Below are 42685 nucleotides of genomic sequence, written 5' to 3' on the forward strand. Positions count from 1 at the left end.
GACTTCGAGGGACAGAGCGCCGAGTTCCCCTGGCCGGACATCCAGAGCGTGCACTCGAAACCGGGCGGCGGCCACCGGCTCATGGTGGCCGTCGTGCTGCCCGGCGGGAAGTTCTACGAGTGCGTGGTGAAGGCACGCAACCGCGTGACGCTGGAGCAGTGGTTCCGTGAACTCGGCCACGTGCTCCACGTCTACCTCGGCAGCCGGGACAACCCCGGTTCCTGGACGCCCTGAGCGACACCTCTCCCCGGCGGAAACGGAACCGAGACCGCCGGACCTCTTGCGCGATCTTCGCCGTACGGCTTTGGTGACCCGAGTCACTTACGGGGACGAGTGTGGAGGTCGACGCATGGCAGATATCACCGACAGCGGAACGGACGCCGCCAAATCGCGGCCACGCAAGTCGAGTTGGAGGTACATCGGCCCCGGCATCGTCGTGGCCGCGACCGGTGTCGGAGCCGGCGACCTGGTCGCCACCCTCATCGCGGGCAGCAAGTTCGGCTACACGCTGCTCTGGGCCGCGGTCATCGGCTGCGTCGTCAAGATCTCCCTCGCCGAGGCCGCCGGCCGCTGGCATCTCGCCACCGGCCGCACCCTGTTCGAGGGCTGGCGCAGCCTCGGTCAGTGGACCACGGTCTACTTCGCGATCTACGTGGTGGTCTGGGGCTTCGTCTACGGCGCGACCGCCATGTCGTCGAGCGCCCTGCCGATCGTGGCGCTCTTCCCCGACGGCCCCGGTCTGAAGACCGTGGCGGTGATCACGGGCCTGGTCGGACTGGTCTTCGTCTGGTTCAACCAGTACGCCGTCTTCGAGAAGGTCATGACGGTTCTGATCGGCATCATGTTCGTCGTGGTCGTGTACGTCGCGATACGCGTCGCACCCGACATCGGCGCGAGTTTCGCCGGTCTCCTGCCGGTGCTGCCCGACGGCTCGCTGCTCTACACACTGGGACTGATCGGCGGTGTGGGCGGCACGATCACCATGGCCGCGTACGGGTACTGGGTCAACGCCAAGGGCTGGACCGACTCCGGCTGGATGAAGGTGATGCGGCTGGACAACCGCGTCGCCTACATCACCACCGGCATCTTCGTCGTCGCGATGCTGATCGTCGGCGCGGAGCTGCTGCACTCCTCGCAGATCGCCCTCACCAAGGGCGATCAGGGTCTGGTGGATCTCGGTGTCATCCTGGAGGAGCGCTTCGGCGCCACGACGGCGAAGCTCTTCCTGATCGGCTTCTTCGCCACGTCCTTCTCGTCGCTGATCGGCGTGTGGCACGGCGTTAGTCTGATGTTCGCGGACTTCGTGGAGCGCTGGCAGCTGGACCGTAAGGGCGTCGCCGCCGACGAGGGAACGGTGGGCGAGGTCGCGGCGGGCAGGCGTGAGCGGTCGGTGCCGTTCAGGGCGTATCTGCTCTGGCTGACGTTCCCGCCGATCTCGCTGCTCTTCCTCGACCAGCCGTTCGGCCTGGTCGTGGGCTACGGCGTGCTGGGCGCCTTCTTCATGCCGTTCCTGGCGCTCACACTGCTGTGGCTGCTCAACTCCTCGCGTACGCCGGCGGAATGGCGCAACGGCAAGCTGAGCAACACCATGCTCGCCGCCGGCGGGCTGCTGTTCGTCGTCCTGTGCGTGCAGCAGGTGCGGGACCTGCCGTGGTGACCCGGGCTTGAGAACACACGGTGGCGCCGTCGGGATCCGACGGCGCCACCGGTCTGTGGGGGGTGGTCCGGGGTGTCGCTCCTGGGCTACGGCAGGCCGTGCACGTGCGGGCCGACCGCCTTGGACCAGGCGTCGCCCGCCGTCGCGTCCCAGTTGGTCGACCAGGCCATCGCGCCGCGCAGGCCGGGGTAGGTCTTGTCGGGCTTGAAGCTGCCGCAGTTGGTGCCCTGCGTCAGACAGTCCAGCGCGTCGTTGACGACGGCGGGGTCGGTGTAGCCGCCGCCCGCCGCGCTCGGCGAGGCCGGCAGGCCGAGGCCGACCTGGGAGGGGTCGAGGCCGCCTTCGAGCTGGATGCAGGCGAGGGCGGTGAGGAAGTCGACCGTGCCCTGGGAGTAGACCTGGCCGTCGCAGCCGAGCATCGATCCGCTGTTGTAGTACTGCATGTTGACGACCGTGAGGATGTCCTTCACGGCCAGCGCCGTCTTGAAGTACTCGTTGGACGTCGACTGCATGTCGATGGTCTGCGGCGCCATCGTCAGGACGAAGCCGTCGCCCGCCTGGCTGGCGATCGACTTCAACGCCTGCGTCATGTACGTGGAGTTGAGGCCGTTCTCCAGGTCGATGTCGACGCCGTCGAAGCCGTACTCGTCCATCAGCGCGGACACGGACTCGGCGAAGGCGTTCGCCGACGCCTCGTCGTTGACCGAGACGGTGCCCTTCTCGCCGCCGATCGAGATGACGACCGACTTGCCCGCGGCCTGTTTGGCGGCGACGTCGGCCCTGAACTGCTCGTCGGTGTAGCCGCCGAGACCGGCCGAGTCGAGCGTGAAGTCGACCTGCCCGGCCGTGCCGGTGGCGTCCGCGAACGCGACGGCGATGATGTCGTAGTCGTCCTGGACCTCGGCCAGCGTCTGGACGGTCGCGCCGTTGTCGAAGTTCTGCCAGTAGCCGGTCACGGCGTGGGCCGGTACGGCGGCGGGTGCGGCGGCAGCGGCCGACGCGGGCTCGTTCGCGGCGTTGGCCGCGGGTACGGCCAGTGCGGCGACGGCGAGAACGCCTGCCACCGCGAGGACTTTGAGCGTGCGGGGGGTGCGGGATCGCGCTTTCCTGGGCACTGCATGGCCTCCGTGGGGGGAGATGTGGGGGTGGTACGGAACGGTGGCCACCGTTTGAACCACCAAACTGGTCCAGACCATTGGCCTTGTCAAGGGCCTGGACACGATGGGCCGTCTTCGGTCCGGCAAACGCAGCAGCGCCGCCGGGGGAGCGGCGGCGCTGCTGGTCCGTGTGTGGGGGTGCGTGAGGGTGATGACGGCAGAGCGTGAGGGTGACTACGGCAGTGCGTGGACGTGCGGCCCGACCGCGTTCGACCAGGCGTTGCCGGCCGTCGCGTCCCAGTTGGTGGACCAGGTCATCGCGCCGCGCAGCGACGGGTAGGTCTTCGACGGCTTGAAGTTGCCGCAGTTGGTGCCGCGCGTCAGGCAGTTGAGGGCGTTGTTGACGATGGTCGGGGAGACGTAACCGCTGCCCGCGCCACGGGTCGAGGCGGGGACCCCGAGGCCGACCTGGGAGGGGTCGAGGCCGCCTTCGAGCTGGATGCAGGCGAGGGCGGTGAGGAAGTCGACGGAGCCCTGGGAGTAGACCTGGCCGTCGCAGCCGAGCATCGAACCGCTGTTGTAGTACTGCATGTTGACAACCGTGAGGATGTCCTTCACGGCCAGCGCCGTCTTGAAGTACTCGCTGCCGGTCGACTGCATGTCGATGGTCTGCGGCGCCATCGTGAGCACCATGCCGGAGCCGGCCTTCGCCGAGAGCTGCCGCAACGCCTTCGTCAGATAGGTGGAGTTGATGCCGTGTTCGAGGTCGATGTCGACCCCGTTGAAGCCGTACTCCTGCATCAGCGCGTAGGTGCTGTTGGCGAACGCCGTGGCGGAGGCGTCACTGTTGATCGTGACGTTGCCCTTCTCGCCGCCCACCGAGATGATCACGGACTTGCCGGCGGCCTTCTTCGCGGCGACGTCGGACTTGAACTCGGCGACCGAGGAGTAGCCGACGGCCGGGTCGAGGTTGAAGACGATCTGTCCGGGTGTGGCCGTCGAGTCGGCGAACGACACGGCGATGATGTCGAACTGGGACTGTACGTCGCGGAGTTTCTGGACGGCCGCGCCGTTGTTGAAGTTCTGCCAGTAGCCGGTCAGCGCGTGCCTCGGCACCGAGGGCCCGCCCGGATCGCCGCCGCCCGGCGAGGTCCGGCCGCTGACGGCCGCGGACTTCGCGGACTCGCCGGCCGCGTTGGTCGCCGACACCTGGAACTGGTACGAGGTGGCCGCCGCCAGTCCGGTCACGGTCGCCGAAGTCCCGGTCGCCGTCTGGACCTTCGTACCGTCGCGGTAGATGTTGTAGCCGGTCGCGCCGCTCACCGCGTTCCAGCTCAGCGCGACCGACGAGGCGGTCACGGCGCCGGTGGCGAGCCCGGCGGGAGTGCCCGGGGCCTGCGGGTCGGGGTCGCCGCCCCCGCCGCCGTCCGGCCCGAAGACGGACAGGTCGTCGACGAGGTACGCGCTCTGGCCGTACCAGCCGTGCGTGTAGACGGTCACCGCACGCGTGTTGGCGCCGGTCCTGAAGGTCGTGGTGAGCTGCTTCCAGCCGCTCTCGCCGGGCGTCCAGGTCGACACGTCGGTCGTCCCGGTGCCGCTGGCCCCGAGATACGCGTACCCGCCCTGCACCCACGCGCTGAGCGTGTAGGTGGAGTTGGGCTGCACGGCCACGGACTGCGAGCACCTGGCGTTGTCCTGCCCGGCGGGCGTGCCCTTCAGCGCGCCGGCCCCGCTCCGTACGGGAGACCCGACGACGGCCCCGCTCCCGCCGGAACAGGACCAGTTGGCGAGTCCGGCCTCGAAGCCGGCGTTCTTGGCGACATTGATGTCGGCGGCCTGCGCGACGCCGCCCATCCCGCCCACACTCAGGGCCCCGGCGGCCATGACGGCCACCACTCCTCCCAGCCAACTCCGCGAGCGGCCGGGCCGGTTGCCGGTGTCGCCGCTGCCGCCAGGTCTGCGTCTGCCGTCGGGTACACGTTCCACTTGATGCCTCCGCTGGGGATGTCGGGTTGGAGGTACGGATCAGGAACGGTGGCCACCGCCAGGCCCGGGACAGGACCTGGCGTAAAAATGGTCCAGACCATTCGAGTTGTCAATACCTCCGACACGACATCCCCTGCGAAGGGACCCGGAGCTGACGGAACGGGCTACTCGTCCTGGAGCCGTTCCGCCGCGTAGCCCGCCACCACACCCACCACCAGGACCGCGTTCGACATGAGGACGCCCTCCGCCTCCAGGTTCCGCCACTGCAGCACCATGTTCAGCGCCTGCGCCGCCACACCGACCGTGAAGACCGCCAGGACGTGCTGGGTCTTGGAGTCGCGGAACGGGTCGCGGTGGAACCTGCCCGCCGCCCACGTCGCGAGCGCTATGCAGACCGCGTTCGGGATGTGGATCAGCATCAGTCTGCCGTTGAAGGTCTCCAGGTTCTCCGAGGTGGCCAGGTGATCGTTGACCAGCGTGGTCTGCAGGTACTCCGTCAGGAGCAGGACGACGATGCCGGCCGCCCAGGCGCGTGCGAGCGCGAACACCGCCGCTCCGCGTCCCTCTTCCCGCTGGGCGGACGCCCCCGGGTAGCCGTACCTCGTCATCGCCAACCGCCTCCTCAGTGCTCGTGCTGTGCGGCCGGGGGCGGGAACCTGAATCCCGCCCTCTCAGACCACCGTGAAAAGAAGAACCGCCGCGAAGCCGGCCGCCGCCAGCCCGCAGCCCACCACCAGCAGCCCGTACTGGAGCACCGGCGACCAGTTGCCGCGGGACGCGACCGTCGCCGTGCGTTCCGGTGCCGCCGGGTCGTACGTCACCGTGACCGGGTCGCCGACACGAATCGAGCGGCTCGCCAGGTCCTCGAACTCGATCTGGCGGCCGTCCGGCAAACGAAAGGTAAAGAAGTACTGCCGTGCGTCGGACCGGTTGTACGGCTCCTGCTCGATCCGCACGCAGACACCTTCTGCCCGAATGCCCTTTCGCAGTGCCCGATTCACGCCCGAAAGGCGACGCGCGTAGTGCGTTGCCAACCAGCCGAAAAGCAGAATCATGCCGCCGAAGAAAAGGTAATCACCGCCCGGAACAACCATTGCCGGCCGCCTATTCGACCGTGATCGAGTCGATGATCTTCTTCAGGTCGCCGTCGCCGAGCTTGCCCTTGACGGCGTCGATCCGTACCGCGAATGTCTTGTCGTCCGCGTCCAGCCCCGCGATGATCACGCCGTCGACCCGGGTGCCCGCCTTCGGGTCGAGCGCCCCGCCCGGAGTCCCCGACCCGGAGCCGGCGGCCGAACCCTTCTGGGTGAATTCGAAGTTGATCCGCCGGGCCTCCTCCTCGCCGTCCGGGCCGGAGACCGTGATCTCCTCCTGCTTCCCGAGCGTCGAGCCCAGCGCGACCCCCGCCTCCGCGCCGATCGCCGCCTCCTCCACCGAGTCGGCGTCCGTGAAGTCGAGCTGCACGGTGATCATGCCGATGGTCCCGCTGTCGTCCGCCAGCGTCGCCGCCGCCGCGTTGTACTTGCTGCGCTCGGCGGCGCTCTGCGCCTCGAACGCCGGCGGGTGCGCCACCGTGACGGCCGGGGTCTTGAGCGTCCCCCAGCCCTCCGGCACCGTGCCGCTCTTCGCCTCCGTGCCGCACCCTGCCGCGAGCAGGAGCGTCGCCAGCGCGGCGGACGCGGTCGCGAGGGCCGTCCGTCCGGCCGGCCCGGCCGTCTTGTCTCTCGTCTTGCCGTCGTTGCTGCTCATGGCGTGTGTGCTCCTGTCCCCGGGATCAGTTCGCACAGTAGCTGTACGGGACATAACTGCGGTTGTCCCCCTGCGGCGCACCCAGGAACTGTGCGTCGTTGAGGTTCTCCTCCTTCTTCTCGGTGGAGACCGAGAAGCCGAAGCTCAGACCCAGATTCAGTTCGAATCCGTACTCCGCGGCCTCGGTCTGGCCGGTGTAGGTGTTCTTGCTGGACAGGCCCTCGTCGAAGAGGAGCTGCCCGAACGGGTCGTCCGCGCCGGGCCGCTTCGTCGGCGCGTGGTCGTCGAACATGTAGGCGAACGGGGCTCCGTTGTCACCGGTGCCGTCGAGCCACTCCTGCGCGATCGCCCGCTGCTTGGCGCCCTCGGCGCCCGGCTTCAGGACGATGGAGTTGGTGACGACCTCGATACCGCTCTCGTTGTCGGTGCCCTTCGCGCTGCCGCTGCCGCCGCGCTTGTCGCCGTCCTTCTTGCCGTTGTCCCCGCCGACCGAGACGCCGTCCTTCGTGGCGCCCTTCTCGACCGTGCGTGTCATGTCGATACGCAGCAGCTCACCGGTCGTCTTGTCGTGGCTGACCGTGATGGTGCCGGTCTGGGTGTTGGTCGCGCTCGACTCGCCGCTGATGGGCCCGGCCTCGTAGCCGACCTTGCCCGTGTACTCGATGGCCGCGCTGTACGTGTACGACTTGAGGTTGCGGTAGTTGTTGTCGGTCCAGGTCACCTCGGGCGAGAACTTGAAGCTGCCGCCGAGCGTCGCGCCGAGCTTCTTCTCGTCGCCCGCCGACAGCTTCATACCACCGGCGGCGCTGGCCTCCAGGCCGACCTTGCCGTAGCTGATGTGCCGGTTGCCGAGCTTCTCGTCGATGCGCTTGCGGAGCTGCTCCTCCTCGTACATCGGACCGCTGTTGAAGAGGTAGGCGATGCTGTTGCCGAGCCCGCCACCACGCGAGTTGGCGTGCCGGTTGGCCAGCTCGTACGTCTTGAGGTCCTCGATGTCCTCGCGGAACTTGGCCGCGTCCTCCTCGCTGTCGAAGACCCAGGTGTCCCCGTTGGTCACCTTGATCCCCGCACCGAGCTCGACCTTGTCCGAGCCGAACTTGCCCACCTTGGCGCCGGGCTTCCAGTCCTTCTTGGCGGCGACGGACGCGGCGTCGGTGAAGGTCATCATCACCTGCTGGTCCTGGTCGTCGACCTTGCCGTCCTTGTTCACGTCGTTCTTGGACTGGAACGTCTGCTGCTGGAAGCCGTACTCCTCGCCCCACTCGATGAACAGCAGCTTGCCCTTGGCGCCCGCCTTGTCGCTGATCGAGGAGATCTGGCAGAGCGGCGGCTCGTAGTCGGCGTCCGTCTTCGGCGCGGCCTGGCTCCCCTTGCCGCCGCCGGGTGTGCACGGTCCGAACGTGACCAGGCACTTCAGCTGGTCGGCGATGGTCCCGTCGACACCGGTACCCACCAGTGCCCCCGCGACGGCCGCGACGACCACCACCATGCCCACGTACTCGGTGGCGGAGGTGCCGCGGTCCCCCCGCGGACCTCCTCTTGCCCCTCGTACCGGCTCCCGTCTCATCCGACCGTCCCCCTCGGTGGACCGCACAGCTCTTACGTATGCGGAATCGGATTCGGAGCGTACGGAGGGGCCGGACCCGGTGGCGTGGGTCCGTGGACCCAACCCGGACCCAAAGAACACCAGTTGCCTGGTGGGTGCTGTTCGGGTCGGCTACTTTCAAGTTCAAATGAAACATGGGTTAACGCCTGACTGCTTCGCCCGATTTTGGTGGTGCCTACGATGTGGGGGCCGCACCACCGACATCGGTGAGGTGTTCTCTGCGCCCTAAGTCGTGGATAAAGTGCTGAGCAGTAGTTGAAGCTGTTTCGAAGCGGAAGTGCGCGGAAGGGCTGCGACCAGCTGTACCCAGCAGGAGAGAGAACCGCGGTCACCGGAACTCCGGCGGCCGAGCTGAACGGGGATCCAGGTGTCAACCGCCATAGCTGTCACCAGTCATGATCTGGTGCTGCCACCGACCGACCAGCAGACGCCCACGGCGGCCCTGCTGCAGGCGCCCGATGCCCAGCCGCTGGAGGCTGCGCTCGCGGACATGCAGGTTCTGGTGGAGCAGCACGGTTATGTCGTCGCGCTCTACCCCGCCTCCATCCCGGTGGCGCACGAGCGGCGGCTGCACACCGTCCGCTCCGTCCTGGAGAGCGACCGGATCGCCCTCCTCAAGCTGGATCTTCCACCGCTCGGCCTCGCCGTACTCGTGCGGCAGCTGCGGCAGTTGTCGATCTGCGACTTCAGTGCCGGGGTCGTCGCCTCGGCGGCCCGGCTGCTCTCCCACTACATCCACGCGGGCGCGCTCCTCAACTCGGTCACCAAGCTCGACCGGGTCCCGGTCAGTCTCAAGTCGCACGCCAAGTCCTGGGTGCCGGGCTCACAGTTCGGCGTCCTCGCCAACCCCGAACCCCAGTTGATCAAGATCGGGACCGGTGACCTCACCGGCCCCGAATTCGGCACGCAACTGCTGGTGGGAAAGGGACAATTGCAATCGGACTGGGTGACCGCGACGCTCGCGCCGGCCTGGAAGGTGCAGGGAGTACAGGAGATGGCACTCCTCGCGGACTCCCCCCGCTGGTGGGGAACGCCCAAGATGGTCGAATTCGCCGCCTTCCTGCCCGATATCTCCGTTCTCTACCAACTGGTTTCATCCGTCCGGCGAGAGGTGTGTTCCTGGTGCGGTCTCGAACTCATCGGTGATCGTTGCGGGTTCTGTTCGGCCCCGCTGGCCACCGCTGAGAACCAAACGCACGGTTCAGGTGTCCTGAATCAAGGAACACCAACGCGCCACGGGTCGTAACCCGCCTGCCAGGCGGTCCGTACGGACCGCGGGCGCGGCCGGCACCGCGCGGCGACCGCCGACCCCGTACCTGTGTCCGCCCCGTCAGTCCCCGTCCCACGTCTTCGAACGAGGTTGTCCCGCTCATGAATTCACGGCAACGCCGCGGCATCATTCTTCTGCTCCTCTCGGTCCTCTGCGCCTTCGGCGCCTTCGCCGGCGTGCTCTCGGTGATCAGCGACGTGAATTCGAAGGTCGGACCCGAGGTGGCCGCGTACCGGCTGAAGGCGGACGTCGCCCCCTACACGGCGCTGGAGGAAGGGCAGTTCGAGAAGATAGAGATGCCGAAGCGCTGGCTGTCCGACAACGCGGTCACCGACCTCGCGGTCGTCAACGGCAAGATCGCGGTCACCCAGCTCAAGAAGGGATCGCTGCTCCAGGACGACATGATCGTCAAGCGCCCGGCGCTCGCCAACGACGAGCAGGAGATCGCGATCATGATCGACGCCGCGACCGGCGTCGCGGGCAAGATCAACGCGGGCGACCTGGTCAACATCTTCGCCACCTTCTCCGCCGAGAACGAGGGCGCCAAGGCGCAGTCCCGCATCATCGTCCCCAACGCCAAGGTCATCGACGTCGGTTCGCTGACGCCGCTGGAGCCCAAGGAGGACGACCGGGGCAGCAACACCGGACCGCGCTCGGCCGTTCCGATCACCTTCGCCCTCAAGACCAAGGACGCCCAGCGCGTCGCCTACGCCGAGTCCTTCGCACAGCACGTACGCCTCGCCCTGCTTCCCGACGACAGCCCCACCACGCTGCGCCCCGGGGAGAGCACCTACACCCTCGAAGGGGACAAGTGAGGGACGAATGACGACCAGAATCCTTCCGGTCGTCGGTGATGCCGACGCCGCCAGATCCATCACCACCCTGCTCAGCCAGCTCCCGGACGCGGAGCCGGCCGGGCCGGTCGGTGACTCGACCTCGCTGATCGACACGCTGGCCAGGCTGGCCACGGAGTCGATCGACGAACTGCCGGAAGTGGTTCTGGTACATGAGCGGATCGGCCCCGTTCCGGCTCTTGAGCTGATCCGGGAGGTGGCCCTGCGCTTTCCCGCGGTCGGGGTCATCCTGGTCACCGCCGACGCGAGCCCCGGCCTCTTCTCGGCCGCGATGGACTCGGGCGCGCGCGGGCTGGTCGGCCTGCCCCTCTCGTACGAGGAACTCGCCCAGCGCGTCCAGGCCGCCGCGGCCTGGTCCGTGGGCGTACGGCGCCATCTCGGCCACGGCGGCGACGTGTTCACCGGCCCCGGCGGCACCGTCGTCACGGTCAGCGGGGCGAAGGGCGGCGTCGGCACGACCGTCGCCGCCGTCCAGCTCGCCCTCGCCGCCAAGGCGTCGGGCATGACGGTGGCCCTCGCCGACCTGGACCTCCAGGCCGGCGACGTCGCCTCCTACCTGGACGTGCAGTTCCGCCGCTCGATCGTGGACCTCGCCACCATCCAGGACATCTCGCCCCGCGTGCTCCAGGACGCGGTCTTCACCCACCACACCGGCATGGGCCTGCTGCTCGCGCCGGGCGAGGGGGAGCGGGGCGAGGAGATCAACGACCGCTCCGTACGCCAGATCGTCAGCGCGCTCCGCAACCGCTACGAGGTCGTGATCATCGACTGCGGCACGCAGACGACGAGCGCGAACGCGGCGGCGATCGAGATGGCCGACACCACGCTGCTGCTGACCACACCGGACGTGGTGGCGGTACGGGCGGCCAAGCGCATGGTCAAGCTCTGGGACCGGCTCCAGATCCGCAAGGCGGAGGAGACGACGATCGTGGTGAACCGCTACATGCGGAACACCGAGATCCAGCCTCCGCTCATCGAGAAGATCACCAGCACCAAGGTGTCCCGGGTGGTCATCCCGGCGAACTTCAAGGAACTGCACGCCGCGGTCGACGCGGGCAGGATGCAGGACCTGGAGTCCAAGTCGACGGTGAAGCAGGCGCTCTGGGGGCTCGCGGGGGAGCTGGGACTGGTGAAGACTCCCGAAGGGGCGGAGAAACAGGGGAAGTTCAAGGGAGACCGGGGGTCGGTCGGGATGCGACGCGGACGATCGAAATGACCGCACGACGCCAGGGAAGTCCGCATGGCCGACAGGGCCGACGAGACCAGGGGGCACGTTGAACCATGAGCAATCCAGGAACAGACGCGCTGGACGAGGGGGGAGCGGTGACCGGGACACTCGGTGACGCAGCACGGCGCCGCACCGGCCTGCGCCGGGAACGCGTGCGAGACGACAGCGGCCAGACCGCGGTCGAGTTCACCGGCCTGGTCCCGATCATCCTGGCCACGGCGATCCTGCTCTGGCAGGCCACGCTCGTCGGCTACACGTTCTCTCTCGCGGGCAACGCGGCCGACGAGGCGGTACGCGCGGCGACGGTGGCGGTTCCGGGCACACGTCTGTCGGAGTGCACGGCCGCTGTGAACGAGGATCTGCCCGACGCGTGGGACATCGGGAAGATCGACTGCTGGGCCGACGGTGACGTGGTCAAGGCAAAGGTCAAGCTCAACATCCCGGTCATGTTCCCGGGCTTCAACGTCGACGTCGACGTCACCGGTGACGCCGTCGCGGTGAGGGAGAGCTGAGACATGGTGAACCGAATGCTCCGTGGCGAGCACTCCGCACGCGGTGACAGGCGCGACAAGGGCCAGGCGTCCATAGAGTTCGCGGGTGTCCTCTTCATCCTGCTCATCGCCGGCCTGGCGGCGGTACAACTGGGCCTCGTCGCCTACTCGATCCAGCAGGCGGGTACGGCCTCCCGGACCGCCGCCCGCGCGGCTTCCCAGCACGACGTCCAGTGGGAGCAGGTCGGACAGTCCTCGGTGAGTGACTGGCTGGCCGACGGCACCGACTTCCAGCGCTTCCCCGGGACGGAGGAGGTCCGGGTCGAAGCCAGGGTCGAGGTCCCGTCGATCATTCCGCTGTTCGACTTCGACGACGCCAAGAGGAGCACCACCATGCCCATGGACTGACGTCCGACCGGCCTCTCACCGCACCCGGATCACCGGAGACGGCACGCACCACCAGAGCACCGCATCAGCATCACCTGGGAGTTGAGGACATGAGCCTGAGGGCGCGCATCAACAGCCCCGAGCCGACCAACGGGCGCAGCGAAGAGAGCCTGCTCGTCGGTGTCTACCGGGCCAAGCTCCTCGAGGAGATCGACCTCGCGGAGATGTCCGCCCTCGCCACTGCCGAGCGCCGGGCCAGGCTCGAACGCGTACTGGGCCACATCATCAGCCGCGAGGGCCCCGTGCTCTCCTCCGGCGAGCGCTCCCAGCTGATCCGCCGCGTCGTCGACGAAGCCCTCGGCCTCGGCATCCTGGAACCCCTGCTCGAAGACGCCTCCATCAGCGAGATCATGGTGAACGGCCACGAGCAGGTCTTCGTGGAGCGCGGCGGACGGCTGGAAATGCTGCCCATGCGGTTCGCCTCCAACGAGCAGCTGATGCAGACCATCGAGCGCATCGTCTCCACCGTCAACCGCCGTGTGGACGAGGCCAATCCGATGGTGGACGCGCGGCTGCCGTCCGGTGAGCGTGTCAACGTCATCATCCCGCCGCTGTCCCTGAGCGGGCCCATTCTCACGATCCGGCGCTTCCCGCGCGCGTTCACGCTCCCGGAGATGATAGGACTGGGCTCGCTGGACGAGCAGATGATGATCCTGCTGTCCGGCCTGGTCAGGGCCAAGTTCAACGTGATCGTCTCCGGAGCGACCGGTACCGGCAAAACGACGCTTCTCAACGCCCTGTCCGGGCTCATCCCCGACGGCGAGCGCATCGTCACCATCGAGGACTCCGCCGAACTCCAGCTCCAGCAGCAGCATGTGATCACACTGGAGACGCGTCCCTCCAACGTGGAGGGCAAGGGCCAGGTCACCATCCGCGACCTCGTCCGCAACTCCCTGCGTATGCGGCCCGACCGCATCATCGTCGGTGAGGTCCGTGGCGGCGAGACGCTCGACATGCTCCAGGCGATGTCCACCGGTCACGACGGCTCGCTCGCGACCGTCCACGCCAACAGCGCCGAGGACGCGCTGATGCGACTCCAGACCCTGGCCTCCATGTCGGAGGTCGAGATCCCCTTCGTGGCGATCAAGGACCAGATCAACAGCGCCGTCGATGTGATCGTCCAGCTGACCAGGCACGCGGACGGCTCCCGCCGTATCACCGAGATCGCCATCGTCGACTCCCACGGCCGGGAGGAGTACCGGATCGTCTCGGTCTGCCGCTACATCGCCCAGCCCATGGCCGCGGACGGACGGATCCACGGTCACTTCGAGTACTACCCGATGCCCCGCCGGGTCGCCGAGCGCCTCTACATGAAGAGCGAACCGATTCCGCCGGCCTTCGGCGTCGCGGAGTCCGAGGAGCAGCTCGCCCTCCGTAAGGCAGCGGCGTGATGTCCGCCCCCGACGACTGTCCCTGCCCACCGCTCACCCAGAAGGTCCCCGCACGACATGGATAATCTCCCGCTCCTGACGATAGGCATCACGCTTCTCACGTGTGTGCTCGCCGTCATCGGCGTGCACGTCTACTCGTCGGGCAAGGCCCAACGCGAGGCGCTCGTCGAGCGAATGTCCCACACGGGGCAGATAACGGCGGTCGGCCGACGCCGCCGCTTCCGAGGGCTCGACCGTCGCCTGCGCACGACCGGCATCGGCAAGCGCATCGAGAGGAAGATCGCGGTGACCGGCCTCGATCTGACACCGGGCGAATACGTCGTGTACGTCGTGGCCGGTCTTCTCGGTCTCTACTTCGTCATCGGTGCCATCTTCGCCTCGTTCTTCGGGGCGCTCGCGGCACTCGCCGGTCTCTGGGGCGGCAACGCGTTCCTGAACTGGCAACGTGTCAAGCGGACCGAGGCCTTCATCAACCAGCTCCCCGAGCTGACGCGTGTCCTCGCCAACGCCACGCAGGCGGGCCTGGCCATGCGTACGGCCCTGGTGATGGCGTCCGAGGAACTGGACGATCCCGCGGGTGAGGAACTGCGAAAGGTGGCGGACCAACTGGCGGTCGGGCACACGCTGGACGACGCCCTCGGAGAGCTCGCGGACCGCCTGCCCTCTCGTGAACTGGTCGTGCTGGTGACCACCCTGGTGCTTTCGAGCCGGGCCGGTGGACAAGTCGTGACGTCGCTGCGAAATCTCACCGAGACACTCGAAGAACGCAAGGAGACCCGGCGAGAGGTGAAGACCGTGCTCTCGCAGATCCAGGTCACCGCGCTGGCCGTCCCCATGATCGGCCTCGGCTTCCTGTTGCTCATCAACAACATGACTCCCGGAGCGCTGGACAAGATGACCGGGGCGACGGTCGGCCAGGTCGGCACCATCGTCGCGTTCGCGCTGTACGCGGTCGGATATCTCGCCATCCGGCGGATGTCCCGGATCCAGGTCTGAGAGGGGGATACGAGACATGGGACTTCTACTCGCCGCTGTCATCGGCCTCGCCGTGTACGGCGCTTTCCACGGCGTCCGCCTGTACCGCGCCGACGCCAAACTCCCCGGCGACCTCGCGATCGCGCTGGAGGTCGGCGCCACCCGCACCACCGCGGTCGGCTCCGGCATCGACCGGTTGGGCATGCGCTACGCCCCGTCCGTGCTGCGGATGATGGGACCCAAGCGTGTCGACGCGCTGCGCCGCCGCCTGGACATGGCGGGCAACCCCGGCGGTATGACCGTCGACCGGTACGCGGCCCGCCGCGCGGTCTACGGATTCCTCGGCGGTTTCGCCTGCTTCGCCCTGGTGATCCGTGGCCAGGCGCCACTGGGGATCTTCGCCCTCGTCTACGGGTTCTTCTGGACCGACGTCATCATCCGCGTCGCCATCCGCAAGCGTCGTGACGACATCGAACGCACCCTGCCGGACTTCCTGGACGTCCTCGCCGTCGTCGTCTCGGCCGGCCTCGGTTTCCGGCAGGCGCTGGAGCGTGTCGCGGAGAAGTACAAGGGCCCGTGGTCGGACGAACTCCGCATCACGCTGCGCCAGATGGACATGGGTGTGAGTCGCCGTGAAGCCTTCGACCATCTGCGCAAGCGCAACGACTCCGATCAGGTCTCCATGTTCGTCACCGCCCTTCAGCAGGGCGAGGAACTCGGCGCGCCGATCGTCGACACCCTGATCCAGATCGCCAACGACATGCGGCGCACCGACTCGCAGAACGCCCGCCGGAACGCGGCGAAGGCCGTGCCGAAGACCACCCTCGTGGTCACGATGGTCATGCTCCCGGCGACCATGATCCTCATTGTCCTCAGCTTCTACTACGGTTCCGGAGTCGACTTCGGAAATATCCTCGGCTGAGCCGTCCATGGTCGTCCCGAGCGCAGCAGCCCAACGACATCCGAGCGGGAGGTGAGTCCCCATGAACACCAGATTCGCCGTACTCACGGGCGGCATCAGCAGCGAACCACCCGGTTCGCCCGCCAACGCGCCCGATCATGTGCCGTCACTGCCGATCCAGGTCAACGCTCTCCAGGCTCTGTGCCGCCAGGTCTTCGGCTTCCGGCTGGCGATGATCGCACTCGCGTCCCCGTTCGCTCTGGAACGCACCGCGGCCGGCCTCGCCACCTGGCTGGTCGCCTCCGCGGTCATCGTCACCTTCATGGTGTCGTACCTGCTGTTCCGTGACTGGGAGCGCTTCGGTCCCGTACTCCTGCGGCATCCCGTGCTTCTTGCCGCGGACACCCTCTTCGGGGCGCTCCTCCTCATCACCGCCTCGCCGGACTCCACGCTGGCGTACGTCACCATCTGTACGCCGCTGCTGGCAGGTCTCGTCTACGGCTGGCGTGGTGCCTCGTTCTTCGCGGTGCTCCAATTGCTGATGCTCGGCGGAGCGTACGCGGTGAACACCGATGTCGACTTCTCGTTCTCGGCGCTCCTGCTCCCCGGACTCTGCGTCATCGCCGGCGCGATCGGCAGCACGCTGCGCAACCTGATGCTCGGCTTCGGCACCGCCAGCCAGGCGCTCACCGAGGCCCGCGCCCGGCTCGCGGTCACCGGCGCGGTCGAGGAGGAACGGGCCCGCCTCGCCCGCGAGATGCACGACTCGGTGGCCAAGACCCTGCACGGTCTGGCGATGGCCGCCGACGGTCTCGCCAGCACCGCCGACCGCATGGACCCGCTCACCGTCAAGCACCAGGCGGAACTCGTCGCCCGCTCGGCCCGCCGCGCCGCCGCCGAGTCCCGCGAACTCCTCTCCGACCTGCGCCGCGAGTCCGGCCTCGACGGCGGAGTCGACGTCGTCGCCGAACTCCGTTCGCGTACTGAGGACTTCACCCGGCGCCACGATCTCCCGGCGTCCTTCCGCCCACTCGGCGAGACCGCGATGCCGCCCATCCCGCACGTCGTCGCCAGGCACGCCCTGACCATCGCCAGCGAGGCCATGGAGAACGCCAAGCGGCACGCGCACCCGACGTACGTCGACGTATCGGCCGGAGTGGTACGCGACGTGCTGCGCATCAGCGTGTACGACGACGGGAAGGGCCTGCCCGAGGGCACCTCGCTCGAAGACCTCCGACGGGCAGGCCACTTCGGCCTCGTCGGCATGGTGGAGCGCGCGGCGTCGATCGGGGCCCGGATCCGCATCGGCAGAGGCCGGGCGGCGAAAGGTACGGAAGTACGGCTGGAACTCCCGCTCACGGCCCTGGGACTGCCCCCGGGCCAACGTCCGCGGCAGCACCCCGCACCGCAGCTGAACTGAACCCGCCCGCAGCACGTCTCCCGGAGCAGCAACCCACCCATCGACCCCACCCATGAGAGGAGGCCGCAGCCATGCCGGACGACATCTCCCGGAGTTCCGGGCAGCACTGGACGCAGCAGTCGCACGTCTCGCAGCACTCGTCCTCGCACGCCACACCGCTCAGCTCGGAGCACACCGCGGGAGTCCCCACGTCAGCACCGCCGGCGGCATCCGGAGGATTCCCCGCCCTGCCAGGGCCGATGCCCACGGCGCCGCCGCTGCGCGTCGTGGTAGCCGACGACAACCCGGTCGTACGGGCGGGTCTGACCGTCCTGCTGTCGGGCCGCGACGACATCGAGGTCGCCGCGGAGGCGGTCGACGGCCGTCAGGCGTACGAACAGACGGTGCAGCACAAGCCGGACGTCGTCCTGCTGGACGTCCGCATGCCGGGTGTCGACGGGATCTCCGCCCTGCCGCACCTGGTGCGGCTCGCGCCGGTGCTGATGATGACGTACAGCCGCGAGAGCGAGATCGTCCACGAGGCGCTGCGGCTGGGCGCGGGCGGCTATCTCGTCCACGGGGAGTTCACGGCCGACCAACTGGTCGCCGCCGTCCGGGACATCAAGCAGGGCCGGGCCCACTTCACGCACTCCGCGTCCAGCGCGCTGCTGGCGAGCGTACGGGACGGGGGCGGCGCGGACCCGGGATCCGGCGTGCTTCCCGAGGGACTCGGGACGGCGTTCACCGGCCCCGGCTACCAGCCGGCCCAGCCGAGCCATTCGTCTGCAAACGCACACGCCGGTCATGGGCATCCGCCGTACGTTCCTCAGACAAACCGGCAAGTAACACCGGGTGAGCGGGAGTTGAACCGGCAACAATTTGCTCCAGCGTCTTCGCTTTCGCAATCGAATATGGCACACTCGCCTCAAGGGCAGACAGCCCCGGGGATGCCTCGGGCGTCCAGCGCTTCGGAGGGGCTCTACTCCGAGCTGAGCCAGCGGGAGGTGGAGATCATGGACCTGATCGCGTCAGGGATGACCAATCAGCAGATCGCCGCCGCCTGCTTCATCAGCCAGAAGACAGTGAAGAACCACATCAATCGCATCTTTGCCAAACTGAACGCCAGTAGCCGGGGTGAGGCCATCGCCTTCTGGCACGGCGTCGCGCGAGGGGGGTCGGCCGGTCGTGACTGAACGCGCCGAGGGCCGGACGGCCCATGGATTCGCCGGCAGGGCCAAGTCCGCTATCGGGCCCGGAGGTTGGATTTCGGGGCTCATGTCGGGGGGTGTTGTGTCATCGTATGTTTCTCATGCCGCCAGTGAGACCGGCACGGAGGAAGCCGGAAGCACGGGTGGCATCGAGGGATCGTACGAGTCGGCCGATCGCCGGCCGGCCGACATCGAAGGGGATTCTCATGTCGAGCGTCACGCTGAAGGCAGCCACCAACGCCAGACGGTCCGTCTGCACCTGGGCGAACACGGCTTTCGCGGCGGTGAAGCGCAGGAGCGACAGGGGTCAGGGCGCGGTCGAGTATGTGGGTGTGATCGTGCTGGTTGCGCTGATCATCGCCGCGATCGTGGGCTCGGAGGTCGACACGGCGATCGCCGACGGTCTGACCAACACGGTCGGCGAGATCCTCGGCGGCGAGTGAGCGATTCTCGCGACGCGGGGCAGGCCGCTCCCATATACATCACCATGGTGGCGGGCCTGCTCTTTCTCGCGCTCGCGTTCTTCGCGGTCGGTCAGGCGGGCGCCACGCGTAACAGCGCCCAGTCCGGGGCCGACGCGGCAGCCTTGGCGGCGGCCCAGGAGTCCCGCGACCGGTTCGCGGAAGAGCTTCTGACGAACTTCTTCACGCCCGGCTATCTGGAAAAGATCTTCAACGGAAGTCCCGTCGGCTCCTTCATCGGTTGCGCGGCGGCTCAGGAACTCGCCGACAAGAACGGCGCGGACATCAAGCCGAATGGGTGCAGAGCCCTGGGCGGCACGAGCTGGGGTTTCACGGTTGATGTCAGGACCCAGGAGCCGATGGGGGATAACATCCTGCCCGGCACCGAGGACAAGAAGGCCGAGGCCACGGCCACAGCGGTCGTCGAGCCCCGTTGCACGTTCAAGCCGGCGGAGGATGACGGGGAGACGGAAGAGAATCCCGAGCCCGGCGAGGAGGGTGAGGAAGAGCCTTCCCTGCCCGGTGAACTCGTCTGCAACGGCAGGGGTCTGGACCTCGATCCCAAGAATCTGGTGTTGCCGGACATGTCTGTCCTGTTCTCCGTCCGACTGGCCGAGGACTGACCGCGAGTGAACACAAAGGATCAACACTAATGAATATGCGGCATGGAACGAAGGCCCGTAGGGCAGCGGGGTGCGTCCTCGCGGCCGTGGCGCTGACGGTGTCCCTCACGGCGTGTGGCGGTGGTGATGACGGCGGGAACGACGACGCGGGCAAGTCCTCGTCCGCTCCGGCCAAGGACAACTCGAAGGACGACGGCGGGAACACGGTGCCGGACACCAGCCAGACGCTGGCGACCATCAACGGCAGCAACGGCTTCCAGTTCACCATTCACACCGCTGCCCGCGACGAGGGCGGCTTTCTGACCGTGACCGGCACCATCAAGAACACCAGCGGTGGCAGGGAATCGCTCCCCAGCGCGTGGAGTGGCGACGAGAGCCAGGTCCGGCGAACCGGCAAGTCGCTGGCCGGAGTCACGCTCGTGGACAAGGCGGACAAGAAGCGTTACTACGTCCTGCGTGACACGGAGGGCAATCCTCTGACCACAACCGGAATCATCGGCATGGACGACGGCGCCACGGAAGACTTCTTCGCCCAGTTCCCGGCTCCGCCCGACAGCACTTCCCAGGTCGACATCCAGGTGCCGCTGATGCCCACCGCGACGATTGAGATCTCCTGATGCGTGCCTTCACGCCGCGCACGCGCCGTGCCGCCGCACGGCCGGCGGTGACGGCGATCGCCGCGGCCGTTCTGTTCACCAGTGTGCAGTTCACCATGGCGGGGAGCGCGTACGCGGACGAGTCCCCCAGCACGCCACCCGGCACCGAATCGACGTCGCCGCCGCCGGAGGTGGACGGCAGCGCCAACGGACTCAAGCTCCGCGACGGCGCCACGCTCGCTCCCGCGAAGGTGCTGCCCATCATCTCGGTCGTCGAGTCGGAGGGCGGAGAAGAGCGCCGCGAGGAGACCAGCGAGAGTCTGAAGTTCGCTCTTCAGGCCGAGGTTCTCTTCGGCAAGGACAGTTCGAAGCTGTCCAGCGCCGCGAACTCCCGTATCGCCGCCGTGGCGGCGGAGATCGAGAAGCAGGGCGCCAAGAAGGTTAGGGTCTTCGGCTTCACCGACAACCTCGGCTCGTCCGCCCACGGAGACGTGCTCTCCAAGCAGCGCGCCGAAGCCGTTCACGGAGTCCTGGAGAAGGAACTGGCCGAAGCCGGCATCACCTACGAGATCCGGGGCTACGGCGAGCAGTATCCGATCGCGGACAACAGCAACGAAGAGGGACGCAAGAAGAATCGTCGCGTGGAGATCTCCTTCCCGCGCGGAGAGACTGACAGTTCGCAGAACTGAGGACACAGCGAGGCGAGGCCCGTGTGCCTCACGGCCGTTGTCGTATGGAAGTCGCATACGGCAGCGGCCGTCCGCCTTTCGTGGAGGCCACTGTCGTCCGTACGGGGCGGGCCTATTGCGTGGGTTGGGCCCGGGGTTGGGTCTTGGGGCCCATGCCGGTGGGTGCCGCCTCTTCGTATGTTTCTCATGTCGCCAGCGAGTCCGGCCAGGAGGAAGCCGGAAGCGCCTGGCGGCACCAAGACTCGTACGAGTCGGCCGGACACCGGCCGGCCGACACATAAGGGGAAAGCTCATGTCGAACGTCACGCTGAAGGCCGCCACCAACGCCAAGCTCTACGTCGGCACCTGGGCCAACACCGCCGTCACCGCGCTCAAGCGCCGCAGCGACAAGGGCCAGGGCGCCGTCGAGTACGTCGGCGTCATCGTCCTGGTCGCCCTCATCATCGCCGCGATCGTCGGCTCGGACGTCGACACCGCCATCGCCGACGGTCTGACCAACACCGTCGACGAGATCCTCGGCGGCGAGTAACCAACACACACCCCCATCGAGCAGGGCAGGCCGCTTCCATCCCCGGCCAGGATGGAACCGGACCTGCCCTACTCGTGTTTCCGGCTCCGGGGGCTCCGCCGCCTTTGAGCCCCGGTTGGGCCCTGGGACCCATGACCCGGTCCGAGGCCGCGCCGTAGCGTCGTGGGTATGTTGCCATCGGGGGTAGTACGTCGGTTTCGTCAGATCCGTCGTCGTGCGCGGCCGGCTATGCCGCGCACCGAGACGCGGTTGCTGGGTGCGTTGCGCTGGTCGCAGCGGGGGCAGGGGGCGATCGAGTACGTGGGTCTGGTCGTCGTGGTGGCGGCGATCGTGGGTGCTCTGGTCGGTACGGGTGTCGGGCCGGCGTTGGCCGAGGGGATCAGTACCCAGGTTTGCAGGATCACCGGTGGTGGTGACTGTGGCGGGGGCAGTGATTCGGTCGCGGACGGGTCGGAGGGCGACCGGCCCGGTGAGCCCGTCGCTGATGACCCGGCCGCCGATGCGGGTAACGGCGGTGGCGACAAGTCGCAGGCGGAGTTGGATTATGACGCCGCGTTGAAGGAGCTTCAGGACGCTCAGGCGGCGGAGAAGTCCGATTCCGACAAGGCGAAGGAAGCGGCGAAGGAGCTTGCGAAGATCCTGGCGGACGAGCTGGGGATCACGGATGCTCTGGACTGCATCACCAAGGGCGACATGGGTGCCTGCACGGAGACGCTGATCAATGTCCTGCTCAGCATCGTGGGCGGCGCGGTCGGCAAGCTGGCGGCGAAGTACGGCGCTCCGTGGAAGTGGAAGAAGGCCGTCGAGCTGGTCAAGAAGCTCAAGAAGCACGGCGGGGATCTGTACGACGGTCTCAAGGGCCTGATCAAGAACCGCAAACGGGTCGACGACGCGGAGGACAGACTCGCCGACGCGAAGCGGAAACTCGACCAGGAGAACAAGGACAAACCCAAGGACGGCGACAAGCCCGAGGACAAACCGGAGTCCTGCGCCGTCAAGCACAGCTTCCTGCCCGGCACCCCGGTGCTGCTCGCCGACGGCCGCCGCATGGCGATCGACAAGCTCCGCGCCGGGATGTACGTCGTCGCCACCGATCCGCAGAGCGGACGGAGCGAGGCCCGTGCGATCGATCGGACGATCACCACACACGACGACAAGGACTTCACCCGTCTGACGGTCCTCACGGACTCGGGCACCGACGTCCTGACGGCCACCGACACGCACCCGTTCTGGCTGGCGGACCAGGGTCGCTGGGCGGACGCCGGTGACATCCGGGCCGGGGACGACCTCCGTACGCCCGCGGGTACATCCGTGCAGGTCACGGCCGTTGACCGGTACACCAAGCGGCAGACCACGCACGACCTCACCATCGACGGCATCGCCACGTACTATGTCGTCACAGGTGACACCCCGGTCCTCGTGCACAACAACGACTGGTGCACCGACGAGGAGCGGCTCGAAGACGCCGGCGACATCGCGAGCGGCCACGCGGACAACAAGCACGCGAAGGACTTCCCCGGTGTCTCGGCGGAAGACCTCGGCAAGCTCGCCACCGACGTCATGAAGAATCCCTCGCGGACCAAGCCTCTCGGCAGCGGCCGGAAGGCATACCTCGGCAAGGACGGCACGACCATCGTGATTCATGACCCGATGCATCCGGACGGCGGAACGATCTTCCGCAGGGACCCGGCATCGCTGGAAGACTACTGGGCGGGACTCGACTGATGGCGGGTAGCGAAGTGGCGGCGAGCGCACTGCTCGCCGAGGACGAGACGGCGCTGCTGCGGCGGGCGCTCCTGGAATGGGGCGGCCCCGCCCGGTGCTCGGATCAACTCGCCGTCGGCATGGGGTTCGCGAGCGAGCGCGACCTGCTCGACCAGTGTCCGCGGCTGCGGCGCGCGCTCGCCGACGACGTGCCGCTCGCACCGGTCGACTGGGCACGGATCCTGCTCGCCGTCGAGATCGTCTTCGTCAGCGACCTGGCGGGCACGGGATTCGAATGGCCGACGACCACCGGACTCAGTGACGAGGCGACCATCAGGACGCTGCGGTCCGTCCAGCGCAAGCTCGGACGAACCGTCAAGCAGTACTACGGGGAGACCCCGAGCGACGCGTAGCGACCCAGGCCACGCATGACGTTCCCGAGGGAACTGCACGGCCCATTCCTGTGTCCTGTACCAGCAGAGGCTGACGTATAGGGGGATGGGTCGTGCGTCGTTTGCGGCTGGGGTTGCGCACCGAGACGCGGTTGCTGGGTGCGTTGCGCTGGTCGCAGCCGGGGCAGGGGGCGATCGAGTACGTGGGTCTGGTCGTCGTGGTGGCGGCGATCGTGGGTGCTCTGGTCGGTACGGGTGTCGGGCCGGCGTTGGCCGAGGGGATCAGTACCCAGGTTTGCAGGATCACCGGTGGTGGTGACTGTGGCGGGGGCAGTGGTTCGGTCGCGGACGGGTCGGAGGGCGACCGGCCCGGTGAGCCTGTCGCTGATGACCCGGCCGCCGATGCGGGTAACGGTGATGGTGGGAAGTCGCAGGCAGAGTTGGATTATGACGCCGCGTTGAAGGAGCTTCAGGACGCTCAGGCGGCGGAGAAGTCCGATTCCGACAAGGCGAAGGAAGCGGCGAAGGAGCTTGCGAAGATCCTGGCGGATGAGCTGGGGATCACGGATGCTCTGGACTGCATCACCAAGGGCGACATGGGCGCCTGCACGGAGACGCTGATCAACGTTCTGCTCAGTGTCGTGGGCGGCGCGGTCGGCAAGCTGGCGGCGAAGTACGGGGCTCCGTGGAAGTGGAAGAAGGCCGTCGAGCTGGTCAAGAAGCTCAAGAAGCACGGCGGGGATCTGTACGACGGTCTCAAGGGCCTGATCAAGAACCGTAAACGGGTCGACGACGCGGAGGAAAAACTCGCCGACGCGAAGCGGAAACTCGACGCCGAGAAGCCGAAAAAACCCGAAGACAAACCCGAGGAGAAACCCGGCGACAAGCCGGTCGGCTGTGGTCCCAAGCACAGCTTCCTGCCCGGCACCCCGGTGCTGCTCGCCGACGGCCGCCGGATGGCGATCGACAAGGTCCGCGCCGGTATGCGCGTCGTCGCCACCGATCCGCAGAGCGGCCGAACAGAAGCGCGCACCATCGATCGGACGATCACCACGCACCACGACAAGGACTTCACCCGGTTGACGGTCCTCACGGACTCGGGCGCCGACGTCCTGACGGCGACCGACACGCATCCGTTCTGGCTGACGGACCGGGGCCGCTGGGCGGACGCCGGTGACATCGCGGCCGGGGACGACCTCCGTACGCCCGCCGGAACGTCCGTACCGGTCGCCTCCGTCGACCGGTACACCAAGCGGCAGACCACGCACGACCTCACCATCAACGGCATCCACACGTACTATGTGCTGGCCGGCGAGACGCCGGTCCTTGTACACAACACGCCGCCCGGAACCTGCTCCATCACCACGCCGGCGGACGCCCCGGTGATCAACAGCAAAACGGTGTACACCTCCACCGACCGCTCGTTCCGCGTGGACATCGAGAACCAGAACCCCGGCAAGCCGGGCGCCGGAATCCATGTGCAGTTCATGGGCCGCGGCGCGGACCCGAAGAAGTACTACTTCGACCCCGCCGACGGAAAGTTCCGCACGGAGGCCGGTGACGTCCTTTCGTCGAAACTGGCCAAGAAGGTTCCGCGGAGTGCGATCGACAAGGCTTACCAGTACTTCGGAATGAGTGCACCGTGAGAATGAACGCCTTGATGCTGCCGTTCTGGAAGGCCACCGAGGTGGGCGATCCGGGAATTCTCCCGGAAGATCTGCGGGAATTGATCGACGCCGGATGGCGAACCGGCCCGGCCGGTGCCCTGTTGCTCGCCGGCTGTTACGGCGACGGCTCCGGATGGCGCGATGACTGGCAGGCGGGCGATATCGCCCAGCACGAGCTGGACGTGAATGACGTAGGAATTCCCTGCGACGATCTGCCGCAGGAGCGCGAGGCGTTCCTGCGGGGCGCGGTGGCGCGGTCACGGGCGTTCGCCGACGCGGCCCTGAGAGCCGCCCGCTCCCTGCCGGCCTCCGACACCCTCGTGGCGATCGTCTCCGTCGGAGTGGACGACGACTTCCTGACGCACGGCGCGACGGTCAAATTCGCCACCGAGCGCGGTGGATTCCCCGAGACCTTCGCGGAGTTGGACCGATTCCGGTTCGAGGCGATGGCCGTACTCGACGTGCACGGTGACGATGCCCGTGGGGCCGACGCCCCCGAGGACCGGGGCCGGTCGTGAGTACCGGCCTGGAGTCCGGCACCCGGGGCGGCGACGGACAGCCGCAGGTGCCCTTCGGGGCCGCCCTGCGGGACGCGCTCGGTGCGCCATACGCGGTGCGGCTGCTCGACAGCAGCCCGCGCTCGTCGGTGTGGGCGGCGGAACTGCCCCGTGCCGGGGCGGTCGTCGTCAAGCAGCTCGTCCAGGGGCCGGGGGCCGAGGAGCGGTACGCACGCGAGGTCGCCGGGCTCCGCATCGCCGGGCGGCTCCGTCCTCCCGTCACGCCGAGGCTGCTCGGTACGGACCCGAGCGCGCGCGTGCTGGTTCTCGAACGGGTGGAGCACGGGGCGCCGGGCGCGGGGTGGGAGATCGCGTACGCCACGGCCCTGGCCCGGCTCCACGCCACCGCGCCCGCCGAAGCCGTGACTGCCGATGCCCATGCCCATGCCCATGCCGACGCCGGAACCACGCCCGCCGATACCGCGCCCACCCCGCTGCCCCGCTGGTCCGGACCCGGCCGCTCGGACATCGACTCCTTCCTCACCCTCGCGCGGTGGCTGGGCGCCGCCGTCCCCGCCCAAGTCCCGGACGAGCTCGAACGGTTGACGAGGCGGCTCGACCGGACCCCGCGCCGTCCCGCGCTCCTGCACGGCGACCCCTGCCCCGGCAACGACCTCCATACGGCCGACGGCATCCGCTTCATCGACTTCGAGCAGGCGTCCCTCGGCAACGGTCTGAACGAACTCGCCTACCTGCGCGTCGGCTTCCCCACCTGCTGGTGCGTGACGGCAGTCCCGGAGCAGCTGCTCCTGGCCGCCGAGGACGCCTACCGCTCCACTTGGCGCGAGGCCACCGGCACCGAACCCGAAGGCGAACTCGCCGACGCCTGCGCCGGGTGGCTGATCCGCGGGGACGCACTCGTCGAGCGCGCTCTGCGCGGGACGGCCGACCAACTCGCGCGGCTCACACGCGAGGACTGGACCTGGGGGACCGCGACCGCGTGGCAACGGCTGCTCCACCGCCTCGAAGTCGTCGCCCGCATGGTCCGGAACACGGACACCTCCCTGGCCGGACTCGGCACGCTCTGCGCCGACATGGCAGGGCGGGTGCTCAGCCGCCGGCCGGAGCTGCGCCCCGTACCGGCCCGGCGCCCCCACCCGTACCCATGACAGAAGGCCGACCGGCCCCGGCGCCACGCCGGACCAGGTGTGACGGGGTTGGGTCCTCGGACCCATGCGAGGCGGTGCGAGCCGCTGTTAGCGTGCAATACCGGTGAGTAGAGAGCGAGATGGGATTCCGATGAGGACGCGAACCGCAGGTACGTCACGGCGGACCGGCACGGTCGCCGCGCTGGCCGCGCTCGTGCTGGGGGTCACCACCGCGTGCGGCGGCGGGGACAGCGGCGGCGACGACGCCGACAAGCCGAAGAAGCCGGACTCCGCCGCCAACGCGACGGCCGAGCCGAAGGACCCCAAGGACCCGGGGCAGGTGTCGGAACCACCGGTCCTGGAGGAGCAGCCGAAGACCGTCAACCCCGCGGTGAAGGGCGTCGGCGCGGGCGGCGGCAAGGAGCTGACGAAGGCCGAGCTGGACGCGGCGGTGCTCGCCACCGGCGACGTGTCGACGTTCAAGGCCGGACCGATGGACGGGCCGCCCGCGCAGGGCGAGACCGCGGACGACCCCGCGTGCGCGCCGCTCACCGCGATGATCAACGGCAGGCCCGAGCCCGAGGCATCGGCCGCCGTCTACCGTCAGCTCGTCGGCGCGAAGACCGGCCGCCCCGCCATCTCCGAATTCCTCACCACCCACGGGACGCAGGGCGCCACCACCCTCCTCAGCCGGCTGAACGACGCGGTCAAGGCCTGCGAGGACGGCTTCAAGGGCAGCGGCGCGGGCAGCAGCCCGTCGACGTACTCGGCCGTGAAGCGCCTCGACGCCCCCAAGGCGGGAGACGACACCCTCGCGTACCAGGTGACGGGCGACTTCGAGGGCGATCCGGTGCCGCTGGTGTTCCATGTCGTACGTGTGGGCGGCACCGTCGCCACCTTCTACACCGCGAACCTCGAGGGCACCAAGACCCCCGAGATACCGTCCATCCTGCTAGCGACCCAGGCTGCCAAGCTCAAGTAACGGCGGAACGAAGGGCCTTACGCGTCCACGCCCGGCCGTACACCGAGCCGTACTCCCGGACGCACACCCCACCGCTCCATCGCCCCGGCCTCCGCCTCCAGCACGTGCCGGGCCCGCAGCCGGGGCAGCGGCATCCGGCCGGGCTTCAGCGTGTGGACGTCCACGACCCTCAACTCCTTGTCCAGATAGGCCACATCGATGGTGAAGCCCATCCGGAACGTGTGAACGCTGCTGCACGGCGTGATCAGCAGCGCCCCGTCGAGCCCGGTCCGCCCGAGCAGACCGCGCCGCCGCGTGTTGTACGAGGCCGCGATCTCCAGCTCCACGGACTCCTCCCGGCCCTCGACCGTCAGCCTGCCCTTGCCGTTCTGCCATTTCCCCATGGCGGTAGACCATACGACCCCCTCGCACGGCTTTCCGTCGCGGAGGCCGGATCTGGGCCCGGCAGCGGCGGATGTGGGCCCCAGGACCCATGACCCGCGCCGCGGTCCCCTCTAAGGTCGACCTGTGTACGCCACGCTGATCGTCGTCGCCGTCCTCTGGGGCTCAGCCACCGGGCTCCTCCTGCCGCGCGCCGCCTACCGGCTCTCCGTCGAACCGGAGGACCCGTACCGCGACAGCTGCGACGCCGGACACCCGATCACCGGGCCTGCGCGGGGCTGGCTCGGCACGGCGGGCTGTGCGACCTGCGCTGCGGGCGGTGTGGTGACAGCCGCCGGCGCGGCCGGGCGTACGGACTCCGTGGCCGCCGCGTCGCCGGGGCGTGCGGAGGCCGGCGAGGCCGCGCTTCCCCGCACCGACGGGTCCGCGACGGCGCCCGGTGCGAACACCCCCGCGAGCGACGCCGACAGCGCCCCGGCCACCGACCGCGCCACCGGAACCGACAGCGCCACCGACACCGGAATCGACGCCGACACCACGTCCGCCACCCCCTCGCCCGTACTCCGCGGCGCGCGCTACGTGCCCTCCGTCCCCGTCGTCGTCATCACCGCCCTCGTCTGCGCCGCGCTCGCCGCCGCCACCGGCCCCCGCCCCGAACTCGCCGTGTGGCTGCTGCTCGCGCCTTTCGCCGTACTGCTCGCGCTCGTCGACCGCAACGTCCACCGGCTTCCCGACCAGTTGACGCTGCCGCTCGCCGCGGCCTCCGCCGCGCTGCTCGGGATCGCCGCGCTGTTCCCGCGCGACGGCGGCTCCTGGCCGACCGCGCTGCTCGGCGGACTCGTCCTCGGCGCCTGCTACTTCGTGCTCTTCCTGATCAACCCGAACGGCATGGGCTTCGGTGACGTCAAGCTCGCGCTCTCGCTCGGTGTCGTGCTCGGCTGGTACGGCTGGCTGGTGCTCTTCGTCGGCGCGTTCGCCGGATTCCTGCTCGGGTCGCTGTACGGGCTCGGGCTGATACTGCTGCGCCGGGCGAACCGTAAGTCCGCCATCCCGTTCGGCCCCTTCATGATCGCCGGGGCACTCCTCGGCGTGGTGCTCGGCGCCCTCGCGGCCTGACCGGGCGGGCCGCCACCGCGCCCCCGGCGGGCACCGGCGGGCGCGAAATGCGTTGGCGACCCGTACGGGGCTCCTGCCACCATCCCCTCATGTCCACGACGCCCCGCCCTCACCCCGAGCCCGGCACCCGTACCTTCGAGGCGCTGGTCGCCGAGGCCGACGCCGTCTCCGTCGACGGCTGGGACTTCTCCTGGCTCGACGGCCGGGCGACCGAGGAGCGGCCCCCGTGGGGCTACGCCCGAGCCATGGGCGAGCGGATGGGCCGCGCCACCGCCGCCCTCGACATCCAGACGGGAGGCGGGGAAGTCCTCGCCTCCGTACCGAAGTTGCCGCCGCTGACCGTGGCCACCGAGTCGTGGCCGCCGAACGTCGCCCGCGCCACCGCGCTCCTGCACCCGCTCGGCGCGGCCGTCGTGGGCGACCACGACGAGCCTCCGCTGCCCTTCGGGGACGCGGCGTTCGACCTCGTCGTCAGCCGCCATCCGGTGCGGGCGTGGTGGACGGAGATCGCCCGCGTCCTGCGGCCCGGCGGCACCTACTTCTCCCAGGAGGTCGGCCCCGCCAGCGTCTTCGAACTGGTCGAGTACTTCCTGGGACCGCAGCCGCCCGAGGCGCGAGCCGTACGCGACCCCGAACGGGCCAGGGCGGCGGCCGGGGCCGCGGGGCTCGACGTGGTGGACCTGCGGACAGCCGAGCTGCGCACCGAGTTCCACGACATCGGCGCCGTCGTCTACTTCCTGCGGAAGGTGATCTGGATGGTGCCCGGATTCACCGTCGACGGTCACCGGGACCGGCTCGCCGCCCTGCACCGCCGTATCGAGACCGAGGGCCCCTTCGTGGCCACCACGACACGCTTCCTGATCGAGGCGGTCAAGCCCGGCTGAGTCCTGACGGACGGGCACCCCGGCCGGACCACGCGCCACCCGTTACGCGTGCGCCCCCACCGACACCGTCCCGACCGTCAGCCGCGGTGTGCCCTGAAGGATCTCGCCGGTCCGCTCCACCTGCTCCTCCAGCTCCCCGCGGCGCGCGGCGGTCAGCGTGCCCAGCGGCTCCACCGTCACGTCGAGCCACTTCCCGGACCGGCGCTGGTGCCACACCCCGGCGACGGCCCCGTCGATCAGCAGCACCGGGAAGTTCCCGGCCTGCCCGCCCCCGAGCGCCCGCTCGTAGGCCGCGCCCGCGAAGAGCCGCGTCCGCGGCTGGGAGGCGATGGTGAACGCGTCGAAGTAGGGGAGGAGCCGTACGCCCCGGGCCGCCGGCTCCGCCGCGAAGTCCGTGTCACCGGCCTTCACCCATGCCACCTCGCCCTCGAAGTCGACCGGCTCCGTCCGCCCCTCGGCCGCGAGTGAGCCGAACAGCTCCTTGGCCCAGTTCGCGGGCATGGCAAGCCACTTGGCGAAGTTCTGCGGGGTGGCGGGCCCGTACGCGTACAGATAGCGCTCCACGAGCCCGGCGAGCGCCTCCGGGCCCGCGAGCGGGGTGAACCCCGGCAGCAGCCGGTGCGGGTTGGTGTACGTGACCTTCCGCCCCCGGTTGGGGCCGAAGCAGAGGGCGCCCCGGTGTGCCGCCGTGTGTGTCATCTGCCGCCAGCGAGGCCACTTGGTCTGGAACGCGTCCATGACGCGGTCGCCGGCCCACGGCCCCGTCCGCGCCACGATCGCCTCGGTCAGCTCGTCGACGGTGAGGTCGTCGTCCGCCAGCGCGTCCGCGATCGCGGCGACGACCTGATCGGTCTGGCCCTCGCTCATCCGAACACCGTCGGGCATCGCGCTGCGGCCGGTGGGCAGCGCCGAGAGTGCGCCGGTCCACAGGGGCAGATCGGCGGACGGCAGCAGATGTACGGTGCCGCGCGGCCCGAACGTCTTCACCAGGCTGCCGTCCGTCCACAGCGCGGTCCGCACCGACTCACGTGTCTCGCCGCCGTCCAGCCGCAGCGCCACCGACAGTTCCGCCGCCGACAGGACCTGCGCGTGGGCACCGACCATGGCGCCGGCGACGGCGGCCGGGCCGCCGCCCGTCGGCGCGATGAGCCCCTGCCGGGCCAGCCGCCGGGCGTTGGCGGCGGCCCAGCCCACCCGCGGACTCCCGGTCGTGACATCCGTGTTGTTCGTCGTCATGCGCCGAGCCTAGGAGGCAGTGAGGACAGATTCCGTCCGCATGGGCCGTCCGCATGGGGGCGGTTCCGCCGGGCTTTCGTACGGCCCCGCGTCAAGGCGGCGCCTCTCCGACAGCCCTCTCCCGGGTACTCCCATCGGGTGGCGACTTCTCGCCATTCCACCGCCACGAACAGTGTGCTCAGGCCCGCTGTCCTGGGCCTTTTACGTGTCCGGCACAGCAATCGTGTGACTGCGGAGCGTGACGCCAGTGTTGCTTGGCACGCAGCATCACTTACGAAGGGTTATGGTGGAAACCCCCCCTCGGGCCGGTCCGTATCCCCCCCACGGACCGGCCCGTTTTTTCATGTCCCGGCCGAGGTCAGCCCCGTCCGGCCCAGATGTTGGTGCCCTCGGTGTCCACGGCGAAGGTGTCGATCTCCTTCAGCTCGTCGGCCGACAGCGCGGCCCCGGACAGCGCCGCCACGTTCTCCTCCAGCTGCTTCACGCTGGACGCGCCGATCAGCGCCGACGTCATCCGCTCGTCGCGCAGCACCCACTTGATCGCCAGCTGCGCCAGCGACTGACCGCGCCGCCGCGCGATCTCGTCGAGTCCGTTCAGCCTGCGGACGACCTCGTCCGAGAGCAGGTCGGGGTCGAGGGACTTGCCCTGCGTGGCCCGCGAACCCTCCGGAATCCCCTTCAGGTACTTGTTCGTCAGCAGACCCTGCGCCAGCGGCACGAAGGAGATGCAGCCCATGCCGGCCGCCTCCAGCGTGTCGAGCAGACCGTCGTCCTCGATCCAGCGGTTGATCATCGAGTAGGAGGGCTGGTGGATGAGCGCCGGGACGCCCATCTCCTTCAACAGCCGTGCCGCCTCGGCGGTCTGCTCGGCCTTGTACGACGACACACCCACGTACAGCGCCTTGCCCTGCTGGACGGCGGACGCCAGCGCGCCCATCGTCTCCTCAAGAGGCGTGTGCGGGTCGAAGCGGTGCGAGTAGAAGACGTCGACGTAGTCGAGACCCATCCGCTTGAGGGAGGCGTCCAGCGACGACGTCAGATACTTGCGCGAACCCCATTCCCCGTACGGGCCCGGGTGCATGAGATAGCCCGCCTTGGTCGAGACGACCAACTCGTCGCGATAGGCCGAGAAGTCCTGCGCGAAGATCTTGCCGAAATTCAACTCCGCCGATCCGGGCGGCGGTCCGTAGTTGTTCGCGAGGTCGAAGTGCGTGACGCCGAGGTCGAAAGCGCGGCGCAGGATCGCGCGCTGCGAGTCGAGGGTCCGGTCGTCACCGAAGTTGTGCCAGAGGCCGAGGGAGAGGGCGGGCAGCTTGAGGCCGCTGCGTCCGCTGCGCCGGTACTCCATGGAGTCGTACCGGTCTTCGGCTGCGAGATAAGTGGGGAATTCAGTCACGAGTCCTTCCTTATCACGGACTTGTGACAGACCGGGTTGGGCCCTCGTGCCGCCCGCGCAGTAATGTGACGGCTTCGGGTGCCAGGGGCGGTCCCCATCTCTCACGGACGGCCTTCCCCGCGGCGGACGGGCGCGGCCCCGCGGGCCGCCCGGCGGGCGGTCCCCATCAGAAACCGAAGAGGTGGACTCAGTGAACTTGCGCGACCTGGTGTACAGGCTCTACGCACGCCGGGTGGAAAGGCGCCTCGATCACACCCAGGTGCTGCCCAAGCACATCGGTGTCGTTCTCGACGGGAACCGCCGCTGGGCCAAGGCCTCCGGCGGTACGACCGAACAGGGCCACAAGGCCGGCGCCAGCAAGATCCAGGACCTGCTCGGCTGGTGCGACGAGACGGACGTCGAGGTGGTCACCCTGTGGCTGCTGTCCACGGACAACCTCGACCGCGCCGACGACGAGCTGATCCCCCTCCTCGGCATCATCGAGAACGCCGTGCGCGACCTCGCCGCCGACGGCCGCTGGCGCGTCCACCACGTCGGCACGATGGACCTGCTGCCCGCCCGTATGCAGACCGTGCTCAAGGAGGCCGAGGAGGCCACCCGGAACAACACCGGGATACTGGTCAACGTCGCCGTCGGCTACGGCGGCCGGCAGGAGATCGCCGACGCGGTCCGCTCCCTGCTCCTGGACCACGCGAGCAAGGGCACCTCGTTCGAGGAGCTCGCCGAGATCGTCGACACGGACCTGATCGCCTCGCACCTCTACACACGCGGCCAGCCCGACCCCGACCTGGTGATCAGGACCAGCGGCGAGACGCGGCTCTCGGGCTTCATGCTCTGGCAGAGCGCCCATTCGGAGTACTACTTCTGCGAAGTCTTCTGGCCGGCTTTCCGCAAGGTCGACTTTCTGCGCGCCCTGCGTGACTACGCGGCGCGACACCGTCGCTACGGAGCCTGAACCCCCGCCCCGCAAGGCTTCCGATACCCCTCCCCGGAATACCCCCCGGCGCCCGCGCCGAACGGCGTCCACGACCGCCCGGACCGCCCCGTCACCCGAGGTTCACACGCTGTCCGTCATATGCCGTGGCATGGCGGCGCGTGTTCGAGGGAATACCTCTCCACAGGTCGGCGTCCGAGCAGAACCGTCAGCGATGACGGCGGGCGCCGAATCTCAGCGGTCGGCCCAGCCGTCCGCCCGGGAGGCCCTTTGCACCAGGACGATCGTACGGTGACGCGTACGGGCGCCGTGGAGGGCCGGTCCTCGGCCCGCGCACTTGGGCCCGAGTCCGGTCCGCCGTCCGCCGCCAGGCGGGCGACCACAGCCCGTGACGCCGTCGCATCCCGACCTCGTCCGAGGGGGTACGTCCTTCCGTGGTGACCAGCACAAAGCGCCGCATGCCCGACAGGCGCACCTATGTTCTCGACACCAGCGTCCTGCTGGCCGATCCCAACGCCATGTCCCGCTTCGACGAGCACGAAGTCGTGCTGCCGATCGTGGTGATCACGGAGTTGGAGGCCAAGAGGCACCATCCGGAGCTCGGATACTTCGCCCGGCAGGCCCTGCGCCTGCTCGACGACTTCCGTATCCGGTACGGCCGTCTCGACGCCCCCATCCCGCTGGGCGACCTGGGCGGCACGCTGCGCGTCGAGCTCAACCACTCCGATCCCGGCGTCCTTCCCGCCGGCTTCCGATTGGGGGACAACGACTCGCGGATTCTCGCGGTGGCGCGCAATCTCCAGGCGGAGGGGTACGACGTCACCGTCGTCTCCAAGGACCTGCCGCTGCGCATCAAGGCGTCGTCGGTCGGACTTCTCGCCGAGGAGTACCGCGCCGAGCTGGCCATCACCGACTCCGGCTGGACCGGTATGAGCGAGATGGCGCTCTCCGCCGAACAGGTGGACCTCCTCTTCTCCGAGGAGACGCTGTACGTGCCGGAGCTGGCGGAGCTGCCCGTGCACACCGGGCTGGTCCTCCAGTCCGACCGCGGCAAGGCGCTCGGCCGCATCACCCCCGAGGGCAATGTGAAGCTCGTCCGCGGTGACCGGGAGGCCTTCGGGATCCACGGCCGCAGCGCCGAACAGCGCATCGCCCTCGATCTGCTGCTCAACCCGGACATCGGCATCATCTCGATGGGCGGCCGCGCGGGCACCGGCAAGTCGGCCCTGGCCCTGTGCGCGGGCCTGGAGGCGGTGCTGGAGCGCCGTCAGCACAAGAAGGTGATGGTCTTCCGTCCGCTGTACGCGGTCGGCGGGCAGGAGCTCGGCTATCTGCCGGGCACCGAGGCCGAGAAGATGAGCCCGTGGGCGCAGGCGGTGTTCGACACCCTGTCGGCCGTCGCCGGCCGTGAGGTGATCGAGGAGGTGCTGGGCCGCGGCATGCTCGAAGTGCTGCCCCTGACGCACATCCGCGGGCGGTCGCTGCACGACGCGTTCGTCATCGTCGACGAGGCCCAGTCGCTGGAGCGGAACGTCCTGCTGACCGTTCTCTCCCGTATCGGTGCCAACTCGCGTGTGGTGCTGACCCATGACGTGGCGCAGCGCGACAACTTGCGTGTGGGCAGGTACGACGGGGTGGTCGCCGTGGTCGAGAAGCTCAAGGGCCATCCGCTCTTCGCGCACGTCACCCTCAACCGCTCCGAGCGCTCGCCCATCGCCGCGCTCGTGACCGAAATGCTGGAGGAAGGTTAGGTCTCCGCCTGAATGCGGTAGTTGGCGCCGCCCGGCAAGGACGCAAGAGCCTAGCCGGGCGGCGCTGTGCCGTGCCGCCATTTCCGTGAAACTGGTGTGCCAAACGGGGTGTGAGCTATCCCACGCAACGAAGAATTGCCTTGCGGCGTGGGCGTCCGGCAGAGTCTTGCTTCCGTCAGGCCCCGCATACGACACACGTGCATCCCCAGGGATGCGGAACCACACAACTCAACACTTGACGTCGTATGCCGCCCGCGCTTCATCCGGTGCTTCCGCCATGGGAGTTGCCGACGGGCCCGTGTCTCCCGTGACGTGCGGTACGGAGACCAGTGCCAGGGGCACGATTGCATCCGTGAGGTCACGTACACGGACGCTGCTGGAAGGAAACCGTGTGAGCCGGATCTCGGTCCGGGGATTCGCCGTGGCATCAGCTACAGCGGTCACCACCGTCGGCGCAGTCGTGGGAGTCGCTTCGGGCGCTCCCCAGGCCTCGGACGACAATTTCGAGGCGACCGCAGCTGACACGACGCTCCTCGCAGACATCCCCGCGGGCCAGCACGCCCAGGTCCAGACCGCGTCGTTGACGCAGCAGGCCGACGCGCAGGCCACTGCCGCCGATGTGGCAGCGAAGAAGTCCGCCGAGGAATCGGCTCGTATCCAGGCGGCCAAGGACGCCAAGGCGAAGAAGGAAGCCGCCGAGGAGAAGGCGGAGCAGGCGCGCGAGGCCAAGCTGGCCGAGGAGCGCGCCAGCCGCGACGAGACGCGTGACTCCTCCGACTTCTCGGTGCAGAGCTCGTACTCGGTCTCCGAAGTCCAGGCCATGGCCCGCCAGATGATCCCCGGCGACCAGTTCCAGTGCTTCAGCAACATCGTGGACCACGAGTCCACGTGGAACTACAAGGCGCAGAACCCGTCTTCGGGTGCCTACGGTCTCGTCCAGGCGCTGCCCGGCTCCAAGATGGCGTCCGCCGGCGCCGACTGGCAGACCAACCCGGCCACGCAGATAAAGTGGGGCCTGAACTACATGAACGACCGCTACGGCAGCCCGTGCGGTGCCTGGTCGTTCTGGCAGGCCAACAACTGGTACTAGGCCCGCCGGACCACCCGCTTACCGTCGGTTTTCCAGGCCGCCGGAGCTCAACCTTGTGAAGCCCCTCCCCGTCCTACGGGGAGGGGCTTTGCGCGTGTACGTTCAGGCGGGGCGACTCGGGGAACAAGCAGGCGGTACGACACGGGGAAGAAGGATGAGCATGTCGAAACTGCCGGGGTGGCTAGGCCGGGTCGGAGCCGAACTCACCGAACTCGGCGAGCGGTTGGGGGAGCGCCGGGCCGAGGCCACGGGGGACGACGGTCCCGCGGACGGTTCGGTGCGCGACAGCGTCCCGGCCCCGCCCGACTACGCGCCCAGTGTCGCCGCCAAGCCGGAGCCCGTGGCAGCCATTCCCTGGGGCATGCGGGTGGCCGCCGAGGCCGCCTGGCGGCTGGTCGTACTGGCGATCATGCTCTGGGTGTTGATGAAGATCATCAGCGCCGTGCAGCTCGTGGTGATGGCCTTCGTCGGAGCCCTGCTGGTCACCGCGCTGCTCCAGCCGACGGTCGCCAGGCTCAAGAAGTGGGGCCTGCCGCGTGGTCTGGCCACGGCGGTCACCGCCATCTCCGGCTTCATCGTCATGGGCCTCATCGGCTGGTTCGTGGTGTGGCAGGTCGTGGAGAACATCGACGTACTCTCCGACCGCGTCACCGACGGCATCGAGGAACTCAAACGCTGGCTGCTCAACAGCCCGTTCCATGTCACCGAACAGCAGATCAACGATCTCGCGAAGAGCCTGAGCGACGCGATCGGCACCAACACCGAGGAGATCACCTCCGCCGGCATCCAGGGCGTGACCGTCGTGGTCGAACTGCTGACCGGGATCCTGCTGGCCGTGTTCTCCACGCTCTTCCTCCTCTACGACGGCCGGCGGATCTGGGAGTGGTCGCTCAGGCTGTTCCCCGCGGCGGCGCGTCCGGGCCTCGCCGGGGCCGGACCGCGCGCCTGGCGCACGCTCACCGCGTATGTGCGCGGCACCCTGATAGTCGCGCTCATCGACGCCGTCTTCATCGGCCTCGGGCTCTACTTCCTCGACGTCCCGCTGGCGGTGCCGCTGGCGGTCTTCATCTTCCTCGGCGCGTTCATCCCGCTCGTCGGCGCGGTCATCTCGGGCGCGCTCGCCGTGGTCGTCGCGCTCGTCACCCAGGACGTCTTCACGGCGCTGATGGTGCTGATCGTCGTCCTGGCCGTCCAGCAGATCGAGGGCCACGTCCTCCAGCCGTTCATCCTCGGCCGTGCGGTACGCGTGCATCCGCTGGCCGTCGTCCTCGCGGTCGCCACGGGCGGGCTCGTCGCCGGTATCGCCGGAGCCGTCGTCGCGGTGCCGCTGGTCGCCGTCACGAACACCGTCGTCGGTTACCTCCGCGCGCACAGCCAGGAGCGGTCCCTGCGCGGCGGCCCCGGGCCGCACGGCGCGACGGCGCTCGACATCGCGCCGACGCCCGCCCCGGGCGCCACGGCCGCGCCCCCGGCGGGCTCCGCGGCCCCGGCCGACGCCCCGGCGGGGCCGGTCTCCGACGCGCCGCCCGCCGAGCCCCGGAACGGCCAGGAATGATCTCCGAGCCGGAGCTGGAGGGAGAGCTCTCGGCGCCGGCGACGGTGCCCGCGCCGCGAGGCCCGGAGGACGCGGCCGAGACACTGGACGCCGGCGGACCCGCCTTCATACCGGGGCCGCCGCTGCGGCAGCGTCCCTGGGTGTGGGGACTGGCCGGGGTACTGGTGACATCGGCGGTGTGGGCGGGCGCCCTGTGGGCGTACGGCAGGGCGGGGCCGGACCTCCAGGGTTACGGGGTCAGCCGCAATCTCTGCCTCGACGCCGATCTCGCGGCGCTCTCCGCGAGGCTCGGCGAGAAGCGGGACCCGTTCGCCGCGGTGGGCGAGGACGAGGCGCTCGACCAGGCCGTCTGCACGGTCAATCTGACGCCGAAACGGCCCCCTGAGCGCAAGGGGCATCCGGTGCCGACCGTGCGGGCGTACGCGGAGATCACGTACACGCTGCACAAGAAGACCGATCCGGGGCCGCAGTTCGACGCGTCCCTGATCGAACCGGCCGACCAGGGGGCCGGGGAACAGATCCTCAAACTCGTCCCCGAAGTGGGGGAGCGCGCCTACCTGGTGAGCCGACCCGGCGACGCGAGCCCGTCGCTGGAGGTCCTCGACGGACAGGCGGTGCTTTCGCTCTCCGTCGGTCAGGTCACCGAGTACAACGACGTGGATCCGCTGAACCCGGGCTTCGAGAGCGACGACCAGGGCGTCGTGCACCTCGGCGGCCTCGTACCGGCCATGGTCGAGGACATGCTGGCGCTGATGGACGAGCTGAAGAGCGACTGACAGCGGCGCGTCCGGCCGTCAGGCGTCGCCGGGACCGGCCATGACGGCCTCCGCGTCGAGCGTCGTCGCCAGGGCCTGGATCACGGCCGCGATCTTGAAGCCCTCCTGGATCGTCTCGCGGTCCACCTCCAGCCTCCGCAGCGCGCGCTCGTGCGCGTCGAGGCACAGTCCGCAGGCGTTGATCGCGGAGACCGCGAACGACCAGAACTCGACGTCGGCCTTCGGCACGCCCGGATGACCGAGCGCGGTCATCCGCAGGCCCGTGCGCAGCTCTCCGTACGCCGGGTCGGACAGCAGATGCCTGGTGCGGTGGAACACGTTGTTCACCGCCATGACGGCGGCGGCCGACTTGGCCGCCGTGAGGGCCTCGGGGGAGAGCCGGGCGCCGGCCTCGGGCGCCACCTCGCGCAGCACCCGCGCCGAGCGAGCGGCGATCGCACAGGCCAGCACCGTGCCCCACAGGCGCTGCTGGCTCAGTCCGCCGTGCTCGACAACCGCGTCGAGATTGCGCCGCAGATCCCTGGCGTAGTCGGGAACGGCGGCCTTCAGCGCGTCGAGTGACATCGTGCTCTCCTGGGACGGGACCTACGGTGCGTGGTCGTCGGTGGTGCGGTCGGTGTCCGGGGCGTCCGCGTCCCCGGGCTGTTCCGGAGGCCGGGCGGCCTTCGGGGGCCTGCCCCGGCGAGGGATCGGCCTGGCGTTGCCCGGGAGCCGGCCCCCTTCCGCCAGGGCCCGGCGGAGCAGGAACTCGATCTGCGCGTTGGCGCTGCGCAGTTCGTCGGACGCCCACCGTGCCAGGGCGTCGTACACCGCCGGGTCCAGGCGCAGGAGGACCTGCTTCCGTTCGGTCACTGGTAGAGGGTGCCCGTGTTCACGACCGGCTGCGCGGCCCGGTCACCGCAGAGTACGACCAGCAGGTTGCTGACCATCGCCGCCTTCCGTTCGGAGTCCAGCTCGACGATGTCCTGTTCGGTCAGCCGGGTGAGGGCCGCCTCGACCATCCCGACGGCGCCGTCCACGATCAGCCGGCGCGCCGCGACGACCGCGCCGGCCTGCTGGCGCTGGAGCATCGCCGAGGCGATCTCGGGAGCGTACGCGAGATGGGTGAAGCGTGACTCGATGATGTGCACACCCGCCGCCTCGACCCGGGCGTGCAGTTCGACGGCGAGCTTCTCGGTGATCTCCTCGGCGTTCCCGCGCAGCGAGAGGCCGTCCTCCTCGTGGGCGTCGTACGGGTACTCGATCGCGATGTGCCGGACGGCGGCCTCGGTCTGGGTGGAGACGAACTCCAGGAAGTCGTCCACCTCGAAGAGTGCCTGCGCGGTGTCCTCCACCCGCCAGACGACGACGGCCGCCAGTTCGATCGGGTTGCCGTAGGCGTCGTTGACCTTCAGGACGGCTGTCTCGTGGTTCCGTACGCGGGTCGAGATCTTGGCGCGTGAGGTGAGCGGGTTCACCCAGCGCAGCCCGTCGACGCGGATCGTGCCGCGGTAGCGGCCGAAGAGCTGGACGACACGGGCCTCGCCCGGCGCCACCATGTTGAGCCCGCACATCGCGACGAAGGCGGCGATCGCGAGCAGGACGCCCAGAACGATCAGCGCCACCTTGCCGCCGGTCGACGAGAGGGCCGCGCCGATCACGACGAGGGCGATTCCGCCGACCAGGCCGATCAGCCCGAGCAGCAGCGCGAGGCCGCCGCCGATGCTGCTCGCCTGGAATTCCCGGACCCGCGGCGCGGGCATCTCGGGCAGGTCGTCCACCACTGGGGTGCTGGTCACTGGCATGTCTGGTCCCCGTTTCCGCTACTTTCGCGCCGCTCGGCGCAGCTAGCATTGTGATTACACATTAACGTGCTTCGCAACCCTCCACGCCTTTCGTGAGTCGGTTCCTCTGAGACAGGTGCTGATTGTCACGTCGGAAAAGACCGGATCGGGACTCTTTGTCACAGGGGACGGTGTTAGCTTTCTGAGCTGATTCCGGCAACTGGGACAAGCTGACAAACGGACGGGGCCGGCGGTACGAGACCCGAGAGCGGAGCGACTGAGCGATGGGCCGAGCGGAAGCGCGAGTGGCCCGGCAGCGTGGAACGCGCCGGGCGAGGAAGGCCGGCGGCATACGCGGCTTCTTCACGCTGAGGAAGCTCCTCGGCACGTTCCTCGGGCTGTGCCTGCTCGCCATGGGCGCGTTCGTCGTGATCTATTTCCTGGTCCCGGTGCCGAAGGCCAACGCCCAGGCCGAGATGCAGAGCAACGTCTACAAGTACAGCGACGGCACGGTCCTGGCGCGGACCGGCGAGATCAACCGCGAGATAGTCGGCCTGGAGAAGGTCCCCAAGGACGTCCAGCGGTCCTTCGTCGCCGCCGAGAACAAGTCCTTCTACAAGGACTCCGGCGTCGACATCAAGGGCACGACCCGCGGTCTGGTGAACACCCTCTCGGGCAAGGGCAAGCAGGGTGGTTCCACCATCACCCAGCAGTACGTGAAGAACTACTACCTGGACCAGGACCAGACGGTCACCCGCAAGCTCAAGGAGCTGGTGATCTCTCTGAAGGTGGACCAGCAGATGAGCAAGAGCGACATCCTCGCCGGGTACATGAACACCAGTTACTACGGGCGGGGCGCGTACGGCATCCAGGCGGCCGCGCAGGCGTACTACGGCGTGGACGCGGCCAAGCTGGACGTCGCGCAGGGCGCGTACCTCGCCGCGCTGCTCCAGGCCCCCAACCAGTACGACTGGACCCTGGCCTCGGAGACCGGCAGGAAGCTCGTCACCGAGCGCTGGAACTACGTCCTCGACAACATGGTCGAGGAGAACTGGCTGGACGGTACGGAGCGGGCCGGGCTGAAGTTCCCCGTACCGCGGAAGCCCAAGCCCGCCCCCGGCGCCGAGGGCCAGGCCGGCTATCTCGTCGATGCCGCCAACAGCGAGCTGGAGCGGCAGGGCGTCTCCAAGGAGGACATCGCCGCCGGCGGCTGGACGATCACGCTGAGCGTCGACAAGAAGCGCCAGAAGGAGCTTCTCGACGCGGTCGACAAGCAGCTGGAGTCCAAGCTCGACCGGAAGAAGAACAAGATCGACGCGACCGTGCAGGCGGGCGCCACCTCCGTGGACCCGAAGACGGGCGCGGTGGTCGCGCTCTACGGCGGGGTCGGCGCCACCGAGCACTGGATCAACAACGCCACCCGCACCGACTACCAGCCCGCGTCGACCTTCAAGCCGGTGGTGCTCGCCTCGGCGCTGGAGAACAAGTCCAGGACGCAGGACGACGACCCGATCGGGCTCAAGACCGTTTACGACGGCACCAGCAAGCGGCCGGTCGTCGGCAGCGACACCCCCTTCGCGCCGCAGAACGAGGACGACGTCGACTACGGCGACATCACCGTGCAGGAAGCGGCCAACGACTCCGTCAACTCCGTCTTCGCACAGATGGTCGTGGACGTCGGCCCCGGCAAGGTGAAGAAGACCGCGCTCGATCTGGGCATGCGGGACAAGAACTTCCCCGAGCGGCCCGCGATCACCCTGGGCACGATGCAGGCGTCCACCTGGGACATGGCGGGCGTGTACGCGACGCTCGACAACCACGGGGAGAAGGTCACGCCGTCGATCCTGAAGTCCGCCGAGCACAAGGACCGTGACGTCGAGCTGCCCGAACGGATCGGTGACCAGGCGATCAGCCGCGAGTCGGCCGACACCGTCACCTCGGCGCTCACCGGCGTCGTCAAGAACGGCACGGCGCACGAGGCGAACACCGACGCGTACGAGGCGGCCGGCAAGACGGGTACGTCGGAGAACAACAAGTCGGCCTGGTTCGCCGGCTACACGCCCGAACTGACCACGGTGGTGGCCCTGTTCGGCGAGTCGACGAAGGAGGGCGGCGGCCAGGTCACCCTGACCGGCACGGCCAACTCGGGCCGCGCCAACGGTGGTGGCTTCCCCGCCAGGATCTGGGCCGACTACACCCTGGGCGCGCTGGGCGGCGGCTCCGACGCCTCGTTCGATCTCGACGTCGCCGAGGACA

General features: G+C 68.9%; 42 protein-coding genes and 1 pseudogene. 31 read left to right on the top strand and 12 right to left on the bottom strand.

Annotated features, from left to right (window positions below; genetic code table 11):
- Both GXP76_RS11700 and GXP76_RS11705 read left to right on the top strand, forming a co-directional pair.
- Positions 1–234, top strand: a pseudogene (locus tag GXP76_RS11700) (hypothetical protein); the annotation flags it as partial.
- A 115-nt stretch (positions 235–349) separates the two neighbouring features.
- Entirely contained in the window at positions 350–1657 is a 1308-nt protein-coding gene (locus GXP76_RS11705; RefSeq protein ID WP_242571418.1) for an Nramp family divalent metal transporter, read from the top strand.
- An 86-nt stretch (positions 1658–1743) separates the two neighbouring features.
- Here the strand turns inward: GXP76_RS11705 and GXP76_RS11710 are convergent, their stop codons facing one another.
- The 6 genes from GXP76_RS11710 to GXP76_RS11735 form a co-directional block, all read right to left on the bottom strand.
- Positions 1744–2721: a chitinase gene (locus GXP76_RS11710; protein ID WP_374360656.1), complete on the bottom strand. Its 978-nt coding sequence runs from the start codon at positions 2719–2721 to the stop codon at positions 1744–1746.
- Positions 2722–2988: 267 nt separating this feature from the next.
- On the bottom strand, positions 2989–4638 hold the full coding sequence (locus GXP76_RS11715) for a chitinase (protein WP_242571456.1): 1650 nt from the start codon (positions 4636–4638) through the stop codon (positions 2989–2991).
- Between the two features lie 266 nt (positions 4639–4904).
- Entirely contained in the window at positions 4905–5348 is a 444-nt protein-coding gene (locus tag GXP76_RS11720) for a hypothetical protein (protein ID WP_242571419.1), read from the bottom strand.
- 63 nt (positions 5349–5411) lie between these two features.
- Positions 5412–5834 carry a DUF3592 domain-containing protein gene (locus tag GXP76_RS11725; RefSeq protein ID WP_242571420.1) on the bottom strand — a complete coding sequence of 141 codons (423 nt, stop codon included), beginning with the start codon at positions 5832–5834 and terminating at the stop codon, positions 5412–5414.
- A gap of 10 nt (positions 5835–5844) precedes the next feature.
- Positions 5845–6489: a hypothetical protein gene (locus tag GXP76_RS11730; protein ID WP_242571421.1), complete on the bottom strand. Its 645-nt coding sequence runs from the start codon at positions 6487–6489 to the stop codon at positions 5845–5847.
- A gap of 25 nt (positions 6490–6514) precedes the next feature.
- Positions 6515–8056, bottom strand: a complete 1542-nt coding sequence (locus GXP76_RS11735; RefSeq protein ID WP_242571422.1) for a hypothetical protein — start codon at positions 8054–8056, stop codon at positions 6515–6517.
- 406 nt (positions 8057–8462) lie between these two features.
- Here GXP76_RS11735 and GXP76_RS11740 point away from each other — a divergent pair, with 406 nt between their 5' ends.
- The 21 genes from GXP76_RS11740 to GXP76_RS11840 all read left to right on the top strand — a co-directional run bounded on the left by GXP76_RS11740 (position 8463) and on the right by GXP76_RS11840 (position 27547).
- Positions 8463–9341 (top strand): hypothetical protein, encoded by an 879-nt coding sequence (locus GXP76_RS11740; protein ID WP_242571423.1) that lies wholly within the window; start codon positions 8463–8465, stop codon positions 9339–9341.
- 125 nt (positions 9342–9466) lie between these two features.
- A complete protein-coding gene (gene cpaB, locus GXP76_RS11745; protein ID WP_078075323.1) occupies positions 9467–10180 on the top strand; it encodes a Flp pilus assembly protein CpaB in 714 nt (237 codons plus the stop codon).
- 7 nt (positions 10181–10187) lie between these two features.
- Positions 10188–11435 carry an AAA family ATPase gene (locus GXP76_RS11750; RefSeq protein WP_242571424.1) on the top strand — a complete coding sequence of 416 codons (1248 nt, stop codon included), beginning with the start codon at positions 10188–10190 and terminating at the stop codon, positions 11433–11435.
- 65 nt (positions 11436–11500) lie between these two features.
- Complete coding sequence (locus GXP76_RS11755; RefSeq protein ID WP_242571425.1) at positions 11501–11959, top strand: TadE family protein; 459 nt, start codon at positions 11501–11503, stop codon at positions 11957–11959.
- A gap of 3 nt (positions 11960–11962) precedes the next feature.
- The gene (locus GXP76_RS11760) at positions 11963–12346 is read left to right on the top strand and encodes a TadE family protein (RefSeq protein ID WP_242571426.1); all 384 of its coding nucleotides are present in this window, start codon (positions 11963–11965) and stop codon (positions 12344–12346) included.
- 89 nt (positions 12347–12435) lie between these two features.
- Positions 12436–13776: a CpaF family protein gene (locus GXP76_RS11765; protein WP_242571427.1), complete on the top strand. Its 1341-nt coding sequence runs from the start codon at positions 12436–12438 to the stop codon at positions 13774–13776.
- Positions 13777–13833: 57 nt separating this feature from the next.
- A complete protein-coding gene (locus GXP76_RS11770; RefSeq protein WP_242571428.1) occupies positions 13834–14772 on the top strand; it encodes a type II secretion system F family protein in 939 nt (312 codons plus the stop codon).
- Positions 14773–14788: 16 nt separating this feature from the next.
- A complete protein-coding gene (locus GXP76_RS11775) occupies positions 14789–15673 on the top strand; it encodes a DUF5936 domain-containing protein (RefSeq protein WP_242571429.1) in 885 nt (294 codons plus the stop codon).
- Between the two features lie 61 nt (positions 15674–15734).
- Positions 15735–17072 carry a sensor histidine kinase gene (locus GXP76_RS11780; RefSeq protein WP_242571430.1) on the top strand — a complete coding sequence of 446 codons (1338 nt, stop codon included), beginning with the start codon at positions 15735–15737 and terminating at the stop codon, positions 17070–17072.
- Between the two features lie 71 nt (positions 17073–17143).
- Positions 17144–18244: a response regulator transcription factor gene (locus GXP76_RS11785; RefSeq protein ID WP_242571431.1), complete on the top strand. Its 1101-nt coding sequence runs from the start codon at positions 17144–17146 to the stop codon at positions 18242–18244.
- A 221-nt stretch (positions 18245–18465) separates the two neighbouring features.
- Positions 18466–18702, top strand: a complete 237-nt coding sequence (locus GXP76_RS11790) for a hypothetical protein (RefSeq protein WP_242571432.1) — start codon at positions 18466–18468, stop codon at positions 18700–18702.
- On the top strand, positions 18699–19343 hold the full coding sequence (locus GXP76_RS11795; protein ID WP_242571433.1) for a pilus assembly protein TadG-related protein: 645 nt from the start codon (positions 18699–18701) through the stop codon (positions 19341–19343). The genes GXP76_RS11790 and GXP76_RS11795 overlap by 4 nt, the downstream gene beginning before the upstream one ends.
- Before the next feature lie 35 nt (positions 19344–19378).
- Positions 19379–19960 carry a hypothetical protein gene (locus tag GXP76_RS11800; RefSeq protein WP_242571434.1) on the top strand — a complete coding sequence of 194 codons (582 nt, stop codon included), beginning with the start codon at positions 19379–19381 and terminating at the stop codon, positions 19958–19960.
- A complete protein-coding gene (locus tag GXP76_RS11805) occupies positions 19960–20628 on the top strand; it encodes an OmpA family protein (protein WP_242571435.1) in 669 nt (222 codons plus the stop codon). Before GXP76_RS11800 ends, GXP76_RS11805 begins: the two co-directional genes overlap by 1 nt.
- A 292-nt stretch (positions 20629–20920) precedes the next feature.
- Positions 20921–21157 (top strand): hypothetical protein, encoded by a 237-nt coding sequence (locus GXP76_RS11810; protein WP_242571436.1) that lies wholly within the window; start codon positions 20921–20923, stop codon positions 21155–21157.
- Positions 21158–21385: 228 nt separating this feature from the next.
- Positions 21386–22882, top strand: a complete 1497-nt coding sequence (locus GXP76_RS11815) for a polymorphic toxin-type HINT domain-containing protein (RefSeq protein WP_242571437.1) — start codon at positions 21386–21388, stop codon at positions 22880–22882.
- Positions 22882–23274: a hypothetical protein gene (locus GXP76_RS11820; protein WP_242571438.1), complete on the top strand. Its 393-nt coding sequence runs from the start codon at positions 22882–22884 to the stop codon at positions 23272–23274. Before GXP76_RS11815 ends, GXP76_RS11820 begins: the two co-directional genes overlap by 1 nt.
- A 92-nt stretch (positions 23275–23366) precedes the next feature.
- Complete coding sequence (locus GXP76_RS11825) at positions 23367–24899, top strand: polymorphic toxin-type HINT domain-containing protein (protein WP_242571439.1); 1533 nt, start codon at positions 23367–23369, stop codon at positions 24897–24899.
- Positions 24896–25438, top strand: coding sequence for a hypothetical protein (locus GXP76_RS11830; RefSeq protein WP_242571440.1), 543 nt, complete (start codon positions 24896–24898; stop codon positions 25436–25438). Before GXP76_RS11825 ends, GXP76_RS11830 begins: the two co-directional genes overlap by 4 nt.
- Complete coding sequence (locus GXP76_RS11835) at positions 25435–26586, top strand: phosphotransferase (protein WP_242571441.1); 1152 nt, start codon at positions 25435–25437, stop codon at positions 26584–26586. The genes GXP76_RS11830 and GXP76_RS11835 overlap by 4 nt, the downstream gene beginning before the upstream one ends.
- A 130-nt stretch (positions 26587–26716) precedes the next feature.
- A complete protein-coding gene (locus GXP76_RS11840; protein ID WP_242571442.1) occupies positions 26717–27547 on the top strand; it encodes a hypothetical protein in 831 nt (276 codons plus the stop codon).
- A 17-nt stretch (positions 27548–27564) separates the two neighbouring features.
- Here GXP76_RS11840 and GXP76_RS11845 read toward each other — a convergent pair whose 3' ends face one another.
- Positions 27565–27930, bottom strand: coding sequence for a DUF192 domain-containing protein (locus GXP76_RS11845; protein ID WP_242571443.1), 366 nt, complete (start codon positions 27928–27930; stop codon positions 27565–27567).
- A 124-nt stretch (positions 27931–28054) separates the two neighbouring features.
- On the opposite strand from GXP76_RS11845, the gene GXP76_RS11850 reads away from it, so the two are divergent.
- Both GXP76_RS11850 and GXP76_RS11855 read left to right on the top strand, forming a co-directional pair.
- Positions 28055–29044, top strand: coding sequence for a prepilin peptidase (locus tag GXP76_RS11850; protein WP_242571444.1), 990 nt, complete (start codon positions 28055–28057; stop codon positions 29042–29044).
- 89 nt (positions 29045–29133) lie between these two features.
- Positions 29134–29928 carry a class I SAM-dependent methyltransferase gene (locus tag GXP76_RS11855; protein ID WP_242571445.1) on the top strand — a complete coding sequence of 265 codons (795 nt, stop codon included), beginning with the start codon at positions 29134–29136 and terminating at the stop codon, positions 29926–29928.
- Between the two features lie 42 nt (positions 29929–29970).
- Here GXP76_RS11855 and GXP76_RS11860 read toward each other — a convergent pair whose 3' ends face one another.
- Complete coding sequence (locus tag GXP76_RS11860; RefSeq protein WP_242571446.1) at positions 29971–31164, bottom strand: winged helix DNA-binding domain-containing protein; 1194 nt, start codon at positions 31162–31164, stop codon at positions 29971–29973.
- A gap of 358 nt (positions 31165–31522) precedes the next feature.
- The gene (gene mgrA / locus GXP76_RS11865; protein ID WP_308354125.1) at positions 31523–32560 is read right to left on the bottom strand and encodes an L-glyceraldehyde 3-phosphate reductase; all 1038 of its coding nucleotides are present in this window, start codon (positions 32558–32560) and stop codon (positions 31523–31525) included.
- 190 nt (positions 32561–32750) lie between these two features.
- Here mgrA and GXP76_RS11870 point away from each other — a divergent pair, with 190 nt between their 5' ends.
- The 5 genes from GXP76_RS11870 (at position 32751) to GXP76_RS11890 (ending at position 38666) form a co-directional block, all read left to right on the top strand.
- Entirely contained in the window at positions 32751–33515 is a 765-nt protein-coding gene (locus GXP76_RS11870) for an isoprenyl transferase (protein WP_242571447.1), read from the top strand.
- A gap of 413 nt (positions 33516–33928) precedes the next feature.
- Positions 33929–35245 carry a PhoH family protein gene (locus tag GXP76_RS11875; RefSeq protein WP_078075301.1) on the top strand — a complete coding sequence of 439 codons (1317 nt, stop codon included), beginning with the start codon at positions 33929–33931 and terminating at the stop codon, positions 35243–35245.
- A gap of 391 nt (positions 35246–35636) precedes the next feature.
- Positions 35637–36335, top strand: coding sequence for a transglycosylase SLT domain-containing protein (locus tag GXP76_RS11880; RefSeq protein WP_242571448.1), 699 nt, complete (start codon positions 35637–35639; stop codon positions 36333–36335).
- A 160-nt stretch (positions 36336–36495) separates the two neighbouring features.
- Positions 36496–37890: an AI-2E family transporter gene (locus tag GXP76_RS11885; RefSeq protein ID WP_242571449.1), complete on the top strand. Its 1395-nt coding sequence runs from the start codon at positions 36496–36498 to the stop codon at positions 37888–37890.
- Positions 37887–38666 carry a hypothetical protein gene (locus GXP76_RS11890; RefSeq protein ID WP_242571450.1) on the top strand — a complete coding sequence of 260 codons (780 nt, stop codon included), beginning with the start codon at positions 37887–37889 and terminating at the stop codon, positions 38664–38666. Before GXP76_RS11885 ends, GXP76_RS11890 begins: the two co-directional genes overlap by 4 nt.
- A gap of 18 nt (positions 38667–38684) precedes the next feature.
- On the opposite strand, the gene GXP76_RS11895 is transcribed toward GXP76_RS11890, so the two are convergent.
- The 3 genes from GXP76_RS11895 to GXP76_RS11905 are packed head-to-tail and all read right to left on the bottom strand — an operon-like array spanning position 38685 to position 40408.
- Positions 38685–39230 carry a carboxymuconolactone decarboxylase family protein gene (locus tag GXP76_RS11895; protein WP_242571451.1) on the bottom strand — a complete coding sequence of 182 codons (546 nt, stop codon included), beginning with the start codon at positions 39228–39230 and terminating at the stop codon, positions 38685–38687.
- 21 nt (positions 39231–39251) lie between these two features.
- Positions 39252–39518 carry a hypothetical protein gene (locus GXP76_RS11900; protein ID WP_242571452.1) on the bottom strand — a complete coding sequence of 89 codons (267 nt, stop codon included), beginning with the start codon at positions 39516–39518 and terminating at the stop codon, positions 39252–39254.
- The gene (locus GXP76_RS11905; RefSeq protein WP_374360681.1) at positions 39515–40408 is read right to left on the bottom strand and encodes an SPFH domain-containing protein; all 894 of its coding nucleotides are present in this window, start codon (positions 40406–40408) and stop codon (positions 39515–39517) included. Before GXP76_RS11905 ends, GXP76_RS11900 begins: the two co-directional genes overlap by 4 nt.
- Positions 40409–40713: 305 nt before the next feature.
- Between GXP76_RS11905 and GXP76_RS11910 the strand changes: the two genes are divergently transcribed.
- Positions 40714–42685, top strand: a 1972-nt coding sequence (locus tag GXP76_RS11910) for a transglycosylase domain-containing protein (RefSeq protein ID WP_242571454.1), incomplete at its 3' end; no start/stop codon positions are given.

Origin of the sequence: Streptomyces sp. NP-1717 (genome assembly GCF_022695985.1) — a bacterium.
Classification (GTDB): domain Bacteria; phylum Actinomycetota; class Actinomycetes; order Streptomycetales; family Streptomycetaceae; genus Streptomyces.

Bases quoted from the DNA above. Each gene is read 5' to 3' on its own strand.
- GXP76_RS11735 (WP_242571422.1), bottom strand. From the start codon at position 8,056: ATGAGACGGGAGCCGGTACGAGGGGCAAGAGGAGGTCCGCGGGGGGAC.
- GXP76_RS11905 (WP_374360681.1), bottom strand. From the start codon at position 40,408: ATGCCCGCGCCGCGGGTCCGGGAATTCCAGGCGAGCAGCATCGGCGGC.
- GXP76_RS11800 (WP_242571434.1), top strand. From the start codon at position 19,379: ATGCGGCATGGAACGAAGGCCCGTAGGGCAGCGGGGTGCGTCCTCGCG.
- GXP76_RS11790 (WP_242571432.1), top strand. From the start codon at position 18,466: ATGTCGAGCGTCACGCTGAAGGCAGCCACCAACGCCAGACGGTCCGTC.
- GXP76_RS11805 (WP_242571435.1), top strand. From the start codon at position 19,960: ATGCGTGCCTTCACGCCGCGCACGCGCCGTGCCGCCGCACGGCCGGCG.
- GXP76_RS11760 (WP_242571426.1), top strand. From the start codon at position 11,963: ATGGTGAACCGAATGCTCCGTGGCGAGCACTCCGCACGCGGTGACAGG.
- GXP76_RS11755 (WP_242571425.1), top strand. From the start codon at position 11,501: ATGAGCAATCCAGGAACAGACGCGCTGGACGAGGGGGGAGCGGTGACC.
- GXP76_RS11750 (WP_242571424.1), top strand. From the start codon at position 10,188: ATGACGACCAGAATCCTTCCGGTCGTCGGTGATGCCGACGCCGCCAGA.
- cpaB (WP_078075323.1), top strand. From the start codon at position 9,467: ATGAATTCACGGCAACGCCGCGGCATCATTCTTCTGCTCCTCTCGGTC.
- GXP76_RS11845 (WP_242571443.1), bottom strand. From the start codon at position 27,930: ATGGGGAAATGGCAGAACGGCAAGGGCAGGCTGACGGTCGAGGGCCGG.
- GXP76_RS11730 (WP_242571421.1), bottom strand. From the start codon at position 6,489: ATGAGCAGCAACGACGGCAAGACGAGAGACAAGACGGCCGGGCCGGCC.
- GXP76_RS11840 (WP_242571442.1), top strand. From the start codon at position 26,717: ATGAGGACGCGAACCGCAGGTACGTCACGGCGGACCGGCACGGTCGCC.
- GXP76_RS11720 (WP_242571419.1), bottom strand. From the start codon at position 5,348: ATGACGAGGTACGGCTACCCGGGGGCGTCCGCCCAGCGGGAAGAGGGA.
- GXP76_RS11860 (WP_242571446.1), bottom strand. From the start codon at position 31,164: ATGACGACGAACAACACGGATGTCACGACCGGGAGTCCGCGGGTGGGC.
- GXP76_RS11780 (WP_242571430.1), top strand. From the start codon at position 15,735: ATGAACACCAGATTCGCCGTACTCACGGGCGGCATCAGCAGCGAACCA.
- GXP76_RS11770 (WP_242571428.1), top strand. From the start codon at position 13,834: ATGGATAATCTCCCGCTCCTGACGATAGGCATCACGCTTCTCACGTGT.
- GXP76_RS11725 (WP_242571420.1), bottom strand. From the start codon at position 5,834: ATGGTTGTTCCGGGCGGTGATTACCTTTTCTTCGGCGGCATGATTCTG.
- GXP76_RS11715 (WP_242571456.1), bottom strand. From the start codon at position 4,638: ATGGCCGCCGGGGCCCTGAGTGTGGGCGGGATGGGCGGCGTCGCGCAG.
- GXP76_RS11765 (WP_242571427.1), top strand. From the start codon at position 12,436: ATGAGCCTGAGGGCGCGCATCAACAGCCCCGAGCCGACCAACGGGCGC.
- GXP76_RS11895 (WP_242571451.1), bottom strand. From the start codon at position 39,230: ATGTCACTCGACGCGCTGAAGGCCGCCGTTCCCGACTACGCCAGGGAT.
- GXP76_RS11855 (WP_242571445.1), top strand. From the start codon at position 29,134: ATGTCCACGACGCCCCGCCCTCACCCCGAGCCCGGCACCCGTACCTTC.
- GXP76_RS11820 (WP_242571438.1), top strand. From the start codon at position 22,882: ATGGCGGGTAGCGAAGTGGCGGCGAGCGCACTGCTCGCCGAGGACGAG.
- GXP76_RS11775 (WP_242571429.1), top strand. From the start codon at position 14,789: ATGGGACTTCTACTCGCCGCTGTCATCGGCCTCGCCGTGTACGGCGCT.
- GXP76_RS11785 (WP_242571431.1), top strand. From the start codon at position 17,144: ATGCCGGACGACATCTCCCGGAGTTCCGGGCAGCACTGGACGCAGCAG.
- GXP76_RS11705 (WP_242571418.1), top strand. From the start codon at position 350: ATGGCAGATATCACCGACAGCGGAACGGACGCCGCCAAATCGCGGCCA.
- GXP76_RS11885 (WP_242571449.1), top strand. From the start codon at position 36,496: ATGTCGAAACTGCCGGGGTGGCTAGGCCGGGTCGGAGCCGAACTCACC.
- GXP76_RS11815 (WP_242571437.1), top strand. From the start codon at position 21,386: ATGCCGCGCACCGAGACGCGGTTGCTGGGTGCGTTGCGCTGGTCGCAG.
- GXP76_RS11890 (WP_242571450.1), top strand. From the start codon at position 37,887: ATGATCTCCGAGCCGGAGCTGGAGGGAGAGCTCTCGGCGCCGGCGACG.
- GXP76_RS11810 (WP_242571436.1), top strand. From the start codon at position 20,921: ATGTCGAACGTCACGCTGAAGGCCGCCACCAACGCCAAGCTCTACGTC.